49 protein-coding genes (2 of these 49 cut by a window edge) are annotated in these 57,671 nt (G+C 49.3%); 6 read left to right on the forward strand and 43 right to left on the reverse strand.

All coding sequences use genetic code 11. The features are described from left to right. The 15 genes from nuoL to F0L74_RS31150 all read right to left on the reverse strand — a co-directional run. Positions 1-918 carry the start of an NADH-quinone oxidoreductase subunit L gene (gene nuoL / locus F0L74_RS31080; protein ID WP_149841773.1) on the reverse strand. It extends 987 nt beyond the left edge of the window, so only the first 918 of its 1,905 coding nucleotides appear in the window; the start codon lies at positions 916-918; the stop codon falls past the left edge of the window. A 60-nt stretch (positions 919-978) separates the two neighbouring features. Then, positions 979-1,296, reverse strand: a complete 318-nt coding sequence (gene nuoK / locus F0L74_RS31085) for an NADH-quinone oxidoreductase subunit NuoK (protein WP_149841774.1) — start codon at positions 1,294-1,296, stop codon at positions 979-981. 37 nt (positions 1,297-1,333) lie between these two features. Then, complete coding sequence (locus tag F0L74_RS31090; RefSeq protein WP_149841775.1) at positions 1,334-1,831, reverse strand: NADH-quinone oxidoreductase subunit J family protein; 498 nt, start codon at positions 1,829-1,831, stop codon at positions 1,334-1,336. A 7-nt stretch (positions 1,832-1,838) separates the two neighbouring features. Then, positions 1,839-2,348: an NADH-quinone oxidoreductase subunit NuoI gene (gene nuoI, locus F0L74_RS31095; RefSeq protein WP_149841776.1), complete on the reverse strand. Its 510-nt coding sequence runs from the start codon at positions 2,346-2,348 to the stop codon at positions 1,839-1,841. A gap of 51 nt (positions 2,349-2,399) precedes the next feature. Then, complete coding sequence (gene nuoH, locus F0L74_RS31100) at positions 2,400-3,431, reverse strand: NADH-quinone oxidoreductase subunit NuoH (protein WP_188316242.1); 1,032 nt, start codon at positions 3,429-3,431, stop codon at positions 2,400-2,402. Positions 3,432-3,467: 36 nt separating this feature from the next. Continuing rightward, entirely contained in the window at positions 3,468-4,550 is a 1,083-nt protein-coding gene (locus tag F0L74_RS31105) for an NADH-quinone oxidoreductase subunit G (RefSeq protein WP_149841777.1), read from the reverse strand. 24 nt (positions 4,551-4,574) lie between these two features. Further along, positions 4,575-5,945, reverse strand: coding sequence for an NADH-quinone oxidoreductase subunit NuoF (nuoF, locus tag F0L74_RS31110; RefSeq protein WP_149841778.1), 1,371 nt, complete (start codon positions 5,943-5,945; stop codon positions 4,575-4,577). A 231-nt stretch (positions 5,946-6,176) separates the two neighbouring features. After that, positions 6,177-6,671: an NADH-quinone oxidoreductase subunit NuoE gene (gene nuoE / locus F0L74_RS31115; RefSeq protein WP_149841779.1), complete on the reverse strand. Its 495-nt coding sequence runs from the start codon at positions 6,669-6,671 to the stop codon at positions 6,177-6,179. A gap of 56 nt (positions 6,672-6,727) precedes the next feature. Then, on the reverse strand, positions 6,728-7,945 hold the full coding sequence (locus tag F0L74_RS31120; RefSeq protein WP_149841780.1) for an NADH-quinone oxidoreductase subunit D: 1,218 nt from the start codon (positions 7,943-7,945) through the stop codon (positions 6,728-6,730). An 85-nt stretch (positions 7,946-8,030) separates the two neighbouring features. Beyond that, entirely contained in the window at positions 8,031-8,534 is a 504-nt protein-coding gene (locus tag F0L74_RS31125; RefSeq protein WP_149841781.1) for an NADH-quinone oxidoreductase subunit C, read from the reverse strand. 70 nt (positions 8,535-8,604) lie between these two features. Next, positions 8,605-9,168, reverse strand: a complete 564-nt coding sequence (locus tag F0L74_RS31130; protein ID WP_149841782.1) for an NADH-quinone oxidoreductase subunit B — start codon at positions 9,166-9,168, stop codon at positions 8,605-8,607. A 75-nt stretch (positions 9,169-9,243) separates the two neighbouring features. Beyond that, positions 9,244-9,639, reverse strand: coding sequence for an NADH-quinone oxidoreductase subunit A (locus tag F0L74_RS31135; protein ID WP_149841783.1), 396 nt, complete (start codon positions 9,637-9,639; stop codon positions 9,244-9,246). A 208-nt stretch (positions 9,640-9,847) separates the two neighbouring features. After that, complete coding sequence (locus F0L74_RS31140) at positions 9,848-11,593, reverse strand: tetratricopeptide repeat protein (protein WP_149841784.1); 1,746 nt, start codon at positions 11,591-11,593, stop codon at positions 9,848-9,850. A gap of 158 nt (positions 11,594-11,751) precedes the next feature. Continuing rightward, positions 11,752-13,479: a tetratricopeptide repeat protein gene (locus tag F0L74_RS31145; RefSeq protein WP_149841785.1), complete on the reverse strand. Its 1,728-nt coding sequence runs from the start codon at positions 13,477-13,479 to the stop codon at positions 11,752-11,754. A gap of 44 nt (positions 13,480-13,523) precedes the next feature. After that, positions 13,524-14,438, reverse strand: coding sequence for a substrate-binding domain-containing protein (locus F0L74_RS31150; protein ID WP_149841786.1), 915 nt, complete (start codon positions 14,436-14,438; stop codon positions 13,524-13,526). 715 nt (positions 14,439-15,153) lie between these two features. Here F0L74_RS31150 and F0L74_RS31155 point away from each other — a divergent pair. Both F0L74_RS31155 and hisS read left to right on the forward strand, forming a co-directional pair. Continuing rightward, positions 15,154-15,597, forward strand: coding sequence for a low molecular weight protein-tyrosine-phosphatase (locus F0L74_RS31155; protein ID WP_149841787.1), 444 nt, complete (start codon positions 15,154-15,156; stop codon positions 15,595-15,597). A gap of 74 nt (positions 15,598-15,671) precedes the next feature. Further along, the gene (gene hisS / locus F0L74_RS31160) at positions 15,672-17,033 is read left to right on the forward strand and encodes a histidine--tRNA ligase (protein ID WP_188316243.1); all 1,362 of its coding nucleotides are present in this window, start codon (positions 15,672-15,674) and stop codon (positions 17,031-17,033) included. A gap of 167 nt (positions 17,034-17,200) precedes the next feature. On the opposite strand, the gene F0L74_RS31165 is transcribed toward hisS, so the two are convergent. From F0L74_RS31165 to F0L74_RS31185, 5 genes are all read right to left on the reverse strand, one after another. Beyond that, positions 17,201-19,210 carry a protein-disulfide reductase DsbD family protein gene (locus tag F0L74_RS31165; protein ID WP_149841789.1) on the reverse strand — a complete coding sequence of 670 codons (2,010 nt, stop codon included), beginning with the start codon at positions 19,208-19,210 and terminating at the stop codon, positions 17,201-17,203. A 155-nt stretch (positions 19,211-19,365) separates the two neighbouring features. Further along, entirely contained in the window at positions 19,366-19,821 is a 456-nt protein-coding gene (locus F0L74_RS31170; protein ID WP_149841790.1) for a protein-disulfide reductase DsbD domain-containing protein, read from the reverse strand. Between the two features lie 27 nt (positions 19,822-19,848). Continuing rightward, entirely contained in the window at positions 19,849-20,541 is a 693-nt protein-coding gene (purQ, locus tag F0L74_RS31175; RefSeq protein WP_149841791.1) for a phosphoribosylformylglycinamidine synthase subunit PurQ, read from the reverse strand. Between the two features lie 190 nt (positions 20,542-20,731). Next, positions 20,732-21,709: a DUF6427 family protein gene (locus F0L74_RS31180; RefSeq protein WP_149841792.1), complete on the reverse strand. Its 978-nt coding sequence runs from the start codon at positions 21,707-21,709 to the stop codon at positions 20,732-20,734. A 15-nt stretch (positions 21,710-21,724) separates the two neighbouring features. Beyond that, positions 21,725-23,182, reverse strand: coding sequence for a hypothetical protein (locus tag F0L74_RS31185; RefSeq protein ID WP_149841793.1), 1,458 nt, complete (start codon positions 23,180-23,182; stop codon positions 21,725-21,727). 283 nt (positions 23,183-23,465) lie between these two features. Here F0L74_RS31185 and F0L74_RS31190 point away from each other — a divergent pair, with 283 nt between their 5' ends. Then, positions 23,466-24,398, forward strand: coding sequence for a TIGR01777 family oxidoreductase (locus F0L74_RS31190; RefSeq protein WP_149841794.1), 933 nt, complete (start codon positions 23,466-23,468; stop codon positions 24,396-24,398). A gap of 25 nt (positions 24,399-24,423) precedes the next feature. Here the strand turns inward: F0L74_RS31190 and F0L74_RS31195 are convergent, their stop codons facing one another. The 12 genes from F0L74_RS31195 to F0L74_RS31250 all read right to left on the reverse strand — a co-directional run bounded on the left by F0L74_RS31195 (position 24,424) and on the right by F0L74_RS31250 (position 41,409). Beyond that, positions 24,424-25,668 carry an alkaline phosphatase family protein gene (locus tag F0L74_RS31195; protein WP_149841795.1) on the reverse strand — a complete coding sequence of 415 codons (1,245 nt, stop codon included), beginning with the start codon at positions 25,666-25,668 and terminating at the stop codon, positions 24,424-24,426. An 18-nt stretch (positions 25,669-25,686) separates the two neighbouring features. Then, positions 25,687-27,150 carry a SusD/RagB family nutrient-binding outer membrane lipoprotein gene (locus F0L74_RS31200; protein ID WP_149841796.1) on the reverse strand — a complete coding sequence of 488 codons (1,464 nt, stop codon included), beginning with the start codon at positions 27,148-27,150 and terminating at the stop codon, positions 25,687-25,689. Between the two features lie 19 nt (positions 27,151-27,169). After that, entirely contained in the window at positions 27,170-30,586 is a 3,417-nt protein-coding gene (locus F0L74_RS31205; RefSeq protein ID WP_149841797.1) for a SusC/RagA family TonB-linked outer membrane protein, read from the reverse strand. Positions 30,587-30,632: 46 nt separating this feature from the next. Continuing rightward, positions 30,633-31,601, reverse strand: a complete 969-nt coding sequence (locus F0L74_RS31210) for a FecR family protein (protein ID WP_149841798.1) — start codon at positions 31,599-31,601, stop codon at positions 30,633-30,635. Between the two features lie 156 nt (positions 31,602-31,757). Further along, entirely contained in the window at positions 31,758-32,384 is a 627-nt protein-coding gene (locus tag F0L74_RS31215; RefSeq protein ID WP_149841799.1) for an RNA polymerase sigma-70 factor, read from the reverse strand. Positions 32,385-32,455: 71 nt separating this feature from the next. Then, positions 32,456-33,784 carry an anthranilate synthase component I family protein gene (locus tag F0L74_RS31220; RefSeq protein ID WP_246197877.1) on the reverse strand — a complete coding sequence of 443 codons (1,329 nt, stop codon included), beginning with the start codon at positions 33,782-33,784 and terminating at the stop codon, positions 32,456-32,458. Between the two features lie 111 nt (positions 33,785-33,895). Then, positions 33,896-34,354: a hypothetical protein gene (locus F0L74_RS31225; RefSeq protein WP_149841800.1), complete on the reverse strand. Its 459-nt coding sequence runs from the start codon at positions 34,352-34,354 to the stop codon at positions 33,896-33,898. A gap of 93 nt (positions 34,355-34,447) precedes the next feature. After that, the gene (locus F0L74_RS31230; RefSeq protein ID WP_149841801.1) at positions 34,448-35,731 is read right to left on the reverse strand and encodes an adenylosuccinate synthase; all 1,284 of its coding nucleotides are present in this window, start codon (positions 35,729-35,731) and stop codon (positions 34,448-34,450) included. 163 nt (positions 35,732-35,894) lie between these two features. Beyond that, positions 35,895-38,138: a RelA/SpoT family protein gene (locus F0L74_RS31235; protein WP_149841802.1), complete on the reverse strand. Its 2,244-nt coding sequence runs from the start codon at positions 38,136-38,138 to the stop codon at positions 35,895-35,897. Positions 38,139-38,193: 55 nt separating this feature from the next. Next, positions 38,194-39,012 carry a 2'-5' RNA ligase family protein gene (locus F0L74_RS31240; RefSeq protein WP_149841803.1) on the reverse strand — a complete coding sequence of 273 codons (819 nt, stop codon included), beginning with the start codon at positions 39,010-39,012 and terminating at the stop codon, positions 38,194-38,196. 43 nt (positions 39,013-39,055) lie between these two features. Next, complete coding sequence (locus F0L74_RS31245; RefSeq protein WP_149841804.1) at positions 39,056-39,775, reverse strand: response regulator transcription factor; 720 nt, start codon at positions 39,773-39,775, stop codon at positions 39,056-39,058. 197 nt (positions 39,776-39,972) lie between these two features. After that, positions 39,973-41,409: an alpha-L-fucosidase gene (locus F0L74_RS31250; RefSeq protein WP_149841805.1), complete on the reverse strand. Its 1,437-nt coding sequence runs from the start codon at positions 41,407-41,409 to the stop codon at positions 39,973-39,975. A 224-nt stretch (positions 41,410-41,633) separates the two neighbouring features. On the opposite strand from F0L74_RS31250, the gene F0L74_RS33465 reads away from it, so the two are divergent. Next, positions 41,634-41,798 (forward strand): DUF6728 family protein, encoded by a 165-nt coding sequence (locus F0L74_RS33465; protein WP_188316244.1) that lies wholly within the window; start codon positions 41,634-41,636, stop codon positions 41,796-41,798. Positions 41,799-41,832: 34 nt separating this feature from the next. Here the strand turns inward: F0L74_RS33465 and lpxB are convergent, their stop codons facing one another. From lpxB to metG, 7 genes are all read right to left on the reverse strand, one after another. Next, positions 41,833-42,936 carry a lipid-A-disaccharide synthase gene (lpxB, locus tag F0L74_RS31255; RefSeq protein ID WP_149841806.1) on the reverse strand — a complete coding sequence of 368 codons (1,104 nt, stop codon included), beginning with the start codon at positions 42,934-42,936 and terminating at the stop codon, positions 41,833-41,835. 85 nt (positions 42,937-43,021) lie between these two features. Next, entirely contained in the window at positions 43,022-43,345 is a 324-nt protein-coding gene (locus F0L74_RS31260) for a hypothetical protein (protein WP_149841807.1), read from the reverse strand. A 92-nt stretch (positions 43,346-43,437) separates the two neighbouring features. Beyond that, complete coding sequence (gene surE, locus F0L74_RS31265; RefSeq protein WP_149841808.1) at positions 43,438-44,211, reverse strand: 5'/3'-nucleotidase SurE; 774 nt, start codon at positions 44,209-44,211, stop codon at positions 43,438-43,440. 54 nt (positions 44,212-44,265) lie between these two features. Continuing rightward, on the reverse strand, positions 44,266-45,045 hold the full coding sequence (locus F0L74_RS31270) for an ABC transporter permease (RefSeq protein ID WP_149841809.1): 780 nt from the start codon (positions 45,043-45,045) through the stop codon (positions 44,266-44,268). Positions 45,046-45,048: 3 nt separating this feature from the next. Next, the gene (locus F0L74_RS31275) at positions 45,049-45,936 is read right to left on the reverse strand and encodes an ABC transporter ATP-binding protein (protein WP_149841810.1); all 888 of its coding nucleotides are present in this window, start codon (positions 45,934-45,936) and stop codon (positions 45,049-45,051) included. A gap of 7 nt (positions 45,937-45,943) precedes the next feature. Continuing rightward, complete coding sequence (locus F0L74_RS31280) at positions 45,944-48,343, reverse strand: 3-hydroxyacyl-CoA dehydrogenase/enoyl-CoA hydratase family protein (protein WP_149841811.1); 2,400 nt, start codon at positions 48,341-48,343, stop codon at positions 45,944-45,946. A 207-nt stretch (positions 48,344-48,550) separates the two neighbouring features. Then, entirely contained in the window at positions 48,551-50,650 is a 2,100-nt protein-coding gene (metG, locus tag F0L74_RS31285; RefSeq protein ID WP_149841812.1) for a methionine--tRNA ligase, read from the reverse strand. 164 nt (positions 50,651-50,814) lie between these two features. On the opposite strand from metG, the gene F0L74_RS31290 reads away from it, so the two are divergent. Further along, on the forward strand, positions 50,815-51,729 hold the full coding sequence (locus tag F0L74_RS31290) for a S66 peptidase family protein (RefSeq protein ID WP_246197879.1): 915 nt from the start codon (positions 50,815-50,817) through the stop codon (positions 51,727-51,729). Between the two features lie 138 nt (positions 51,730-51,867). On the opposite strand, the gene F0L74_RS31295 is transcribed toward F0L74_RS31290, so the two are convergent. Together F0L74_RS31295 and F0L74_RS31300 are read right to left on the reverse strand one after the other, a co-directional pair. Next, the gene (locus F0L74_RS31295; RefSeq protein ID WP_149841813.1) at positions 51,868-52,680 is read right to left on the reverse strand and encodes a HesA/MoeB/ThiF family protein; all 813 of its coding nucleotides are present in this window, start codon (positions 52,678-52,680) and stop codon (positions 51,868-51,870) included. 338 nt (positions 52,681-53,018) lie between these two features. After that, positions 53,019-54,338 (reverse strand): sensor histidine kinase, encoded by a 1,320-nt coding sequence (locus tag F0L74_RS31300; protein WP_246197881.1) that lies wholly within the window; start codon positions 54,336-54,338, stop codon positions 53,019-53,021. A 481-nt stretch (positions 54,339-54,819) separates the two neighbouring features. Between F0L74_RS31300 and F0L74_RS31305 the strand changes: the two genes are divergently transcribed. Continuing rightward, positions 54,820-55,371 carry a YqgE/AlgH family protein gene (locus F0L74_RS31305; RefSeq protein WP_149841815.1) on the forward strand — a complete coding sequence of 184 codons (552 nt, stop codon included), beginning with the start codon at positions 54,820-54,822 and terminating at the stop codon, positions 55,369-55,371. Between the two features lie 536 nt (positions 55,372-55,907). Here the strand turns inward: F0L74_RS31305 and F0L74_RS31310 are convergent. Further along, a complete protein-coding gene (locus tag F0L74_RS31310; RefSeq protein WP_149841816.1) occupies positions 55,908-56,147 on the reverse strand; it encodes a helix-turn-helix domain-containing protein in 240 nt (79 codons plus the stop codon). A 1,301-nt stretch (positions 56,148-57,448) separates the two neighbouring features. Next, a protein-coding gene (atpC, locus tag F0L74_RS31315; protein ID WP_149841817.1) for an ATP synthase F1 subunit epsilon crosses the window boundary here: on the reverse strand, positions 57,449-57,671 show its 3' portion. It continues 32 nt past the right edge of the window; the window shows 223 of its 255 coding nt (coding positions 33-255); its start codon lies beyond the right edge, outside the window — the gene reads right to left on this strand; it ends in the stop codon at positions 57,449-57,451.

Below are 57,671 nucleotides of genomic sequence, written 5' to 3' on the forward strand. Positions count from 1 at the left end.
ATTCTGTTTAAGCGCGATAGATGCCGCCAGCAACGCAGTTGCCACACCAATGATCATGATCAGCGTCTGGACATGCGGGGCAAGGGTATATAACACGTTGCTGCGCGCTATCATATAGATACCTGCAGTTACCATGGTTGCGGCGTGGATAAGAGCGGATACCGGGGTAGGACCGGCCATCGCGTCCGGCAACCAGGTATACAGGGGGATCTGTGCAGATTTACCCATAGCGCCTACAAACAGCAGCAGCGCGATGATGGCAATTAAACCGCTATCGCCGTGGCCACCGATACCGGCAGCGCGGGGGAACACATCTACATAAGTTACGCTGCCAAACAGGGCAATCATCAGGAAGATACCCAGCAGGAAACCCAGGTCACCAATGCGGTTCATCACAAAGGCTTTTTTGGCGGCAACGTTATAGGAAGTATTCTTAAACCAGAAGCCGATGAGCAGGTAAGAGCAGAGCCCTACGCCTTCCCAGCCAATGAACATCATTACATAGTTGGCGCCCAGCACCAGTATGAGCATGGAGAACACGAACAGGTTCAGGTAGGCAAAGTAACGGGCAAAGCCTTCGTTACTTTCATCGTGCATATAAGAGGTGGAGTAGATATGGATCAATGACCCTACGCCGGTAATGATCAGGAGGAATAAGGCGCTCAGCTGGTCTACCTGGAAGGCAAAGGGAATATGCAGGCTGCCTACTGAGATAAAGTCAAACAGGGTGTAGGGCTGCACGCTAAATCCCGGCTGCCTAACCTCCAGGAACATCAATACGCTCACCACAAAGGCTGCCAGTATTACACCGCTGCCCACAATGCCTACCTGGGATTTGGATAGATATCTCCTTCCTAATCCATTAATCAGGAATCCTAATAATGGTAAAAATGGTACCAGCCAAACTAGATTGATCATTTATAAATAACGAATTACAATTACGAATTGGATGCGGATGATCTGCTCTTTCTCAGCACATCAGTTTTTCAACCTGTTCAGGATATTAATGTCTACGGAATGCGTATTCCTGTATACCATCACAATAATGGCCAGGCCTACGGCTACTTCCGCAGCGGCTACCACCATTATAAAGAATACAAAGATCTGTGCGGCGGCGGCGTCTATGCGGCCGGCATCGGCCCACATTTTAGAGAACGCAACCAGCAGCAGGTTCACGGCGTTCAGCATCAGCTCTATGCACATGAAGATGATGATGGCGTTCCTGCGCATCAGCACGCCCATTACCCCGATGCAGAACAATGCAATGCTAAGGAATATGTAATATTGAACAGGCATATCTTTTAATTACGAATTATCAATTACGAATGATGTACTAGTCTTCCTTTTTGCCTATTACCACGGCGCCTACCATAGCGCTGAGGAATAACACGCTGCTTACTTCAAACGGCACTACATATTCATGGAACAAGGTCTTTCCCAGGTTGGCGATAAGGCCAATCTCTGTAGCGCCGCCCTGGAGGGAAGGCATGCTCGCATCGCGCAGGGCGGCCACCATGATCACCAGCAGGGTACCGCCGCTGATAGCGCCGGCATATTTGAGCCAGTTACGTTTCTGTGGTTCCACATCGGCGTTGAGGTTCATCAACATGATCACGAAGAGGAACAACACCATGATAGCGCCGGCATATACGATGATATGCACCACGGCCAGGAACTGGGCGTTCAGCATTACGTAGTGACCGGCTATGGTAAAGAAGGTAAGGATCAGGCATAATACGCTGGTGACCGGATTTTTGCTCAGTATCACCCCCATGGCGGAAGCCAGGGATATTGCAGAAAGTACCAGGAAAATGATTTGTTGCGTACTCATAAACGATTTAAACAGTTTGTTTTTCTTTAGGATCGGGGATCAGCAGGTCCGGTTTGCCATATATAAAGCCTTTACGCTCGTAGTGAGCGGGCGCAAAAGTCTCTGTTAAGTAGATGGCATCCTTAGGGCATGCTTCTTCACAGAACCCGCAGAATATACAACGCAGCATATTGATCTCGTAACGGGCGGCGTATTTCTCTTCGCGGTACAGGTTCTCTTCGCCGGGCTTTCTTTCTGCCGCTTCCATGGTAATGGCCTCTGCCGGGCAAGCAACGGCGCATAAGCCACAGGCGGTACATCTTTCACGGCCCTCTTCATCCCTGTTCAGGATGTGCAGCCCGCGGAATACGGGGCTAAAGGGGCGTTTTTCTTCCGGGTAGTTCACCGTAGCCTTCTTTTTAAAGATGTGCTTAAAGGTGATCATCATCCCTTTGAGGATGGATGGTATATATAGTCGCTCTACAAATGTCAGGGGTCTGCGGTCTACCGGTTTAACCCTGGTTGTTAATGCTTGCATGATCGGTAATGCGTTTAATTGTTTCTTTTCAGTTACACTTTCACTTACTGCTTACTGGCGGGCCAGGATGATCGCGCCGGTGATTAGCATATTTACTAATGCCAGCGGGATCATGATGTTCCATCCTAAGCGCATCAGCTGGTCATACCGGAACCGCGGTATGGTCCAACGTACCCACATAAAAAAGAACAGGAATAACAAGATCTTGATGAACAAAGCTACAAAACCTAAGATGGTTACCAGGTTGGGGGCCAGACCCAGGCTATCCATGCCGGGGAAGCTGTAACCGCCAAAGTACAGGCTGGCCATCAATGCAGAACTGATAAACATGTTTATATATTCTGCAAACAGGTAAAAGCCCAGTTTCATAGAAGAGTACTCGAGGTGGTAACCGCCGTTCAGCTCATTCTCCGCTTCCGGCAGGTCAAACGGCGTACGGTTACATTCTGCAAAGGCGCATACCAGGAAAATGATAAAGCCCAAAGGCTGATATACTATATTCCAGAGGCCATGGCGTTGCTGTTCTACGATATCCTTCAGGCTCAGGGAGCCGGTGAACATGAGCAGGGCAATCAGGGACAGGCCCAATGCCAGCTCATAGGAGATGATCTGAGAAGCAGCGCGCACGGATGCCAGCAGTGAGAATTTATTATTGGAGGCCCAGCCACCCAGCATAATACCATATACACCCAGGCTCACTACGCCAAAGATGTACAGGATGCCGATGTTGATGTCTGCCACCTGCAGGGGGATCTGCCGGCCGGCAATGGTGAGCACATCACCCCAGGGAATAACGGCGCTGGTCATACAAGCTACCAGCATAGCCACGGAAGGCCCCAGGATGAAGAGGAAGCGATGGGAATTGGTGGGGATGATCTCTTCCTTGAAGAAGAGTTTACCGCCATCCGCCAGGGGTTGTAACAGCCCCATAAAACCTGCACGGTTAGGACCGCGCCTGTCCTGTATAATAGCGGCTACCTTCCTTTCGCCCCAGGTAGAGTACATGGCAACTCCCAATGAAAGAGCCAGCACACCTGAGATGAGCGCTAATTTCTCCACTATAAATACCCAATCTATAACCATAATATCAATTACGAATTGTCAATTACTATTTACGAATTACTTCCTGAAATCATCCGAATGGGCCGGGCCGTCTATTTTAGACAGATCGATCTCCGGCCGGTTCACCTCGCTCACGCTATGGATATCCATCAGCAGGCGCGGTTGGCGGCCATCCAGCACATCCGTGAGGATTTCCTTCGGTTTCACGGTGCCTACATAGTGGCCCTGTGAGATCACGCTGTGACGGTCTATCTTGCGCGGGCCTTCTATGGTCCAGGCGCTGGCTTCTTTGGTATCGAAACGGCAGGTATCGCAGATGAACTCTTCTACCTCGCCATATTTATCCTTGCGGGCGGTTACGCGGAAGATCTCATCCCCACGCATCCACAGCACGGTCTTGCCGCAGCATTTATCACAGTTACGGTGCGCATCCACCGGTTTCAGGAACCATACGCGGTTCTTGAAGCGGAAGGTCCGGTCTGTGAGGGCGCCTACGGGGCATACATCTATTACGTTGCCGATAAAGTCATTGTCCAGCGCTTTATGGATATAAGTGCTGATCTCTGCATGTTCGCCGCGGCCCAGGATACCGTGCTCGCGCCGGTTGGTGAGCTGGTCTGCGGTGAATACACAACGGTAGCAAAGTATGCAGCGCGTCATGTGCAGTTTGATGTTATCGCCTATATCTATCTGGTCAAATGTGCGGCGTTTGAATTCGTAGCGGGTACCATCTGCTCCATGTTCATAACCCAGGTTCTGCAAATCACATTCGCCCGCCTGGTCGCACACGGGGCAATCCAGCGGGTGGTTAAGCAGCAGGAACTCCACTACGCCTTTGCGGGCGTCCTGTACTTCCGGAGAGGTGATGTTGGCTACTTCCATACCATCCATTACGGTAGTACGGCAGCTGGCCACCAGTTTGGGCATAGGGCGCGGATCGGCCTCGGAGCCTTTGGTTACTTTTACCAGGCAGGTACGGCATTTGCCGCCGCTGCCCTGTAATTTGGAATAATAACACATTGCCGGCGGCACAATATCCCCTCCTATCTGGCGGGCAGCATTGAGGATAGTAGTACCCGGCTCCACTTCCACGGAGATATTATCGATCTTGACCTTGAATAATTTTTTCTCGTCAGCCATTTTTATATGTTTAAAGCTGTGGCATTACACTGCGGCGGCAACGGCAGCAGGTACCGGTAAGGGATCTGCATAATGCGCCAGGCCATAGTTACGTTTCAGACATTCTTCCGGGTTCAGCACATGCCACTCAAACTCGTCACGGAAGTGACGGATGGCGGCAGCTATAGGCCATGCGGCCGCATCTCCCAGCGGGCAAATGGTGTTGCCTTCTATTTTGCGTTGTATATCCCACAGCAGGTCTATATCACTCATCTTTCCTTTTCCGTTCTCGATGTTGTTGAGCACGCGCTTCATCCAACCGGTGCCTTCGCGGCAGGGGCTGCACTGTCCGCAGCTTTCGTGGTGGTAGAAACGGGCCAGCGTTAAGGTGTTGCGCACCACGCACTGGTCTTCGTCCAGCACAATAAAACCGCCGGAGCCCAGCATGGAGCCGGTGACGAAACCGCCATCATTCAGGCCTTCGTACGTCATCATACGGGGCTCGCCTTTTGCTGTTTTCAGCAGCAGGTTAGCCGGCAGGATGGGAACGGAAGAACCGCCCGGTATGCAGGCTTTCAGGCGTTTGCCATTGGCAATACCGCCGCAGTATTCATCAGAATAAATGAACTCCTCTACGGAGATATCCATTCCTATTTCATACACACCCGGTTTGTTGATGTTACCACAGGCGGAGATCAGCTTAGTACCAGTAGATTTACCGATACCGATCTTGGCGTATTCCTCACCGCCTATATTGATGATGGGCACTACGGCCGCTAAGGTCTCTACGTTGTTCACCACGGTAGGCGATTCCCACAATCCCTTTACAGCGGGGAATGGCGGCTTAATGCGCGGGTTACCGCGTTTACCTTCCAGGGATTCTATCAGGGCTGTTTCCTCGCCGCAGATATAAGCGCCTGCACCGCGTTGTACATATATTTCCAGGTCATACCCGGTGCCTTGTATATTCTTGCCTAACCAGTTATTCCGCTTAGCTTCTTCGATAGCTTCTTCCAGGATATCCGGGATCCAGGCGTATTCGCCACGGATGTAGATGTAAGTACGGTGAGCGCCCAAAGCAAAACTGGAGATCAGCAGGCCTTCTATCAACAAGTGCGGCAGGAACTCCATGAGGTAACGGTCCTTAAAGGTGCCCGGCTCAGATTCGTCTGCGTTGCACACCAGGTAACGGGGCACACCTTCCGGTTTGGCCAGGAAGCTCCATTTTAAACCGGTAGGGAAACCGGCGCCACCACGGCCGCGCAGGCCGCTCTTCTTCACTTCTTCCACTACCTGTTCCGGGCTCATGCCTTTGAACACTTTTTCAGCAGCGGCATACCCTCCATTGGCCCGGTACACATCGTAGTACCGGATATTCTCAATATGTGCTTTGTCTAAAAGTAGTTTGCGTGCCATGATTTATATTATGTTATCCGCTTTCCTGATCCTTTCTCTTGAAAAGCGCTCTCCTATACGATACAGCATTATGCCGGTGCCTAATCCACAAAGAAACCCTATCATCGCATGCTGCCGGTTCCACAATCCACTGCACATGATCAGTAATAAGACCAGATCCAGTAACAACATTTTATGCCGGTGATATAATTCCAGTATTCGCATAGTGGTGTATGGTTTTAATTAGGTTGGTCAGTTTGCTTTTGCCCTGCACTCTTCAATGATGGCATCCACTTTTTCCGGCGTCAGGTGTTCGCGGAAGTGTTTGCCCAACTGCATCATAGGAGCATATCCGCAAGCGCCCAGGCACTCTACCGTTTTAAGGGTAAAAAGCCCGTCTGCTGTGGTCTCTCCTACGCCAATACCCAGTTTCTTTTTGATATAATCAATGATCTGGTCAGAGCCACTGATCATACACGGACCGGTTTGGCATACTTCAAAGAGGTATTTGCCTACCGGCTGCATGTTAAACATACTGTAAAAGGTAGCCACCTCATACACTTCTATCGGCGTGATCTGCAGCAGGGAGGCCACATAATCCATGGTCTCTGCGCTCAACCAGCCGCCGAACGATTCCTGGGCCAGGTGCAACACAGGTATCAGCGCGCTTTTATGTTTCCCTTCCGGGTAACGGGCGATGATCTCTTTTACTTTATTCAGCTTCTCTTCAGAAAATTGAACGGCCATTTATAAAACTTACTTTATTGTTAATCTTCAAAATAAGAAATACGGCCTGGTTGCTATTATGCATCCAGCTCGCCGGCTATCAGGTTCAGGCTACTGAGGCAGATGATGGCATCGCTCAGCATAGCGCCTTTTACCAGTTCAGGATAAGCCTGATAGTAAATGAAACAAGGACGCCTGAAATGCAGGCGGTACGGGCTGCGCCCACCGTCGCTGATCAGGTAGAAACCCAGTTCGCCGTTACCGCCTTCTACGGCGTTATACAGCTCTCCGGGCAGTATATCGGATTCACCCATGATGATCTTAAAGTGATAGATCAGGGCTTCCATTTTCGTGTATACATCTTGCTTTTCCGGCAGGTAATAGGCAGGCACGTCTGCATGGTACACATCTTCCGGCAAACCTTTCAGCTTATCCATAGCCTGGCGGATGATGCTCAGGCTCTGCCACATTTCCGCGTTACGTACCAGGAAACGGTCGTAACAGTCGCCGGTGCTGCCTACAGGTATGGTAAAGTCAAAATCTTCATAAGAGCAGTAAGGCTGTGCTATCCTTACATCGTAATCCACGCCGGCTGCCCTGAGGTTAGGTCCGGTAAAGCCGTAGTTCATGGCTCTTTCCGCGCTGATAGGGCCCACGCCTGTAGTCCTTTCCACAAATATGCGGTTACGGGTAAGCAGCGTCTCAAATTCTTTGAGGGCTTTAGGATATTCAGCGAGGAATTTTTCTATTTTCTGGAAGGCAGCGGGTGTAAAGTTCCGTTCAAAACCGCCGATACGGCCGATATTGGTCGTTAAGCGGGAACCGCAGATCTCTTCGTAGATCTCATATGCCAGCTCACGGTACTGCATCAGGTACAGGAAGCCGGTGAATGCGCCGGTATCCACGCCTACCACACCGTTACAAACCAGGTGGTCTGTAATACGGGCCAGCTCCATAATGATCACACGCAGGTAATCCACACGTTTGGGCGTTTGAATACCCAGCAGCTTTTCTACTGTCAGGTGCCAGCCCATGTTGTTGATGGGGGAAGAACAGTAGTTCAAACGGTCTGTTAAAGGCGTGATTTGGTAGTAGGGGCGGCGCTCAGCTATCTTCTCGAATGCGCGGTGGATATACCCCACCGTTGATTCTGCGCTTACCACACGTTCGCCGTCTATTTCCAGGATATTCTGGAATACGCCGTGGGTGGCCGGGTGCGTAGGACCCAGGTTAAGCGTGGTAGTTTGCTTTTCTATAGAGCCTTGCGGCAGGTTTATATGTGGCTGCTCTAACATAGTTCAATGAGTAATGAATAACCAAGAATGACACAGCTGTATACAACACGCCATTATCCACTATTGGTCACTAACTGTTAATTATTTAGCGTCCAAACATCTCGTCGTCTTTATCAACACGGCTCTGGTCTTCCAGGGGGAATTCCTTGCGCATAGGGAAATACGTCATTTCATCCACGTTCAGGATCCGCTTGAGATTGGGATGGCCAACGAATTCTACGCCAAAGAAGTCATAGGATTCCCTTTCCATCCAGTTAGCAGATTCGAACAACTTAGAGGCAGTAAATACCTTTGGTTCTGCAACGGGAACAAATACCTTAAAACGCAGCCGTATTTTTTCGCGGAAGTTATAAAGGTGGTACACTACTGCCAGTTCTGCACCAACCTGGTGCGGATAGTGTACGGCAGTGAGATCTGTTAAAAAACGGAATTGCAGTTCCTCTTCGTCGTACAGGAACTGCATCACTTTCAGGTTGAGGGCGGCGGGTGCTGTAAAGGACAGTACGCCAAAGGATTCTTCGAAACTGGTAATTGCCTCTCCAAACTTTTCAACCAATCTTTGCTTTATATAGTCGTTTGTCAAAGACATCACGATTTTGTTTTCTGTTTAATTGATACAAGGTCCTTTCTGTACATCAGCTTATCCTTTTATATAGTGGTTACTGGATGCCGTATTGATTCATGAGGTCCTTATAGCGTTCTGAGTGACGGCGGCGCAGGCTTTCCTGGCTTACCAGGTCCTGAACGCGCATAAATCCGTCGAGGATTGCTTCCGGCCGGGGCGGACAGCCCGGTACGTATACATCTACCGGTATTACCTGGTCTATGCCCTGTAATACGGAGTAGGTATCAAATACGCCACCGCTGCAGGCGCAGGCGCCTACGGCTATTACCCAGCGGGGCTCAGCCATTTGCAGGTATACCTGGCGTAAAACGGGGCCCATCTTCTTGGCAATGGTGCCCATTACCATCAACAGGTCGCACTGGCGGGGCGTGAAAGCCATACGCTCAGAGCCAAACCGTGCCAGATCGTAATGTGAAGAAGCCGTGGCCATGAATTCGATTCCACAGCAGGAAGTAGCAAAGGGCAACGGCCAGATAGAGTTCTTACGGGCTGCGCCAATCACTTTGTCAAAAGAAGTGGCAAAGAACCCATCACCGGAATACCCTTCGGGTATTTCCACCATCTTCACCTTCGAATTATATTGAACCGGACGTGCCATATCCTTTCTGATTTAAGATTATTATAGTTTAGATTACCTTTCTACGGATGGCATGCGCACACCCGTACATTCACATTAGTCCTCCCACTTGAGGGCGCCTTTTTTGATTATGTAGATAAAACCGCCCATAAAAAACGCTACAAACATCAGCATGGCAAAGAAACCATCCCAACCCAGTTCCTTGAAATTCACCGCGTACGGATAGAAGAAGATCACTTCCACATCAAACAAAACGAACAAAATGGCAGTCAGAAAGTACTTGATCGCAACGGGCTGCCTGGCATTCCCGATCTGTTCTATCCCGCTTTCAAAGTTAACAAGTTTGTCGCTGGTTTTCCTTTTTGGCCCCAGGAAGTGCGTTGCCACCATGGTAACGCCGACAAAACCTACTGCAGCGACGAGCTGTAATACGATAGGAAAATAACTAAAAGGAGTGGTGGTTGCTGACAAAAGTTCAGTGTCTAAAAACATAAGCTTCCCAATAAAACGTTCTCCGAATGTGCAAAAATACTGCAACAAACGGCAAAATACAAATCTATGAACGGCTAAAATATTATCTTTTTTTACCAAACGGAAACGAAGAAACCCCGGCGGGATGCCGGGGTTTCTTCGGAAGCCATTAGCTTTTAGCGGTTAGCTGTTAGCCACTGGAGCGGGAACAGCCGGGCCAGCTACTGTTTTATTTTTGTGCTTTTTTACCGTTCTGAGCAGCTTTGGTGGCTGCTTTACTGGAGTTTGACAGGTTTTCTTTGATCTGTTTGGCAGCTTCACTGGTAGGATCCAGGGCCAGCAGTTTACCCATGTATTTATCCAGGTTGGTCTTGTCTTCCTTGTTGTAATAATACACCATTACATAGGTGTAGGCTTTAATAAGGCCTACTTTATTCTTTTCCGCGTCGCTCTCTGCCATGGAAATGTACTTTTCATAATAAGGCAGCGCGGCGCCTGTTTTAGCCTGGGCATCCTTTACGGCGTTCACGGAGCCCCGCCAGTAGTAACCGGTGGTGATATCTGGGAACTTCTCCGCCAGCAGGCCAAAGGCGCTATCTGCCTTGTTAAGCATAATGCTATCCGGCGGCGTAGTGCTACCGGCCGCGCGGAAGTAGTTCTGACCTACATTGTAGTAATCCACTGCGTTTGCTGAATCCTTGAGCTGTGTTTTCAAGGTAATTATGCGTTTATACCAGTCAGCGGCTTTATCAAAAGCTTCTGCATTGATGTAGGCCTTGGCCACATCTTCGTAACGGGCCACATCTTTGGTGGTATCCGCTTCCGCATATTTCTCCAGGTAACCCAGGGACTGCTGGTTAAGGGCAACCTGCTGGGTGGAATCCGGCGCCTTTAAGCGGCTATAGATGGCGCTCAGCAGCTTGTAGTCATTTATTTCCAGGGCGCTGTCCCCTACTGTTTTCACATACTCGTCCATGGATGTTTTTGCATTCATGGAGTCGCCTTTCTGCAGGTAGGCATCCGCCATCAGGCGGGTGAACTTGCCTTTATAGGCCGGAGTAGCCTGGGGCAGCACGCTTTTAGCTTTGTTGATGGCGGCATCATAATCCTTTTTGTAGAAAGAAATGGCAGCCAGGTTGTATTCGTTCTCCAGCTTACCGGCGCCAGCGCCTACTACATCAATATACTTCTGGAGGTATTTGGCGGCATTTTCCAGTGAAAGCTGGGCTTTGGTAGGCGTAATATAGAACTGGTACAGCTCGTAGTACGCGGGGCCATAGTTAGGGTCCATGGTGGTGGCCTTTGTCCAGTCGTTCACCGCTTCCTGGAGGAGTTTGGCGTTATAGTTCACCAATCCCTCTTTGGTAACGGCTTCTGCCCGGTTGGGCTCCAGTTCCAGGGCCTTATCATAGGTGGTGAGGGCTTTACCGCCGTTCTCCCCGCCTACTAAACGGTACGCGTCGCCCAGCTCAATGTAGTCCGCCGCGGTGGCCGTATACTGGTCTTTCTTTTTACGGCCTTCATTGTTCAATAATTTTTCCATTACGCTAATTGCATAACCACGGTCGCCGCCTTTGATCTCCTGGGCATCTGCGATAGCGCGCGCCACATCTCCATTACGGCCTTCTGTGGCCGTATTGGCGGCTTCAAATTTCTGTTTGGCCGCAGCAGCATTTCCGTTCAACAGATCTATGCGGCCCATACCCACTTGTAGTAAGGGAGAATTGGGCACGGCCTGCAGTCCTTTCTGAAAGGCCGCTGCAGCGCCATCCTTGTTTTCCAGTCCCAGTTCCGCCATGCCCAGGTAATAATAGGCCCTGTCGTCCGGTTTGGAGGCTGTGATCTTAGTGAATGTTTGTTTGGCAGATTCGTATTTGTCGTAGTACAAATCCTTTATTCCATCCTCTACGGATTGGGCCATTATGCTATTAGCTGTGCACAGCAGTAATGCTGCAATGATAATTTTCTGTCTCATGCTGTTCTGATTTTTGAGTATAACCAGTTTGTCCCTTTCTTTACACTTACTGTAATATAACAAAAATCGGGCTGAACCTGCACTATTAAAACGTTAAAAAGGGGTGCGCTTATGGCGCACCCCTTTTTAGTGGTAATTTATTAGCTAACAGCTAGTTATTATTTCTTATTACCGCCATTGGAAGCGGGTTTTGCGCCTGCTTTGGCAGGTTTAGCGGTGCTGGCAATGTTCTCCTGGATCTGCTTGGCGGCAGGATCGTTAGGGTTTAATGCCAACACTTTGTCCATCCAGGTCTTCAGGTTGTCCTTATCTTCCTTATTATAATAATAGATCATCATATATTGATAAGGGTACATTAACTGATTTCCTTTCATTTTGGATTCGCCGCCTACTTCGAAGAATTTCTGGAAGTACGGTACTGCGCTGCCTTCTTTTGCTTCCTTGTCGTTCAGCATATTGGCGCGGCCTCTCCAATACAGGCCCAGGGCTTCCTGGGTAGGATATTTGGCTACGAAAGTGCCGAAGGTAGAATCTGCTGCGGTAGGATTATTAGCGTAGATCTCCATGGTGCCTTTCCAGAAGTAATCCTGGATCTTGCCGGTGTTCACATCATCGGGGAAATCTGTGGTGAGCTTGCCATACCATTCAGCAGAACGGGCATAATCACGCAGGCTTTTGAATTTCTCTGCTACTTCGCGGTAGTGGTCTACATCCTTGGTGGTATCCAGGTTAGCGTATCTTTCCAGGTACAGGGAAGCCAGGGAGTCAGTGATGGCAGCCTGTGTGCTATCTGTGATCTTAACGCGGCCATAGATCTCGCTGAGCAGTTTGTAATCGAGGGCTTCCAGCTTGCTGTCGCCAACGCCTTTCACATACTCATCCATAGTGGATTTAGCGGTCATAGAGTCGCCTTTCTGCAGGTAAGCATCCGCCATTAAGCGGGTGAATTTGCCTTTATCAGCAGCAGCTACCTGGGGCAGTACGGTCTTGGCTTTATTGATAGCTGCATCGTAATCTTTCTTATAGAAAGAGATAGCAGCCAGGTAGTATTCGTTCTTCAGCTTATCAGCAGGATCAGCTACTTCCATGTATTTCTGCAGGTAGATAGCAGCGTTATCCCAGGAGAGCTGTTGTTTTTTAGGCGTGATATAGAACTCGAACAGTTCGAAGAAAGCGGGACCGTATTTAGGGTCCATGTTGCCGGCTTTGGTCCAGTCGTTCACGGCTTCCTGCAGCAGTTTGGCGTTATAGTTCACCAGACCTTGTTTGTATACTGCTTCTGCATTGTTAGGGTCCAGTTCCAGCGCTTTTTCGTAAGTGGTGATGGCTTTACCGCCGTTTTCGCCACCCAGTACACGGTAAGCATCGCCCAGCTCAATATAATCTGCGGGAATAGCGGTGTACTGTTCTTTCTTTTTACGGCCTTCGTTATTGAGGAGTTTCTCCATAACGCTCAGCGCATATCCGCGGTCTCCGCCTTTAATGGAGGAGTTAGCGTCAGCAATTGCACGTGCTACATCGCCATTGCGGCCTTCTGTAGCGGTGCTGGCTGCATCAAATTTCTGTTTTGCAGCAGGGGCGTTACCGTTGATCAGATCAAGACGGCCCATACCTACCTGTAACAAAGGAGAGTTAGGCACAGCGGTCAATCCTTTCTGGAAAGCAGCGGCAGCGCCGTCTTTGTTTTCCAGTCCCAGTTCAGCGATACCAAGGTAATAATAAGCCCTGTCGTCCGGTTTGGCGGCAGCAGCTTTTTCCAATGTTTCTTTGGCAGATTTGTATTTGCCGTAGTAAATGTCTTTTAATCCATCTTCAACAGATTGGGCCATTACCCCATTTGCCGCGACGCACAGCAATGCTACAATTAAGCTTTTCCGTCTGTTCATGAGCAATCTGGTTTTAGTTGTGTTGTTGTGTGTTGTTTAAAACTTTATTGAATGCTGGCTTCCCTGAACACGGCGTTGATCCTTGCAGGGAATAACCGAAATTTTTTGATAATTAACTGGCCTTCATAGCTGCCCAGGAAGGTGGCAAATCCCGTGCCCAGCCCCCGGTATGGTTCCCGCAGCACGAAGAAGCAACCGCGCTTCATCTGGTAAGATCCGGTAGCAATATATGCCTGGTAGGGCATTACAAATTCCGAACCATAATCGGCACGTACTTTTACCACGCTCACTTTATTGGTGAAATCAATAGTCGTGGAATCATTAGGATCAGAGATCCAGTTTACGCCGATCACGCCAATAGCTTCTTTATTCTTTGTTACGTAATCTACCACTTCCGGGTTGGTCTTGGCCGCCATGGTGTTAGTTGGTAAAGGCTTGCCTTTGTTGATAGAATCACGTATGAACCTTACGGTGCTGGAATTCTCGTTATCAAACACCAGCTGCCATTTACGTTCAGTATCTGAACCGTCCATGATCTTGCGTACCTGCTCCATAGTAAGGATAGAGTCCGGGTTCTCATGGTTGACAACAAGGGCCAGTGCGTCCCAGGCGAGCAGCATACTTTGCGGAGATATTTTCAACTCTTTGAAATATGCTTTTTCCTTATCGTTCAATTCGCGCGTTACGATGACGAGGCGCGCGCTATCATTTAAAAGATCTTTTATGCATTCCGCTTCCGGTTTGTATTCCGCGATAACATTTGTTTTCGGATACAGTGAATGGAATACTTTCAGTTCAGCTTCTATCAGCGGTTCGTATGTTTCATCCACACTGATATGTACAGTGCCGGATGTAGGCGTATCCATAGGCTGTTTACCGGCGCCGGTATCACAGGCTGTCATCAGGGAGGCCGCCGCCACTGCCAGCAAAGCCTTATGCTTTATTGTTTGCAAAAACATAGTCTAGCTTTTCTGGTTAGTTCTCTTCTGTTCCTTTGTCAAAAAATAGATACTTAACGCCCCTGTATACACGAAATAATCCGTACGCTACCAGTATAGTGCCAAAGATATTCATTACTAAAGGGTCCATGCGGAAGTTGCCTAAACCCAGTTTTTCAGCAAAGAATATAAATAGTCCAAAGAGCAGAAAAAATATTCCCCTGATCAATTCCCCCAATGGGCGGTAGGATGCCTGAATCCGCCTTTTACTAGATCTTTCCTGTTGCATTAGCATGTTAGTAAAGTTACAAGTATACAAAAAATATTTTTTTAATCTCGCATACCCTTCCTAAGAAGATTGTTAAAAACTTTAACAGATACGCGCTCAAACGGCGTGTGCTACCGGCTCCGCGCAAACACGGTGTTGTTTGACACTTACCGGCCGCCTCTTGCAACCTTTACTGGCATTGTAAATACCAGGATTGCAATAATAGTATAATTAAAATCAATAATGTCAATTATCTGGCCATATGCCTGTATGATGGCTTAGAAAAACGTGTGCCATACCGTAGCCGTATGACACACGCTGCGTATATGTTAAACCCTTGTTAAGGCTTTTCCGTAGCAAGGGCGCTCGTATAAATAGATGCAGCGCATGGCTATTTTCCATATTATGTACTTTCCCTTAAAAGATTGTAGGTTTGCGTTCCCGGCCAAACCGGGATCAATTTATCGTATGAAGGTTTTAATGGTATGCCTGGGTAATATATGCCGCTCCCCTCTTGCTGAGGGCGTGCTGCGGCACCTGGCGCAGGAAAAGGGATTAAACTGGACAATAGATTCTGCCGGCACTGGCAACTGGCATGTAGGCGACCCGCCGGACCATCGTTCCATAAAAGTGGCAAAGCGCCATGGGATCGATATTTCCGGGCTAAGAGGCCGGCAATTCGGCACAGCTGATTTTGACAATTTTGACAGGATCTTTGTGATGGACCTGGACAATTACCGCAATGTGCTGCGTAAAGCGCGTACAGACGCAGATCAGCAAAAGGTGCAGCTGCTGCTGGACGGACAGCGGGAAGTACCGGATCCGTGGTATGATGATGCGCTGTTTGAACCGGTATATAATATGATCCATGAAGCGTGTGAAAGAGTGATCCGCAAAGAGCTGGCGCATTGATCCCAGCTAAAGCGCACAACGTTTATATTTTAATAAGAAGCTACTAATTACTAACTATTAACTATCAATAACTGATGATCAAACCCAGCATCCCCAAGGGTACGCGTGATTTTGGACCGGCAGTGGTAAAGAAACGGCAGTATATTTTCCAGACCATCCGCGAAACATTTGAGCTGTTTGGCTTTCAGCCGCTGGAAACGCCATCTATGGAGAATCTGAGCACGCTTACCGGTAAGTACGGAGAGGAAGGCGATAAACTCATCTTTAAAATACTGGACAACGGCGATATACTAGGCCGTGCGCAACAGGCCAAAGACAGCCGGGAACTGGCTACCCTGCTGTGCGAGAAAGCCCTGCGCTATGATCTTACCATACCTTTTGCCCGTTATGTGGTGATGAACCAGCATGAGCTGGCGCTGCCCTTTAAACGTTACCAGATGCAGCCGGTGTGGCGGGCAGATAAGCCGCAAAAAGGCCGCTACCGTGAGTTTTACCAGTGTGATGCAGATGTGGTTGGCAGCAACTCATTGCTGAATGAAGTGGAGCTGCTGCTGATCTACGACCGCGTGTTCAGTAAGCTGGGTATGCAAGGCTATGAAGTACGGGTGAACAATCGCAAAATACTGAGCGGTCTGGCGGAATTAATTGGTAAACCAGAACTACTGACAGACATCACCATTTCTATCGATAAATTAGATAAAATTGGTTTGCAGGGCGTGCAGCAGGAACTGCTGGATCGCGGACTCAGCCAACAAGATGTGGACATAGTCAACAGCTTTTTACAGATACAAGGCAACAACCAGGAGAAATTACAGCAGTTGCAGGTGTTATTGCAAAGCTCTCCGGTTGCCCAAAAGGGTATCGAAGAACTTTCTTATGTACTGAACAGCGGGCTGGCTAATTTCAACTCCCCTCCTATCGTAGATGTGACCCTGGCCCGTGGCCTTAATTACTATACCGGGATGATCGTGGAAGCCAAGGGCCCTGCCTCCGTAAAGATGGGCAGTATTGGCGGCGGCGGCCGTTATGATGACCTGACCGGCCTGTTTGGCCTGCCGGGCCTGTCTGGCGTAGGCATCTCCTTTGGGGTAGACCGGATCTACGATGTGCTGGAAGAACTGCAGCTGTTCCCTGCCACGGCGCAACAATCCACCAAAATACTGTTCCTGAACATGGGCGAAGCATCTATGCCAGTGGCGTTTAAACATGTGATGCAGCTACGGGAGCAGGGTATTAGCGCGGAACTGTACCATGAGCCGGCCAAGATGGACAAACAGATGAAGTACGCCGATAAACGCGGTATTCCCTATGTAGTGATCATTGGCGAAAGCGAGCTGCAGGAAAATAATGTGAGTGCTAAAAACCTGCAAACGGGACAGCAGGACAAAGTAGCCATGGATGATCTGTTAGGCTATTTCTACTGCCTGGTGTCATAAGTAATGGTATTTTAACGATAATGCCCGGAGCAACGATAAAGCTAGCTATGACCTAAGAGAAAGCAAGGTAAACGTTTAGCAAACAGGGTTAATATAATGTCAGAAAGGGGCGACCTTAAAGTATAATAACTTTCAGGTCGCCCCTTTATTTATTTAAAGATACCGATTTATCTGTTACTTAAACCTTCGCTTTTAAAGGCATCCAGGCCGCATTTTAGCCAGTTGGCATAAGCTTTTGCATCCGGGGTATAACCCACGGGGCGGGTGAGCAGTTTCTCATCCGGGCTAATGAGCACATAGAAAGGCTGGGAGTTATTGGCAAAGTTCTCTGTTTGCATGGTGGCAAACTTATCGCCAATGGTCCTGATCTCCTTTTTGTTGCCGTTGCCGGTGGTGAACAGGAAACGGGCGTCTTCCGGCAGCAGCTTGCGGTCATCCACATACAGGGACACCAATATATAGTCGTCCTCAATGATGGTCTTTACCTCATCCTTAGGCCATACATTCTCTTCCATTTTGCGGCAGTTTACGCAGGCCCAGCCGGTAAAGTCCAGCAGGAGGGGTTTATTCTGTTCCTTAGCCAGCTGCAGGGCTTTCTCATAGTCGTTTATCACATTGGCCTCCACGCCTTTGCCTTTGGCAGCCTCTTCTCCATAAATACTATATGTCAATGGGGGCGGGAAACCGCTGATAAGGGAGCGGTTAGCGTATTTGGTATTGGTAAGGCCAGGCACCAGGTACAGCGTAAAGGCCAGCACCAGCAGGGCAAAGATCAGCCGGCCCGGTTTTAGCTTCTTAAGCGGCGCATCGTGGGCAAAGCGGATCTTTCCAAACAGGTAGAGCACCATACAGATGCCTACAATGATCCAGATGGCAAAGAATGTTTCCCTTTTAAGGATACCCCAGTGTTTTACCAGGTCTGCGTTGGACAGGAACTTGATGGCCATGGCCACTTCCAGGAAGCCCAGCACTACTTTTACGGTGGTCAGCCAGCCGCCGGATTTGGGCAGAGAGCTCATCCAGCCGGGGAACATAGCGAAAATGGCAAATGGCAAGGCGAGCGCCAGGCCAAAACCGCCCATACCCACGGAAAGTTGCATTGCCCCACCGTCTGATGACAGGGAACCTGCCAACAGGGAGCCCAGGATAGGGCCAGTACAGGAAAAAGACACCAGCGCCAGCGTAAGGGCCATAAAGAAGATACCAATGATACCGCCTACGCTTGTTTTAGCATCTACCTTGCTGGCTAAGCCGCTGGGCAGGGTAATTTCAAAATATCCAAAGAAGGAGATAGCAAAAACGATGAAGATCACGAAGAACGCCAGGTTCAGCCATACGTTCGTGGAGATATTATTCAGTATTTCCGGGTTCAGCGAGGTAAGGAAATGGAAGGGCAGGCTTAATAATACATAGATCAGGAAAATAAAGAAGCCATAAAGGCTGGCATTCATGACCGCTTTGCCCTTGCCGTCTGATTTTTTGGTAAAGAAAGATACTGTTAATGGTATCATGGGAAATACGCAAGGCGTTAACAGGGCGATAAAACCGCCCAGCAGGCCCAGTATAAAGATGCCCCACAGGCTTTTTTTACCCTCCTGACCGGTACCGCCGCAGGTATTGGCGGGGTTATCCAGTATAATGCTGCTGCGTTTAAGGGACTGCGCCGCATCTGCAGACTCCTGCAGGCCGGCGGCCACGTTTACCAGGCTGCCATCCGCCCCTACATTAAACTTAAACTGAGCTTCTTCCGGGCCTACTACCTCTTCACCTTTCAGGGCCATGTAGTTAATGCTACCAGCTAATTTACCGGCGCCGGGGGCCAGCTTTACACTAGCCAGCAGCTCTACCTGGTCTTCAAAATAGCTGATATCGATATTATCCAGGAGTGGCTCCTTACGGGTGTTGAGCTTTCCCTGTTCTGTTACGCTCACAATGGAGGCAGCGGTACCGTTAGCGGTATCCAGCACCACGCGGGTGTTGGGATTATCCTCGCTCATGGTAGTGGAAAACAGCTGCCATCCCTTGTCGATGGCGCCTTTCAGGTGCAGCACGTATTCCCCTTCTCCTTTGTATTCTGCGGTGTATTGCCATTTTACCACCTGTGCGGCAGAATCCTGCGCATGCACGGCGGTAACGTTGATGCATAGATATATAACTAATGCCAATAATTGCTTCATGTTCCTGATTCGTAAGTATAAATTGGATATGGATATAAAACAAAAAGGCAATGCATAACCTGCGGCAGATCGTTCGTATGAGTACAAATATGCCCTCATACGAACGATCAACGGCTGGTTACGCATTGCCAACTATCTGCTATAGAAGTGCGGCCTCACTTCCCTCCTACTGCTATTGCAAATTCAATCTCTTTGGGAGGCAGGCACTGATGGTCATCACATACCATGAATTCTACGGAACCTTTTACTTTCGTAGCGGCTTTACCCTTGATGGTAACGGTTTGTACGAAGTTCACCTGGTTTTCGTAGTACTTCAGTTCGGAATCAAAGTTTTTATCGAAAGCCTTGTGGAGCTTACCATCCTCCTTCACCTTGCCCGAAGCCGCCACCAGTGGGTTCTTCGTGAATTTGAATGAAGTAGGTACCGGTCCTTCTCCGGCTTCCTGCGCATACAGATGCCAGCCTGCATCTATAGTGGCCGTCATATGTAATTCGTAGGTCTTGTCATTGACTTTTTTGGAGGCAAAGCTCCATTTTACCGGGTTCTCTATCTGCGCACTGGCCAAAACCGGTAAAGCGAACAAAATCAATGCAGTCAACAGCTTCTTCATAATTAAAATGGTTGGTTGGTTTGGTTTTTAATTATTGGCGATCAGGCTTTGAAAAATGAGCTGACCGTCCGTGTTATTCAGCGCCTGGCTGGTTGCCCGTTCTGGGTGGGGCATCATGCCAAAAACGTTTTTTTCTTTATTACAGATACCTGCTATGTTACGGATGGCACCGTTAGGGTTGGCAGTGTCCACAATATTACCGAATTCGTCGCAATAACGGAACAACACCTGATTTTGCTTAAACAGGGCGTCCAGGGTGGCCTCGTCCGCATAGTAACGGCCTTCGCCATGGGCTACGGGGATCATCAGCGGGCGGCCAATTACGTCTTTGGTGAGGGCGGTAGCGGTATTTTCGCTTTTGAGGTAGATATTTTTACATACAAATTGCTGGTTAGGGTTGCGCAGCAGCACGCCCGGCAGCAGGCCGGCTTCGCACAGGATCTGGAAGCCATTGCATACGCCTATCACACGACCGCCTTTATTGGCAAACTCAATCACACTCTGCATCATCGGGCTAAACCTGGCGATGGCGCCACAGCGCAGGTAATCACCGTAGGAAAATCCGCCGGGTAATACTACGCAATCCTGTGTGGTAAAAGCGCTCAGGTCCTTATCCTTATGCCATAGTTCAATAACCTCTTGTCCCAGGTCGTAACGCAGGGAATCAATCATATCATGATCACAATTAGAGCCAGGGAAGGTGACAACGCCAAATTTCATGTGAGACTTTTTTGATTTTTATGGGTATATGGAGCCGTGCCCGGACAGTATACCTTTATAGTTCAATAATACGAGTAAATTGCAAAATTAGGGAGCCGTTCGCATATTTCAATATGCCATCCATCCCAATATACTAATTGATTGAAAAGCAACCTTGTATAGATTAGGGCCGGCTCTACACATTAATACATTAACTAAAGTATTGCATCACAATCACGTACCCCAGGGTGATAAAATGGATGATATTGGCCACTGTTTCATTGGTAATGGTCCAGTATACGTTACCTACGAACATAGAAATAGGCAGAATGGCCAGCACCCAATAGTCCGGTGAAAAATGCACACTAAAGAAGGGTACCAGTATAGCCACTATCACATATACGATCTGTACCGCCCAGGTCTTACGGGTCTGGATGAGCATCTTTTTCAGGGGGCGCTGTAACAGCAACCAGCCCAATATGAAGAAGAACAAGCTGCCTATAAGGGCGCCCCATACCTTATAATCATGGACGATAGGCATGCTTACGCCTATGCGGGGGATCTTGCGCAACAGGGCTACATGGTCTGTGAGGAACAGGTAGGTGCCCAACAGGTACAGGGGGCAGAAAAGGCCCAGCAGGGCAATGATCCACTCTGCCAGCCGGAAAGGCCGCATAATAAGTAGGCTGATCAGCAGCAGCACACAGAATACAATCGCCGGGAAATAGAACAAACCGGCAATGCCCAGGGCAAAGCCGATGTTGAACACCACATCCCTGGCAGAGGTGCGTGTATACAGTTCCGTGGTACTGGCCAGCACCCATAACATAATAAGATTGACCAGTAAAGCGGGTGAAAATACGTTCCAGCCCTGCCATAAGGAGGTAAAAAGCAGGTAGCTCATGGCCGGCAGGTAGGTAGACCTGGAGAAAAGGCGGTGGTGGTTAATGATCCTGGTCAGCAGCAAGGTTTGCAGGAACAGCATCATAATGGCCATCGTGGTAAAAAAAAGCGGGCTTTTGCCTACCAGCATCTGCAACCAGTTGACCAGGAGGTCATATAACAGCCCCTCTGACCCGTCTGCCACATAGGTAGACGGATGCAGGAGGTAGAAGAACTTAACCAGTAAGGTGTATAATAAAAGCAGCAATACCGTTAGGGGATTGCCGGAGCGGAAAAATTTTACCACGGTGCAAAGGTGTGATTAAAAGTCAACTTTTGCAAAGCAAATATAATTGCGATAGATGCAGGGAATCAACACGGTACGGCCGCTGATCTGCTTCCCATACCGGGGCATCCAGGTGAAGCCTTTGTCCAGGTTACGGAGGGTAGGCAACCGGCTGATCTTCCCATCGGGTTGGATACTGTTATCGGTAAGCATATAGTTTCTGCGGTCCAGCTCATTGTAAAGGAAACGCAGCTCGCTGCCAATATTTACCATCATATAGGAAAGGTATAGATCGGCTCCATCATCGAACTGGCTTTTCCGTACGAAATTGGTCCACTGCAGCTCGCCATCGTCCCCAAAAGACATGATGGCCACATTATCATAATGGTAACGATTTCCCTGTGAGTTGTTCCATCCCCAGGGATTGTAATACCAGGGGGAGTACGGGGAATAGTAGTAGGGGTACGACATGCCGCCATACGGGCCATACATATAGTTCCAGCGGTTCCAGGGTTGATAGCGGGAGGTGGTATAAAAAGACTCCGCCGTTACCAGGAAGCCGCCATCCTTGGTATTGACGATCTTGCGGATAAAGTAGTCATTAAAGGCCGCGTTGGTGGAGGATTCTCCTTTAGCATTGGACTTCAGGTCATTGGAGAAGGGCGCCAGCTTTTCAAAAAGTACCTGTTTCTGGTCATAATCGTATTTGCTGATGTACATGCCTTCCACATTCCCTCTTTTCTGTTTATAATAAAAAGCGGTGACCAGGGCGCGGTGGGCGTTGTTATCCAGTTTCAGCTTCACTTCGTCCAGCAACTGGTTCTGCAGTTTCAGCGGGGTTTGCTCAAAGGAGTCTACCGCGGAGCGTTTCATGACCAGCTGGGCATTTACGATATAATCCCGGTTGCTGGTACGTTCCAGCTTATTAAATATGAGATCGCCGGCATTGGTTAGGCTAAAATTGCTGAGGAACGACTTTTTCTCCATAGGGAGGGAAAGCCGGCTGTTATTTACGAAGTTGAAGGAGCTATCGTAGGTAAAGGTGTAGAATACGTTGTTGTCCTCTTTATCCTGGTTGATCTTATAGATCATGATCCGGTTCTTATCTTCTGAATACTCTACGGAGTATACCTTATTCTCTTTGGAGTAGAAGCCGATGCGGGTGGAGTCTACTACTACGGGGGCCTGGTCAAACCCGCCCTCCGGGTTCATGGTGGCGCACACGCTGTAAACGGCGTCTTTGCGCTGGAACTGGTAGATCATGAATACTTTACCGGGGTAGGCGATAAAATCGACGCTGATGACCTTACGGGGCAGGAAATCCAGCTTTACCCGCTGTTTTAGCTGCATGGTATTATCATAAACGGATACGGCATTGTCGCCACGGTCACTTTTATATACCAGTATATTACCTGATACCCGGCCAATGATCTCAAATTCAGTGCTTTTATAGTCATCCCGCTCTGGTTCTGAGTAAAGAACCTTCTGCGCCATCAGGGTTCCACTGCATATTAACAAGAGGGCCACCAAGGAAATTCGGTATAGCATCACTAAATATATTTAAATATTGAAAGCAAATCACAACAATACTGTGGTAACGTAAATCCGGTCTATATTGTTGTAGACAGGGGGTCTACCCCCCGCGAAAATTTTACAGTCAAACCTACACGAAAATTTGCGTTTCACAAAGATCAAAGCCAGCAGATTTAAAGACCCGGCGGTTTAGGTTTAATTCTGTACTTTTAGATATCTTTTATACCGAACCGTTTTTAGCCTGATGGATACAGTGTTAATTACCGGCGGCTCAGGGCTAGTGGGACAAGCGCTTACACAACTGCTCACAGAACATGGTTACAAAGTAATCATCCTCAGCCGTCATCCTCATAAAGAAGACACAACACTTTCGAACAGCCTGGTAACCTACGCCGGGTGGGACCTACGCCGTCAAACGATCGATCTCAATGCTTTACAGGAGGCGGATTATATTGTACACCTGGCCGGCGCCAATGTGGCCGACAAACGGTGGACGGCCGCCTTTAAAAAGGAGATCGTGGACAGCAGGACCCAAAGTATTGAATTGCTATTCAACAACTTACAGCAACATCCCAATAAAGTAAAGAAGTTTATCAGCGCTTCCGGCACCGGCTTTTACGGCGAGAACCGGAACGGCGCCTTTACGGAGACAGACCCGCCGGCAACGGATTTCCTGGGGCAGACCTGTGTAGCCTGGGAAGAGGGCGTCCGGAAAATGGAAAGCCTGGGCAAAAAGGTAGTGATCTTCCGTACCGGGATGGCCCTCAGCACCAAAGGCGGGGCGCTAAAGGAGTTTCAAAAGCCATTGCAGTTTGGGTTTGCCACCATATTGGGCAACGGCGAGCAGTGGGTAAGCTGGATACATATACATGACCTGGTGCGGCTATACTTTAATGCCATCGTGAACCCGGCCCTGGACGGTACTTTTAACGCGGTGGCGCCTGCGCCGGTACCGCATAAGGAACTGGTACTGTCTATGGCCAGGGTGGTAAAGGGTAAAAGCTTTATTACCATCCATGTGCCGGCTTTTGCCCTTAAACTGGGCCTGGGTGAGATGAGCACGGAAGTACTGAAAAGCTGCCAGGTATCTTCCAAAAAGATACAGGATACAGGGTTCGTGTTCTCATATCCGGATATTAATGCAGCAATGGAACAACTGTTTCAAAGTAAAAAGTAAAAATAAAAGGCCGGATTTTGACCTTTTACTTTTTACTTACTATCCAGCGGTTCACCATATTATCCGGGCCTTCAAAAACTATCTTGTAAAAGCCGGAGGGTAGCTGACCTACATTTATAGTGGCTTTTTCCTGCGCCAGGGGCGCCTCTCCCATTTGCCTATACTCATCTTTGCCACCTTCTTTGAAATTGTTGGTGGTAGCTATCCAGAACTTCACGTTGCCTTTCTTTTCCAGCGCTCTCCATTGCAATTGCAGCTGGCCGTTCTCCAGCTGCGCCTGGGGCTGAGCCAGGGATACCTTGCCTATCAATGGCACACCGTCCAATTCCCGTGCATTATCCAGGGGAATGGGGATCTGCATAAAGCGGCTTATGCTGGGCATGATATCCACTATGCCGGGCGGGTTGTTCTTAAAATAGCTGTTCAGGTCCCTGGCGTTGGTCACCATCCAGGTGGTGCGCTCCCGGTCTGACTGGCCGCCGTGGCCCCTGCCGGTGCGGCTATCCCGTCCATGGTCTGTAGTGATGAAGATCAACCAGTCCTCGCCAAATTGTTTGCGGCGGTACTCAATGGCGTTCCAGATGCGGCTTACCTGGTCGTCTACCATTTTAACGGCATCGTACATCTTATCGCTGTCGCCATAGCGGTGGCCCATATCATCGCTGTACTCCAGGTATACCCAGGAAAGGTCCGGGGCATTGGTGCGGAGATAAGCGTCTGCCTGGGTGGTCACTTCCTCATCCACCTGGTGTATGTACCAGCTGTTTTTATCGTGCGGGTAGCGTACGGTATCTATTTCCAGGCCATCCACATGATGATCTATCTGCACATAACCCGTTTGTGGGAGGCTATCCCCTACCAGCTTGGTACGGTTATCCAGCCAGGTAGAGAAAATGGCGGTCTTTTTCTGCGGGTAGGCCTGTTTAAAATAGCGGAATACGCTCCAGTAGTTATAATTCTGCGCTTTTATATCATTGTCCCATACGTTATGTTTGTTTACCCAGGTGCCGGTAAGCAGGCTGTTATAGCCTACGGCGGAGATAGTGGGCGTTTGGGAATAACCGCCTTTTTCACCGCCTACATAGGCCCGGGTATAACCGCCCACGGCAGCTATGCTATCCAGGTGCGGGGTGGGTACTTTTTCTTCTACGTCTGCGGGTATGCCGTCTACAATAATGAATACGGCTTTACGTGCGCCTTTCTGCGCATGCAGGGTTATACCGCAGAGGGTACATAACAATAAGCAGCTGATGATCTTCAGTTGTTTCATAATGCTGTTTTAAGATAGCTATTCCTTTATCAATAACCACATTTGTCCGTTAATGTTGTCGCCAGCGGGAAATTGCCGGTCAATGGCGGCTGTTACATTATTACGGTTCAGGTCAAACTCATTTTCCGGGTACATCCAGCGTTTGGGGATCTGTTTGTTGTTCAGCACCCCGCCGCCGGATACGTCGAATACCGGGAAGCCGGTGCGGCGTTGCTCGTAAAAGGACAGCCAGCCGGTGTTGAGGAAGCTGCCTATATACTTTTGGGTGATAATGGCCTGGAGCTCCCCGCCTTTTGGTAGCTGCACCGCAGGTTGCGCCAGGTAAGCGGTGATACCTTCCGGTGCAATTTTATAGAATTCCATGGACGCCTGGATACCTTTTTTATAAAAATCATCCGCGCTGCCGCTGATCCAGCCGCGTACCACGGCTTCTGCCAGGATGAACTGCAGTTCTGCATACCCCATGGACACGCTGGGCTCATTAACGGGATCGTGGTAGTAACGGGCGTCTATCTTGGAGGCTTCGCCGGCTGCTACACGGGTGGAGTTTTCGTTGATGGTAGCGCTGCCCATGATACCGCCGTAGGCATTAAAATCATCGTCTGCCTGGTTGGTATGGTCCGGCGCTTTATCCGCCATACGGAACAAACGTGGATCCTTCAGGCCTTTCAGCATGTTCACGAATGTTTCTTCCATATAGTAGGCGGTCTGCAGGCCGTTGTTATTAAAGTAAGGATAGCGGTTGTTCTGCAGGTCATAAAACACCAGCTGGGCATTATCACCGTTACCGGTGAACAGGGGATACTGTGTGGGATTGTTCAGGATCTCGCTGAAGCGCTGTTTTACATTCAGTTTGGTATTGCCTTCTTTCTGAGAGAGCGTGATGAGCACCCGCAGGCTAAAGCTGTTGATGAGCTGTTTCCATTTTTTGATGCTGCCGCCAAAGATCACATCGCCCTGTATGCTGGCGCCGGTCTCGTCCAGCTCATTGTTGGCCGCTTTCAGCTGGTCCAGCACCTGCAGGAAAATGTCTTCCTGTTTATCATAGGCCGGCGTGAAGTTCTCATCGCTGCCGCCTTTCAGCGCTTCGCTGTAAGGCACATCGCCAAAGGTAAGCGTCAGGCGCATGATGAAGAAGGCGCGGAAGAATTTGCCCAGGGACATATACACGGGTTTATTGACCCGGGTAGCTTCGTTTTCCATCTGTACTACCTGCCGCAGGTTATTATAGTCGCCAAAACCGGCGCGTTGCCAGCCATAATACTGGCTATTATCCACCCCGTCCGTATAGGCCATTTGCCTGGACGCCAGCGCGGAAGCGATGTCGATCTCCTTAAAGGCTGCTACTTCTATATTGGTCAGCACCAGGTCTGGCGAGGCCAGGGTGGGTTTATTAGGATCTGTCTGAAATTTTTCAAACTTCTTGCAACCGGCCAATGCGGTAAACAACAGCAGGTATATCACTACATATATCTTACGCATACATTACTTGCTTTGATGATCAGAATTTTAAGTTCACGTTAACGCCCATGCTACGCATAGAGGGTGACTGCAGGTTATCTACGCCGGTATCCGGGTCTACGTTAGGCAGTTTGGCAAACAGCAGCAGGTTACGGCCTATGAAGGACACGGAGGCAGCGCGGAAGAACGTTTGTGAGAGCCATTTGGAAGGCAGGTTCCAGCTAAGGTTCACCTCGCGCAGCTTCAGGAAAGTTTCTGAATAGAAGTTATAGTTGTCGTTGGCGGCGTTGCTGGTATTTACCATGTAATCGATATAATTCACCGCTTTCGTATTGGGCGCAAAAGTGCGGGTATCGCTGGTGATATTGCCGTTACCATCGTATTGGATCTGTCCGCCGGTTACGATCACGCCTTGTCCTACATAGGTGGCCTTACCTTCGTTGGCATCATCGCGGAACTGGTTTACCGTGCCGGGATGGGTACCGCCCCACCACATTTTCTGGTTAGTGGTAGAATAGATCAAACCGCCTATACGGCCATCCACCAGGAAGCGGAGGGAGAAATTGCGGTAGCGCAGGGTATTCTCTACGCCGTAGACCCAATCCGGATCATCATTACCGATGTAACGGGAGAAGGGATCCGATTTAGGGAACCCATTGCTCTCGTATACAATATGGCCCTGCTGGTCTGTTTCGTATACACCCGTAAAGATCTTGTCCATACGGTCGCCTACCTTTAGCTTATCCAGCTGGGCGGCGTTGTTGAAAATGGCTTTAAGGTAGCGGTGGTAGCTGCTCAGGTTCACCATTACATCCCAGCTAAAGTTCTTACTGCGTATAGGGCTGCCGGTTAATACAAACTCCATGCCTTTACGCAGGTACTCGTTACCATTTTCACGGCGGGAATTAAAACCGCTGGCGCCGGATACGTTGATGTTTACGATGTTGTTATAATCGCGGATGCGGTAGTAGGATGCATCCAGCCCCAGGCGGTTGCCAAAGAACTTCAGCTCCAGGCCTGCTTCCCAGGAAGAGGAAGTACGGGGCTTGAGATCAGGGTTCTGCAGATCGCCGCCGTATACGAGGGATGGCACACCATTCCACTTATCACCAATATCATAAGTAGGCAGATAGTTATACGTGTAGCCGTTATCAGAATCCAGCAGACCGCCGGATACTTTTGACCAGGAGCCACGGGCTTTCAGATAGGTGAACCAATGCGGCAGCTTTACCAGCTCAGACACCAGCACAGAGCCGGACACAGAGGGATAGAAGAAGGTGTTATTGCTTACCGGCAGGGTAGAAATTTTATCGTTACGGCCGGTGAGCGTAAGGTAGAACGCGCCCATATATTCCAGGTCTACAAAGCCATACAGGCCACTGGTACGTCTTTCTTCAAGGCCGTTGGTGCTTTGTACGGGGTTGGTAGAGTTGCTGAGGTTATAGAGGTCCGGTATGCTTAAACCATCTGTGTTGGATGATTGGTAACGGTCGTTACGGTAGTAGTTGGAACTGCCTGCTTCCGCATGCACGGTGAAGTCTTTGCTGAAGCTATGTTCGTAGCTTAAGATCAGGTCTGTAACGATATCGAAATAATCACGGCTGCCTACATAAAAGTTACCGCGTGATTTATCGTCATAACGGATATAACTCTTAGGCTCCGCCAGGTTGGATGTTAATCCGAAGGTATTTATACCCGTGCGGAACTTGGCGCTAAGGTCCTTACTGAACTTATAGTTCAGCGCCATGGAGCCAAAGGTATTATTCTTATAGTAACCGTTCAGCAGCTCATATGCCTGGAAATAAGGGTTGTTATACCATGACTGGTTATAGTGCTTCTGCTGCAGCCCTTCCCGGCCGGGTTGCCAGTAGCTGCGCAGGTCGCGGATGTCTACATCTGTGCCGGTCCATAATACCAGGTTATACAGGTAGTTGGCAGGACCGTAGCTAACTTCCGGGTAGTTATCTGTATACTGGCGGTTGTAGGTGAAACGCGCGTCTACATTCAGCCTGTCAGACAGGTTGTAATTACCGCCCAGGGTAAAGGAGCTGTTATTCAGCCCTGTATTGGGCACGGTACCTTGCTGGAAGATATGGGAGGCAGAGGCGCGGAAAGTACCTTTATCATTGCCTTTGGTAATGCTGATATTATTGGTGGAGATGATACCGGTACGGAAGAAATTGCGCACATTATCCTTTCCACGGGAGATCCAGGGCAGGGGCTTGCGCTCCCCAGTGGTAGGATCTACCGGGCTGTTATACTGTGGCGTTTCCCAATAGCCACTGGGCGTGCTGGGATCTTTCTGGTTCAGCTTGGGGCCCCAGATCCAGCCGGAGCCTTCCGGGCCGCCGCCAGAACCATCTACATACTCATACTTGCCTTTATAGCCATCGCCATAAGTACTTTGCACTTTAGGGATGCGGATAAAGGAGGTCTGGAACATGGTGGAAGAGTTGAACTCTACGGACAGGTCTTTGCCTTTACCACGTTTAGTGGTGATCATCACGGCGCCGTACTGGCCTATGGAACCGTATAAAGCAGAGGCAGTGGGGCCTTTAAGCACGTTGATGCTTTCCACATCATCCGGGTTCACTTTCCACATATCCGCCAGCTGGTCAGGGATACCGTCTATTACGATAAGGGGTTTCTGGCCACGGAGGGAGATCACCGCATCGCGGAAAAGATCCGTAGAGCTGCTGATGGTTAAACCGGCCACCCTGCCGGTGAGTGAGCTTACCAGGTTGGGCTCGCGGGCCTGGGTAAGGTTTTCTCCTTTTACTTCCTGTACGGCATAACCCAGTGATTTCTTCTCTTTCTGGATGCCCAAAGCCGTTACCACTACTTCATTGAGGCCGGATACATCTGCCTGTAATGCCACATTGATCGTGGACTGGCCGCCAACGGGCATTTCTATGCGTTTAAAGCCTACCAGGGAGAAGATCAGTACATCCGTAGGCGATACGCCTGCCAGGGAATAACGGCCATTACCATCCGTAGTAGCGCCTTTAGTTTTGCCTTTTACGGCTACCACTACGCCGGGTAAGGGCGTATTATTGGAAGCGTCTGTTACGCTGCCGCTAACGGTTACCTGTTGCAGCACGCTTTTATCGCCTGTTATGCTTTTTACTGCGTAATAGTTGCCGTATACCAGCTCACTGGTCAGGCCCAGTGGGTGCAACAGCTGGGGCAGGGCCGTTTGCAGGTCTGCCTGGGTGATCTTATGCAGGGTTTGTTCGCTGACTGTTTTGCCCTGGAGCACGCTGCTGTTGTAATTGAATTTTATTTTATGTGCGTTTTCCAGCTGCAGCAGCACCTCTTCCAGTGTGTACGAGTGGCGGGCATAGCCCGTACCTGCCTGTGCCATGATGCTTTGCGCATACACGGGGCTAACCAGGCAAGCTATCATATACCACATAATAATGCCTACTACTCTTTTTATAAGTAGCTTTTTGTGCATAACCTATTTTTTTAAAGGCGTTGAATAATTGTACAGGCAAATAAGATCAGTGAGCCGGCCGGATCACTATCTGCCTGTTGTTTGGTTTATCTATCCTGATATCAAGCGATCTTTCGAGAATGGACAGGAACAGCGCCAGGTCATTGGCCGGAGCGGTACCTGTGAATAAAAGCGTATCCAGCTGCGGTTGCGCAAACAGCACCTCTACGCCAAACTGCCGTTGTACGACAGCGGCTATGGCGGAAAGGCGGGCCTGGCGGAAGGTGAGCACATTATCCTTCCAGCCGGTGAGGGCCATCGTGTCCGCAGACTGTTTACTGAGCTGTTTTGCCGCATTGTGATACACGGCCATTTCTCCTGGTTCCAACACCATGGCGCTGTTATGTTCACTGTCCGCTGCGCTTACTTTTACGCATCCACTGTTCAATACTACCTGTATGGTGCTATCGTTATTATGTACATTAAACTGGGTGCCTAATACGGCTATATCCAAAGCCTGTCCGGCATGTACGGTAAATACGCCCGCGGCGGGCCTGATATCAAAGAAGGCTTCGCCCTGCAGCCATACCTCGCGGGCCTTACCGGGCAACATGATGCTATCGTATTTCAGGATAGTATTGGCATTCAGGGTGACGGCGCTACCATCCGGCAGCATAATACGGCTGATCTGTCCATATCCTGTATGGATAGTAGACAAGGCGGCGCGCTGCCGGGGCAACCACTGGTATACCCCCACGATCACTGCTATCAATGCGGCAGCGGCGGCGAAACGTATGAGCAGGCGACGGTAACGGACGCCTGCTGGCGGAGTCTGGATATCCAGCACGTACTCCATCACACGGACGGAGGCCGCAGGTCCCAGGCCAGGCTGTTCCTCACCGGTATCCGCCAGCTCTTCCGGGTCCGGCAATAGTTCCGGATCCCCTCCCTGCTGCAGCCAGGCAATCAGCTGCTCCCGTTCTCCGGGCGTACAGTTACCTGCTGCATGTTTGATCAATAGTTTCCTGATATCCATTTTGTACTTATACAATCCGGATCACAAACAGGACGATGCGGAGAGAAAATATTTTTTAGCTAATCTTTTCTTAGGCTACAGTAGCAGCACCGGCACGCAAAACCTGCCCTCCTGAGGGATTTCAAGGGAACGGATAAATAAGGATGAGGTGGGGGGTTAACAAACAGCTTCCAGCGCGGCCGTATGCAATGCGGCCTGGCAACTGGTGAAGATGAGTAACGGTATAATAATATCGTGTATATCGTAATGTATATGCAATTGTGTACGCAGGAAGCGGCTGGCTTTCGTGATCTGGTCTTTGACCGTATTCTTTGACAGGCCCAGCTTGTCTGCTATCTCTTCATGCGAGAGACCATCTATCCGGCTCATGGCGTAGATGAGCCGTCTTTGCGGCGGCAGCTGCTCCAGTAGCCGGGTTTTCCAGCGCTGCAGCTCTGCCAGGGAAATATGTTCTTCTGTGGTATTAACGGCAGCGGGCTGCTGGTAAAATACTACCTGGCGCAGGGAGGCGTCCAGCGCTGCTTTTTTAAGCTGGTTGAATACGCCGTGTTTGGTAGCGGTGTAGAGGTAGGATTTGATAGATTGGGTCTCATCCAGCTGCCGGCGGTTGAGCCATAGTTTCATGAACACTTCCTGCACTACTTCTTCTGCCAGCTCCCGGGATTTGCACAGCTTAAAGGCATAACCGAACAGCGGATCCTTAGCGGCAAAAAAGAGGCGGCTGAAAGCGGCGGCGTTCCCTTCCTTTATCTGTAATACATATTCTTGTATGCGCGGATCCATAAGTTGCAACGCCAAAGGTCTGCAATCATTCTTATTGGAAGATTAAGCGAGTATTAATTTTAAGTAAAGGATCAATGGGAATGACTTAACACCTTTACCATGGCTTCTGCCTTGAGCAGGCATTCTTCCCATTCTTTGACGGGATCGCTGTAGAAGGTGATGGCGGAGCCGGTAGGGAATGAGAGGTAACGGGCGGCGGCGTTATACAGGATGCTTCGGATCACGACGTTAAGATCAAAATCGCCTTCCGGGGTAATGTAACCTACCGCGCCGGAGAACAGGCCCCTGCGGGTGGGCTCATACTGATCTATGAGCTGCATGACCTTTATTTTGGGCGCGCCGGTCATGGAGCCCATGGGAAAGGCATGCTGCATAACTGCGGTGAAGGGCAGGTCTGGCTGGCGGGTAGCCTTTACCGTAGAGATCATGTGGTGCACATGGGCAAATGAATAGATACCGTACAGCTCTTCTACGGCCACGCTGCCGGGGGTAGCGGTATGGGCCAGGTCATTACGCACCAGGTCTACGACCATCACGTTCTCAGACCGTTCCTTGGGGCTGTTGTAAAGAGTCTCGCGGGCCTGTGCATCCAGGAAAGGATCTGCCAGGCGGCGGGTAGTGCCTTTGATGGGCTGGGAAATAACGGTTTGGCCCTGCTGCTGCATAAAACGCTCCGGGCTGGAGCAGAGGAGGTATTGATCTTTTACCTTGTAATAGGCTGCAAAGGGGGCGGGTGACAGCTTGTTCAGCTTATCAAACAACGTTAAGGGGTGTATGTTTATATCGCGGATAAAGTTATCGCGGCAAAAATTCACTTCGTAGCAGTCGCCGCGGAGAATGTGCTGTTGCAGGGCGCGGACTGCCTGGAGATAGCCTTCCCGGTGCAGGTGGCTTTGTGGAGTGATGGCCTTTTTCTGCGCGGTGGCCCCAGGCTGTTGTACTACCTTTTCCGGCATTTGCAGGCAGGCTTCGTAGACCTCCCGGGCCTGCTCTGGGGTAAACTCCTCCCCTCCAATGCTTACCTGCTCCCGCTGTAATAGCATCACTACCCGGGGGCGGAAAAAGTATATATCGGGAAAGGCTATTCCGTCCGTTTCAGGAGCGTTTGTTCTATCCTCTTTTAAAGCGTTTATCCCTGCTGCTTTCCGGGCCCCTATTTCTTCCGCTTTAAACGCCTTTAGAGCCGCTTTTTGCTCACCGTTGACATCGGGTATCAACTGGGCGGTTTCCTGCTTTAAATCATACCCTAAATGGCCAAATAACCAATCCTTACAATTATCATGTAACTGCTGCAATGCGGAGAAGGCGTTGCCTGCGGGGGCGGAGATGTATTCCAGGGCCTCTGTGGCCAGCAGGGCCTCGTAACGGTTGTAGGGAGAGGGGTAATCATTATTATCCAAAAAACAACAAATGTTGAACCGGTCAGACCAATTCAACATTTGTTGTTTAAAGACTTTATGATTTGCTACTGGAAAATCGTGAAATATCCTGATAATGCTTTGTTTTAAAGCTTAGAAATCATCATCATCATCATCAAATCCCCTGTCATTGAACAGGTCCATGTCCTTAAATTCATCGTCAAAGCCCAGATCATCGTCATCATCGCCGGTTTTCTTTCCGGGACGTCCGCGGCGGGCTTTAGGCTTAGGCATATCAAACTCTTCGAAGTCGGGATCATAGTCCTCATCCTTCTCGCCTTTCTCCCAGTCATCGGAATCTTCGTCCAGCTCACCATCTTCGTCGTCTATATCGTCGTCATCGTCATCATCCTTGCTTTTACTTTTTGAGGCAGGCTTATCTGATTTTTTAGCAGCGGCAGATTTGCGGGGAGTTTCTTCCTCGTCATCTTCCTCGTCCTCGTCATCTACTTCTTTTTTAGGTTTAGCAGCGGCCTTTGGGGGAGCGGCTTTGGTGGGTTTGGCAGAAGTAGTTTTTTTTGTCTCTTTTTCGTTATCAGATTTCGATTTCATAATAGGTCACTTATTTCTTGAGCGTAAAGTTTTAACAGTTTTTTTTATTCGCCAAATTTTTTTTCTCTCTTTTTTTTAGTACTTTTTTAGGTTTTATTGCTCCAGTATCTGATCTCTTCCAGGCCCGTTGGAAACGAATTTCACGGGCACGTGCAGATAGTCTTCCACTGCTTTCACAAATGCTTTCATCTCTCCCGGTAACTCGTTGTAATGCTTGCTGTTGGCAGCGGCCTCATTGCTCCAGCCGTTATGCTTTTCCCATACGGGCTTAACGTTCGTGTTAGTAAGCTGGAAAGGCATCTGGCGGGTAGTGGTGCCATCCACTTCATAGGCGGTACAGGCATATACTTCATCAAAGGCGTCCAGTACATCGCTTTTGGTCATTACCAGCTGGGTAACGCCGCTGAGCATACAGGTATAGTCGAGGGCTACCAGGTCAATCCATCCGCAGCGGCGGGGACGGCCGGTAGTAGCGCCAAACTCGCGGCCTATTTCGCGCAGCTTCTCGCCGGTGGCGTCATGCAGCTCTGTAGGGAACGGACCACCGCCTACACGGGTACAATATGCCTTGGTAACGCCAATCACTTCCCGTATCCATTTGGGCGCTATGCCCAGGCCGGTACATACGCCGGCAGAGATCGTGCTGGAAGAGGTAACGAAAGGATAAGTGCCAAAGTCTACGTCCAGCATACTGCCCTGGGCGCCTTCTGCCAATACCTGCTGACCGGCTTTGAGCTTCTCATTCAGGAAGTATTCCCCGTTGACGATATTCATCTCCTTCAGGAAATCGACTGCGGTAAAGAAATCCTTTTCCCAGGCGGCCACATCTTCCAAGATACCACTTTCAGCGAGGAAATCATACCCCTGTAACAGGTGCATATGTTTTGCCTTCAGCTTTTCGTATTTATCCTTAAAATCGGGCGACAGGATATCGCCCACCCGCAGGCCATTACGGCCGGTCTTATCCATATAGGCAGGGCCTATGCCTTTCAGCGTAGAGCCTATTTTCTCATGTCCTTTGGCGGTTTCGGAAGCTTTGTCCAGCGCGCGGTGCGTAGGTACGATCACATGCGTTCTTTCCGCAATAAAAAGGTTTGCCTTCAGGTTCACGCCCAGCGCAGTCACTTCGTCACATTCCTTGCGGAAGGTAACGGGGTCCAGCACTACCCCATTGCCTATGAGGTTAACGGTGTTTTTGTGGAATACCCCGGAAGGAATGGTGTGCAACACTACCTTCTTATCATTGATATACAGGGTATGGCCGGCGTTAGGTCCACCCTGGAAGCGGGCTATCACGTCATATTTACCTGCAAAATAGTCCACGATCTTCCCCTTGCCTTCATCTCCCCATTGCAGGCCTAACAAAACATCTATCATAATTTGTGTACGTTTAGAAAAGAAGTGGCAAAATTAAGTAAAAACTAAAAAGGAAAAAGGAAAAATGCCCGGGGCAGAAAATGGACGGCCGCAGGCTGGTACAGGGACTGACAGCAGGCTTTGGAGGCTACACTGTTTTTCTTTTTACTTTTTACTTTTTATTTTATTCCTCCAGGCGGTTGATGGACTGGATACCATCCAGCGTGCCCAGGCGCTCTACCAGCTCATCCAGCTCCTCCTTATCATGTACGAACACCTTGATAAGGCCCTCGAACAGCCCTTCCCTGGACTCGATCGTAAGGGCGGCTATATTGATCTTGAGCTCACCGGAGATGATATTGGTGATCTTATGGATAACGCCCACATCATCCATCCCAATGATCCGGATCCCGGTGAGGAAGGAGATCTCGCGGTTCTTGACCCATTTGGTCTTTACCACGCGGTGGCCGTAGTTGGCCAGCAGCTGCGCGGCATTGGGACAGTTGGTACGGTGGATCTTCAGGCCTTCGCTGGCGGTGATGAAGCCAAATACGTCATCGCCGGGTATAGGACGACAGCAATTGGCCAGCTTGTAGGCGATCTTATCAGAGCTTTCGCCAAAGATGAGGAGCTCCGCATCCTTTTTGCTGGGCAGCTGGTGATGCTTGAGGTGCTCTTCCGGCGTATGCTCCACCGGTTTTACCGGTTTGGGCGGTTCCAGCTTATCCCCCAGCACGCTGAACTGTTTCAGCTCTGACAGGTCTATATTCTTAATGGCTATCTGATAGTACAGGTCTAACGGCGAGGGCTGTTTATAGAACTGCACCAGCTCGTTGATGTTATACTGGCTGGCGGAGATCTTCAGGTGGTCCAGCTTACGCTCCAGCGCGGCCTTACCGTCCATGGCTATCTGGCGCTTCTCTTCCTTGAGGGCGTCTTTGATCTTGGATTTGGCTTTGGCTGTTAGCACAAAGTTGAGCCAGTCTTCGGAAGGTTTTTGTTTGTTGGAGGTAATGATCTCCACCTGGTCGCCGCTGCGCAGTTTATGGCTCAGGGGCACCAGCTTGTAATTCACCTTGGCGCCTATACACTTATTGCCGATGGCGCTGTGTATGGCATAAGCAAAGTCCAGGGAGGTGGAGCCCACAGGCAGGATCTTCAGATCACCTTTGGGGGTGTATACATAGATCTCTTCTGTAAAGAGGTTGCTCTTAAAATCGGCCAGGAAGTCCAGGGTATTGGAGTCCGGGTTGTTCAGTATCTCGCGGATCTGGGCAAACCAGGTGTCAAATTTGGATTCCTGGGTAGCGTTCTGGTTGCCTTCCTTATACTTCCAGTGGGCGGCCAGGCCTTTTTCCGCATAGTCGTTCATACGCTTGGTGCGGATCTGCACTTCCACCCATTTACCCTGGGGGCCCATCACGGTTACGTGCAGGGCCTCATAACCATTGGATTTAGGGTTGCTGAGCCAATCACGGGTACGTTCCGGGCTGGGATGGTAGAAGTCCGTGATGATGGAATATACTTTCCAGCAATCGGCCTTTTCCTTATCCACGGCGGAGTTAAGGATGATACGGATGGCAAAAAGGTCATATACTTCCTCAAAGGCCACGCCTTTGGTCTTGATCTTATTCCAGATGGAGTGGATGGACTTGGGACGGCCATGGATCTCAAAATCAAAGCCTTCTTCGCCCAGCACTTCCTTGATAGGTTTGATGAACTCGTTGATATAACGGGTGCGCTCGCGTTTGGTCTCCTTTAGCTTTTTGGCAATATCCCGGTAGGTTTGCTGCTCCGTGTATTTCATGGAGAGGTCTTCCATCTCGGACTTGATGTTGTACAGGCCCAGGCGGTGCGCCAGGGGGGAGTAGATAAACACCGTTTCGGAGGCTATCTTCAGCTGTTTTTCCCGGCTCATGCTATCCAGGGTACGCATGTTATGCAGGCGGTCTGCCAGCTTGATGAGGATCACGCGGGGATCATCTGCCAGGGTCAGTAGTATTTTCTTGAAGTTCTCTGCCTGTGCGGTGCTGGTATTGGAATCGATTACGGTAGATATTTTGGTAAGGCCATCTACGATATGGGCTATCTCTGTACCGAACTCGCGTTCTACGTCTTCCAGGGTCACTTCCGTATCTTCTACGGTATCGTGCAGTAAGGCGCAGATGGCGGAACGTACGCCCAGGCCGATCTCTTCCACACAGATCTGGGCCACGGCCAGGGGATGGAGGATATAGGGCTCTCCGGATTTACGCCGCATGTCTTTATGTGCATCGGCCGCCATTTCGAAGGCGGTACGTACCAGTTCCCGGTCGCCTTTTTTGAGGCGGGGCTTCAGGGCTCTTAATAATGCGCGGTATTGACGGACTATTTCCTTCTTCTCCTGCTCTTCGTCTAAGTTATATTTTTGTACTGCCACTGTTTCCATTAGGACTAAAGTTACGATTTTATGCAATACGAAACCAGTGGCTAGCTGTTGGCTATTAGCTGTTTACTTTCTCCCCTCCCAGCCTGCATTTCTGCAGCACTTCCCAGGACACGCCGTTATGGCGCAGGAAATACAGGTTATTTACTTTAAAGGACATTTTGAAGGGCCGGTGCTCATAGGCCGGCCAGGCGGCCTCCAGCTGTTCGCCGGTAAGGTCTTTGAAGGCCACGGTGATGTGGGGGTTGAATTTATCGCGGGCCAGCATGTTGCTGAAGCCAAATTCCTTGCGGAGGTAGCCCATCAGCTGCTGGTGCACATCCATAATAACCCCTTGCTGCTCTACTTTTATGTAAAGGATATGCTGTTCTTTACGGGGGTACACGCCAAATCCGTTAAGGGTTACCTCAAAGGGGGACAGACTGGCGGCAAATTCCGTGAGGCCGGCGGTAAATGGCTTTTCAAGTAAGGGATCTGCGGTGAAGGGCACCTGCAGGGTAATATGGGGCAGTACTTTTACGGCATGGCGGGCGCCATACTGCTCCGCAAACTCCTGTTTCAGGCGGATGATCTCTTTCCCGGCTTCTGCGGTAGGCAGCAGGGCGATAAAATAGATCTTATTATCAGGTTTAGGGGGGCGGGGCGCTTTATTAAACCTCTTTTTTGGGGAAAAGCGGTTAGGGCCCTGGTTAAACCGGCGATCCTGGTGGCCGCTGTTGCCGCGGTCTGCACCCGGGCGGTTCCAGTTGTCCTGGTTGCCGCGGTCCGGTCCGGGGCGGTTCCGGTTATCCTGGTTACCGCCATATCCGCCGGGGTTGGTTGGCCGGTTATAGCCCACCCGGGGCCTTTGGGGTTGTTCTCGTCTATTAAAGTTCATGACAAAATTAATTACAGTGGGTTTAACACCTTTTTGAGGTTAGTTAGTGCTCCTTACTATCTGTTTCTTCCGGGATATTTAAACGGAAACCAACATTATGTAAGGTTTCCAATTGTATCTGGGGGTCTGCCCTGAAGTGTTTGCGCATTCTGGTGACAAAAACGTCCATGCTCCGGCCACTAAAGAAACCGTCTTTGCCCCATACGTTCAGCAGTATCTCTTCCCGCTTCAGGATCTGGTTGGCGTTTTCCCTGAAGTACCTGATCAGGGCCAGTTCCCTGGGGGTGATAGTACCTATGACGCTTCCTTCTTCATTCTTTACATTCAGGAATTCCGCATTAAAGGTAAGTTTCCCCAGGGTGAACTCACTGCTTTCATTATACTGCCGGGGCAAGCTCCTTTTAAGGAACACGCGGATGCGGGCAACCAGCTCTTCGAAGCTGAAAGGTTTGGTGATGTAGTCATCACCTCCAATGCGGAATCCTTCCAGACGGTCCTCATCCAGCTTTCTGGATGTAATAAAAAGGATCGGTATCAGTCCATTCTTCTTGCGGATCTCCTGCGCTAAAGTGAAACCATCTTTCTTAGGCATCATTACGTCCAGAAGGATCAGATCAAAAGCTTCTTTCTGGAATTTCTTCCAGGCAATTTCTCCGTCGAAACAATGTACTACTTCAAATCCTTCGCCTTCGAGATGCTTTTTTACAACGCCGCCAAAATGATAGTCATCGTCAACCAGTAATATTTGTGTTATACGACTCATCTTAATTAACAACGGATATGATCAATTGCTTTTTGTCAAAGCAGGTTTTTCATTTTACACAAAACGGTGTAACACAGGAACAGTAACGCCTGCAATATTGTTAATTTATCGTATTGTTCGAGTTAATAATTCGTTATTGCCAGTGAATTTTTAAGTGCTGTTTAAACCTTATTAACTAAATGAAGCAAGCTATATCATTATGAAACGCGGTCGATTTTTATAGCGATTGCATGTTGCCAGGACTGTTGTTGCAGGCTTGCCGGTATAGTTATCTGTACGCCGCCGTTGCTGTTTGTTTTCCAGTTCAGTTTTCCTTTTGCGCCCAGTAATGTGAGTGTGGCGCCTTTTGCCGGCGTTATGCCACTGAAGGATACGGTTGCCGGCAGCTTTTCATTTTCATCCAACAGATAGATAGCACAGATGCTGCCATCTTTTTTGCGGGTGAAACAGATCTTACCGTCTTTATAAGGCGCTACCGCGCGTGTGCCATAGATAGCATCGCCATTTACCTGCATCCACTGACCAATTTTATGCATGGTGGTGTATGCTTCATCATGCAGCTGACCATCCGGGCCGGGGCCAACATTCAACAGATAGTTGCCTCCTTTGGCCACAATGTCCACAAGATTGTGAATGATCTTTGTAACGGATTTGTATTTATCGTTGGGCACATAAGACCAGGAGTTGGCCATGGTCATACAGGTTTCCCAGGGGTAGCTGAGCGGTTTTTCCGGGATCTGCTGCTCCGGTGTGCGATAGTTCTCGAAGGGGCCATGTACGGCACGGTCCACTACAATAAGGCCGGGCTGGTGTTTGCGGGCCATGGAAGCAATGCCTGCCATGTCAATATCCTGATCCTGCGGCGGTGTTTTGCCCCAGGTAGCAGATTCCTTCGTTTGTGTTTTACGCGGGCGTACCCAGCCGCCATCCAGCCACAGGATATCCAGTTTGCCATAGCCGGTCATCAACTCTTCAATCTGGTTATAGGTGTATTTTTTAAACTGCTCCCAACGCTCCGGGTATTTTTGGAGATCATAGCTGGGGTTGCGGTCTTTAGGCGGGAAATAGGACCACCAGTAGTACTCGCTATGCCAGTCAGGTTTTGAGAAGTAAGCGCCGGCATGAATGCCTTCGTTGCGGAACGCCTCAAACACCTCTTTGGCGATATTAGCACGGGGATCTTTATTAAAAGCGCATTGCGGGCCTGTTACGCGGTAATCTGTCTGTTTGGTGTCAAACATACAGAAGCCATCGTGGTGTTTGGTGGTGAACACCAGGTATTTCATGCCTGCGTCTTTAGCGGCTTTTGCCCATTTGGAGGGATCGAATTTTGTAGGGTTGAAGGTATTGCCCAGGGCTTCGTATTTCTTCAGGTAATCGTAATAAGGGATGCCTTTGGGCTTACGCTGCGTCCAGTCCTCATCTTCGGGGCAAATGCTCCAGGATTCCACTACGCCCCATTGGGAGTAAGGGCCCCAGTGCATGAGCAGGCCAAACTTCCAGTCCTGCCATTCGTCCAGTTTCTGCAGCACCGCCGGATCTGTTTCCGGTACATAGGGCTGTTCTTCATGTTCCTGGGCAAATGCTGTGTGCAGCGCGAATACCGCGCCTAAAATCATCCATAATTTCCGCATGGGTTATTATTTAAAATAACTAATAATAGTGGTGTGCATTCACTGGAGCTGTTTCATAGGGCGCAGTGAGGGGCAGGGACCTTACCTGTAAATATATGATCCGGCCGCAGGCGGGAATGCCGCTTCCGGGCCCAACAAAATAATAAATATTATGACTTTATTGCTTATCATTCTTTACCCGTTTTGCATACCATATTACCAGGGGGAGCCTGTATCTTTGTGATATGAAAAGTATCTGGCAGCAAATATTGCGGTATTTCTATATAGGGAAGAAGGATCCGAATGCACCCAAATCGACCTATGTGTATATGATGCATGGCATGAACCGCATCTCGATCATTGTGTTTGTGATCGCGCTGATCATTATGCTGATACGGCTGTTGCGGTAACTAGCGGTTAGCTATTTGCGGTGGATGTGTATATTTAGGAATTTGCGCTCTGATAGATGATTTCCGCAGCGAGGCGGGAAGCGTTCCTTTCACCCAGCCGGCTCCACAGCTCGGCATAATCGGCCTGCATCCGCTGCCGGGTAGGCTCATCCTTTAGCAACAGGGTTAATTCTTTTAGCAGGTTCTGCTCTGTAAGATCGTCCTGGATCAATTCCTTCACTACCGGTTTGTCCATTACCAGGTTTACCAGGGAGATATATTTTACCTTAATTAAACGTTTGGCGAAGAAATAAGAGACTGCGCTGCCTTTGTAGCACACCACTTCGGGTACGCCAAACAGGGCGGTTTCCAGGGTGGCAGTGCCTGAGGTGACCAGTGCGGCGCGGGCCTGGCGCAGCAGGGCATAGGTTTGGCCTTTTACGGTGGATACATTGGCGTGCTGGCCGGTAAGTTCCCGCATAAAAGCATCATCCAGGCCGGGCGCCTGGGCAACAATAAACTGGTATTCCGGGAAATGTTTGGCCATGGTAAGCATGACCGGCAGCTTTACGCTTACCTCCTGCCGGCGGCTGCCAGGCAGTATAGCAATGACTGGTTTATCTGCAAAGGGCTTGTCCGCGGGTTTTTCTTTTACATTCCGGATCACTTCTACCAGGGGGTGCCCTACATAATCCACCTCATATTGCCATTTATGGTAGAAATCCTGTTCAAAGGGCAGTATGCACAGCATACGGTCCACATCGCGCTTTAGTTTCTTTACGCGGTTCTCTTTCCAGGCCCATACCTGGGGAGAGATATAATAGATGACCTTGAGCCCCTGTTGCTTGGCCCATTCTGCAATGCGCATGTTAAAACCGGGATAATCTATCAGCACCAGCACATCCGGCTGAAAGGCCTGGATATCCTCTTTGCAGAATGCGATGTTACGGAGGATGGTACGCAGGTTCATCACCACTTCCAGGAAACCCATAAAAGCGAGCTCCTTATAATGTTTCACTACATGCGCACCGGCCTGCTGCATCATATCGCCGCCCCAGCAGCGCAGATCCGCTGCCGCATCCAATTCTTTTATCTGACGGATAAGATTACTGCCGTGCAGGTCGCCGGAAGCCTCACCGGCTATGAGGTAGTACTTCATGATTGCGCAAAAATAATTACGAATTACTAATTACTGATCACTAATGTTGACCGAAGCGAATGATCTTGTAATTAGTAATTGAATTTTATCCGTGGATGAGTTTTAGCAGCAGGATAGAAATAGCGTATAACATCGTTACCAGGAAGATACCTTTTGCGGTGATGTCCCTTCTTTTTTGGGTATAGAGATAGAAGATGAGGCCATTCAACAGCAGGCACATACTGATGACTTTGGGGATCATCTGCCGGTTGCTACGCAGCACGTCTATAAATTGTCCCCATCCTATATGTTTGGGCATAAATACCAGCATGTAGTACAGGAAGAACCCGATCACCGGCGTCAATAAACCCAGCAGGATACCCAGGGAAAGATTGTCTTTTTTGAACATAGTATAGTTTAATGTGCCCATGTGCTGATGTTATTAAAGTACTATTATGCATTCAACGCTGTTCCTGCACTGATTAGTATTCACAGACCATCTTCCGCACATCAGCACATTATTTAAAGTTTCCAGGCGGCAGTTATTTGTTCTTTGAGCTTGTAGTGTGTAAGATCAAACTGCACAGGCACTACAGATGCGTAATTATTTTCCAGTGCCCATACGTCTGTGTCTTCTCCGGGGTCCATATTCTTGAATTCACCGGTGAGCCAGTAGTATTTTTTACCGTGGGGATCGCGGCGCTCATCAAACTCCTCTACCCATTTGGCATTTGCCTGGCGGCAGATCCTGAGGCCTTTGTACTCCTGTTTTTCTGTAATAGGAATGTTCACATTAAACAGGGAGCCAGCCGGCAGATCGCTTTCCAGCACTCTTTTCGTCATATCATAGGCTACTTCTTTGCAGAGGGTAAAGTCTGCAGAGAAGCTATAATCAAGATAAGAGAAGCCGATGGAGGGGATGCCTTCAATAGCAGCTTCCATGGCGGCGGACATGGTACCGGAATAGATGATATTGATAGAGTGATTGGCGCCATGGTTAATGCCGCTTACACAGATATCCGGTTTCCGGTGCAGGATCTTGTCACGGGCCAGCTTTACGCAATCCACCGGGGTACCGGAGCATTGCCAGGCTTCTATGCCTTCGAAGATATCCACCTGGTTAAGCCGCAGGGGCACGCCTATGGTGATGGCGTGTCCTTTGCCGGACTGCGGGCTATCGGGCGCTACCACCACAATTTTGCCCAGCGGGCTTACGGCTTCTATGAGGGCGCGTATGCCGGGGGCAGTTACCCCATCATCGTTGGTGACCAATATGATCCGTTCGTCTTTGTCCACGTTCTCTACCTTTTTACTTATGACAAATTTAGTATGTATTATATACTTTTTACGTTAATAATCTGTTTTCAGCATCCGGCGGAAGACCAGGAAGATGAACAGGGCGATATATACGAAGAGCATAAGCAGGTACACGGAGTCGTCAAAACGGTCCCCAGTGCCTATCAGCTTACCTATCACGGGGAATGGCAGCAGCTCATCCCCGGACTGCAGGGGCAGTAAACCGCCCACTTCGCCAATTTTGCGTTTGATGAGCAATACCAGCACCTGCTCCACCATCATGGTATAGGCCAGGTAGAGCACAATGGCCAGTCCGGCCCGGCGCACCAATACGGCAATAAGCAGTGCAATGGCCAGGGAGACCTGTACCTGCAGGAAATAATACCACATGTACCGGAACCCCTCGAAGCTAAAACCGTGGTCGCCGTAAGCCAGACCCAGGATAACCGCGAATACCACGGAGGTAATAAAGGCCAGCAGCCCCAGGGCCAGCCACCAGAACAATTTGGCGTATACGAACTGCCGGCGCTCCCAGCCGTCAATGATATTCTGGCGGTGGGTGCGGTAGGTGAACTCATTGGTGACCAGGATCAGCATGGGAATGGCAAAAAGGGCCGTCATGTAGCTATTTACATTGGCCATGCTCTGCCATATGAGAGGAAAATCATAGGGGGCGATGGCAATGAGCTCCTTTGTTTTCTGCTGGATCTGGCTGGTGATCTCAGCGGCGATATAATTGCCGCCGGGCACGATGGCCACCGCCAGCAGCACCATCACCCAGAAAGCGCGGTAGGATCTCACTTTCAGCCATTCTGTACGTATAATCTGCAGCATAGGTTAGTTGTTGGTAATTTGCAGGAAGGCTTTTTCCAGGCTTTGTTTACGTGTATTGATGTGATTGAGCCAGATACCCTGTTCTACGCACCAGGCATTGAGCGCAGCCGGGTCTACCGGCTGTTTGAACACCACTTGCAGGTGCGTACTCCGGCCCAGGATATGACCAAAGGCCGGGTGGCGGCTTAAGACCGTTTCCAGTGCCCGGTTATCCGCAGCGGAAAGCTCTACAAAATCCTCGCGGGCCAGTACCTCATTCACGGGGCCAGACAGCAGGAGTTTGCCCTGCTGCAGAATGGCCACATGGCTGCATACTTTTTCCACCTCATCCAGCAGGTGGCTGGCCAGTATGATGGTTTTGCCGCTTTGTGCCAGCTGCAGGATCAGCTCCCGCACTTCTGCAATGCCGGCAGGGTCCAGGCCATTGGTAGGCTCGTCCAGGATCAGCACCTCCGGATCGCCCAGCAGGGCGGATGCGATGGCCAGCCGCTGCTTCATACCCAGAGAATAGGTCTTGAAACGGGAGTGCTGGCGGTTTGCCAACCCGGCAATGCCCAGCACCCGGCTGATATCCGTTTCCGGCCGTTGCTTGATGGAAGCGGCTATCTGCAGGTTCTGATAGGCGCTGAGATAGTGGTAAAAGTTGGGCGTTTCCAGCAGGGTACCTATCTGGCGGCGCAGGCTGGCAGCCGGCGGCGCATCAAACAGGCTGTAACTGCCTTCATCTGCTTTGAGCACATCTGTTACAATACCCAGCAGGGTAGTTTTACCACTGCCGTTAGGCCCCAGTATACCAAATACGGCGCCCTTGGGCACCTCAAAGCTAACGCCGGACAGCGCCTGTATGGCGCCGTACCGTTTGGAAATATGTTTCAGTGAAAGTATAGGCATAGATAGCTTAGTTGCGGATAGGTTTACCGGTTTTTATAACGCTTTGTAAACGCTCCAGTGTTTTGCGCTCAGCGGCCAGGCTCAGGAAAGCTTCCCTTTCCAGGTCCAGCAGGTACTGCTCGCTTACCAGGGTAGACTCGCTCAGGTCGCCGCCGCACATTACATAGGCCAGCTTGCCGGCGATCTTAGCATCATGCTCAGAAATGAATTTACCAAACAGCATGGCATGGATACCGGTAAGCAGGGTACCGAGGGCAGGGCGTCCTAATACCTTGATATCCTTTCTTTCCACCGGGCGGGTATAACCGTCTGCGCTCAGTTCCAGTACGCTGCGTTTAGCGTCTGCTATAAGGCGGCTCTGGTTCATGGTAATTTCATCACGGCCCTGGCGCATAATGCCCAGGTCAAAAGCCTCGTGGGCGGATGTAGCTACTTTGGCTGTGGCCACGGTCATGAAGCGATCTTTGAGCGGCTCTTCATCAATACGGCCTTCTTTAAACTCGTCTGCCGCGCGTACTGCCATTTCTTTAGTGCCGCCACCGCCGGGGATGAGGCCCACGCCCAGCTCTACCAGGCCTATATAGGTTTCTGCCGCGGCCTGTACCTTATCTGCATGCAGGCACATCTCACAACCGCCGCCCAGGGTGAGCGCATGGGGGGCGAGTACCACCGGTATGGAGGAATAACGGATACGCATGGTGGTTTTCTGGAACAGGCGTACCGCCATATCCAGCTCATCGTACTCCTGTTCTGCGGCCAGCATAAAGATCATACCTACATTGGCCCCAGCGGAGAAGTTAGCGCCGTCGTTGCCTATTACCAGGCCGCGGAAATCTTTCTCCGCCCGGTCAATGGCTTTGTTCACACCTTCCAGCACTTCGCCGCCAATGGTGTTCATCTTTGTTTTCCAGTCGAGCCCTACTACGCCATCACCCAGGTCATACAGGCTGCAGGCGCTGTTCTTCCAAACGATATTGTTGCTGAGGTTTTCGAGTATAATAAAACTTTCTGCGCCCGGCACCTGCTTGTAGCTTTGGGTGGCCAGATCGTAGTATAATTTTTTTCCGTTCTCTACTTTGTAGAAGGTCTTGATGCCTTTACCCAGCATATCCTTCACCCAGGCAGCTACCGCAAAACTTTTTTCTTCCATGGTCTTTACCACAGCCTCTACGCCCAGCAGGTCCCATGTTTCAAAGGGGCCGATTTCCCAGCCGAAGCCGGCTTTCATGGCATCGTCTACTTTGTAGATATCGTCTGCTATTTCCGGTATACGGTGGGAGATATACGAAAACAGATGTGCATGGAACAGTTGATAGAACTGCCCGGCCTTATCTGTAGCGGCGGCCAGCATACGCAGGCGCTGTTTCAGGTCTTCTACAGGTTTGGCCGCTTCTATCGCCGCAAATTTGGGTTTCTGTTTGGGACCATATTCCATAGTTTGCAGGTTCAGCGTCAGTATCTCCTTGCCGCCTTCGCCCTTGGTCTTTTTATAAAAGCCCTGGCCGGTCTTATCGCCCAGCCATTTGTTTTCTACTACCTGTTGTAAGAAAGGCGGTATGTCGAAGATCTTACGTGCTTCATCATCCGGGCAGTTGTCTGCTACGCCTTTGGCTACTTTCACCAGGGTGTCTATACCCACTACATCCGCGGTACGGAAAGTGGCGGATTTAGGCCGGCCGATCACGGGACCAGTGAGCGCATCTATTTCATCGATGTTGAGGCCCATTTCCTGCATGATGTGGAAGATGGCCATGATGGAAAATACGCCTATCCGGTTGGCGATAAATGCGGGCGTATCCTTACACAGCACGGTGGTCTTACCCAGGTACAGATCGCCGTAATGCATGAGGAAGTCTATTACTTCCGAATCTGTATGCGGGGTGGGAATGATCTCCAGCAGCCGCAGGTAACGCGGCGGGTTGAAGAAGTGCGTACCACAGAAATATTTTTTGAAGTCGTCACTGCGGCCTTCTGTCATCAGGTGGATGGGAATGCCGGAGGTATTGGAGGTGATGAAGGTGCCGGGCTTGCGGTATTTTTCTACCTGTTCAAACACGGAGCGTTTGATATCCAGGTTCTCTATCACTACTTCTATGACCCAGTCGCAGTCTGCAATGCGGGACATATCATCTGTAAAGTTGCCGGTTTGGATACGTTTGGTAACGTCTTTGGTGAATACGGGCGAAGGGTTGGATTTGAGCACGGATTGCAGGGCCTCGTTAACGATGCGGTTTTTTACCGCGGGGCTGTCGGTGGTTAAGTTTTTTGCTTTTTCTGCATCGTTGGGTTCTTTGGGGGCAATATCCAGCAATAGTACCTGCACGCCTATACCGGCAAAGTGGCAGGCAATCCTTGATCCCATTACGCCTGATCCTAATACAGCAACTTTATTGATGTGTCTTTTCATGAGCTTTTAGCTTTTAGCTATTGGCAGTTAGCCATTTATGCGAATATTATTTTAATCTTTCAATTAATGAATTTAACATTTTTTGGATTTCATTTATCAGCGGGAGGATATTTTCTGTTTTTCATGAACGGGTTTTGAATGAAGATAATGAAAAAGCCAATGTAATCGTGTTACATTGGCTTTAGTTTATGGTTAATAGTATTGGGCTCAGCTTACTCCACTTCCGGGCGCTACCACCTCTGCCGGATTCACAAATACCAGCTTGCCGTTATCCTCCGCCATCAGGATCATACCCTGGCTTTCGATACCGCGCATTTTACGCGGGGCCAGGTTGGCTACCAGGGTTACCTGTTTGCCTACGATCTCTTCTGGTTTGAAATGCATCGCTATACCGGAAACGACCGTACGTTTTTCTGTGCCGATATCTACCAGTAGTTTCAGCAGCTTATCCGCTTTTTCTACTTTCTCTGCCTGGATGATGGTGCCTACACGGAGGTCCAGTTTGGCGAAATCGTCGTACTGGATCTCTGCTTTGGGCGCAACAGCTTCTTTGGCAGGAGCGGCATCCTTAGCGGGAGCCGGCGTACCGTTGGCAGCGGGTGCAGCAGCGGCTTTTGTAGCTTGTAGTTTATCCACCTGTGCTTTAATTTTTTCGTCTTCAATTTTCGTAAACAGCATCTCCGGTGCGCGCAGGGAATAACCAACCTTTACCAGGTTCAGCGTACCCGCATTCTCCCATTCCAGCATACGGTCCACCACTTTGAGCAAATGGCAGATCTTCTTTGCGGTAAAGGGCATAAAGGGATTAGCGAAAATGGCCAGGTTAGCAGTGATCTGCAGACACATGTGCAGGCAGTTGTCGATTACAGCCTGATTCTGGGCTTGCAGTTCCGGCGTTTTAGCCAGTATCCAGGGTTGTTTTTCCTGCAGGTACCTATTACCCTCCCGGGATACATTCATCATTTCCTGCAATGCTTCGCGGAAACGGTAGTTTTCCAGCGCATCCTCTATTTTCTGCTTTGCTGCCTGCAGCATAGGCAGCACAGCATCATCCTTATCATCTTTTACATCCGCATGTATGGGGGGCACCTTGCCACCGCACAGCTTGTGCATCAGCACCATAGTACGATACACAAAATTACTGAGGTTACCAACCAGCTCATTATCATTCCTATCCTGAAAATCCTTCCAGGTAAAATCATTATCCTTGGTTTCCGGCGCGGTGCTGCACAGCACATAGCGCAGTACATCCTGCTGATCCGGGAAGTCCTGCAGGTACTCATCTACCCAAACGGCCCAGTTGCGGGAGGTGGAGATCTTCTCCCCTTCCAGGTTCAGGAACTCGTTTGCGGGCACATTATCCGGCAGTACAAAGCCGCCATGGGCTTTTAACATGGACGGAAAAATGATACAGTGGAACACGATATTGTCCTTACCAATGAAGTGCACCAGTTTGGTATCTTCCTTACACCAATAGTCTGCCCAGTTGGGGGTAAGCTCCTTGGTGGCGGAGATATAACCAATAGGCGCATCGAACCATACGTACAGCACTTTACCTTCCGCATCGGGCAGGGGCACTTTGATGCCCCAGTTGCTGTCGCGCGTCATGGCGCGGCTCTGCAGGCCGCTATCTATCCAGCTTTTACACTGACCGTATACGTTGTTCTTCCATTCCTTATGGCCATCCAGCAGCCATTCCTTGAGCCAGGGCTCATAGTTCTGGAGGGGCATGTACCAATGGGTGGTCTTTCTTTTCACCGGCACGGCATCGCTAAGGGCAGAGCGGGGATTGATCAGCTCTTCCGGGCTAAGCGTACGGCCGCACACCTCGCACTGGTCGCCATAGGCCCTTTCGTTGCCGCAATTGGGACAAGTGCCTATGATGTAGCGGTCTGCCAGGAAAACCTGTTTCACCTCGTCGAAGTACTGTTCGCTTTCACGGGTCTCAAACAGGCCGTCGTTGTACATCTTCAGGAAGAAATCGGCAGAGGTCTTATGGTGTATTTCGCGGCTGGTGCGGGAAAATATATCAAACGAGATCCCCATCGCCTCAAAGCTATCGTTGATGATCTTGTAATATTTGTCCACTATTGCCTGGGGGGTGGTATTCTCCTTCATTGCGCGGATGGTAATGGGAACGCCATGTTCGTCCGTACCGCCGATGAATTTAACATCGGCCTTTTTAGCGCGCAGGTAACGGACATATATATCCGCCGGGATATAACAGCCAGCCAGGTGGCCGATATGCACCGGTCCGTTGGCGTAGGGTAACGCAGCTGTTATTAAATATCTATTAAATTTTGCCATATCCGTTTAAACAATACTTAAATGTTCCTGGGTTTGTTAGTTTGCTTTGTTTATTGGTTTATTTTGGTCCCGGAGTTTTGCAGGAACCGTTTGCCAGACACCCCACGCGTTGGAGGGATCATAAACCGGTAAACTGATCCGCAAAGGTAAATAAAGCAACTAGAATGATGAAAATTCCGCCATATCTGAAAAAAGGTGACCTTATAGGCATTACCTGTAGCAGCAGCAAAATGGAGCTGGCAGCGGCAGAATACGCAGCCGGCGTGATCTCTTCCTGGGGATACCAGGTACACCTGGGCATTACTGTAGGCACCAGTTTCCATAATTTTTCCGCTCCGGATGAGCTGCGGCTGGAAGAGCTGCAGGATATGCTGGACGATCCCGAAATAAAAGCGATCATCTTTGGCCGGGGCGGTTACGGGATGGTTTGCCTGCTGGACAGCCTGAATTTCACCCGTTTCCGCAAACACCCCAAATGGTTATGCGGCTACAGCGATATTACCACACTGCATGCCCATGTGCACCAGCATTTTGGTATTCCTACCATTCATTCCATGATGTGCAGCGGTATACGGCCGGAGACGGCGGAGCTGGAATATGTACAGAGCCTGGAGCACGCGTTGCGCGGCAAGGCCTATAAATACGCTTTTACCCCGCATGAGCTGAACCGCACCGGGCAAGCCAGCGGCGTACTGGTGGGTGGCAATCTGTCATTGCTGGCCAACCTGTCAGGCAGCCCTTCACAAATTGACACCGCAGGGAAAATACTGCTACTGGAAGACATTGGCGAGTACCGCTATAATGTGGACCGTATGATGTATAACCTGCTGCGCGCCGGTTGGCTGGATAAACTGGCCGGCCTGGTAGTAGGCGCCTTTGTGGACAGCAAGGAAACAGAAACCCCTTTTGGGCAAACTGAATTTGAGATCATAGAAAGCATTGTGCAGGACTTCGACTACCCCGTTTGCTATAATTTCCCCAGCGGGCACCAGCCGGAGAACTATGCCCTGCAGCTGGGTATGCCGCACTTGTTAAAAGTGGGCGCTAAAGGTGGTACGCTGGCGGTACAAAAGCCGTAGCGGATCATCCAGGTCTATCCGGCTATCCGCATCCGGTTATCCGGCATTGAACGCTTTTACCCCCCGGTTCAACGCTTTTACCCCGGGCTGTGAACGCTTTTAATAGGGGTTGCATACGGGTTGCACACGAGTGTCACATTAATCCTCCACATCCGGCACTATCTCCATCCCATACTGTTCCGCCGTTAAAATACCATCCGCTTTTGTCTGCGCTATGATGGCCGGGTCCGGGCTAAGGCTATGCATCTGGAACTTGTTATGCAGGTAATCCATGCTGTAAAGCCTATTTATCAACCCATCCGGCACCGCCACCAGGTATTTCAGGATCTCGTTCACCATCAACAGGCCGGTAGCGCCGTGGGTGATGCCCATTGCCCCTGCGTCAAAATTGCGGTAGCTATCTGTAAGGGCCTCGCAGCAGCGGTAGGAGGCGGAAAGCATACCCTCTGTCTGGGGGATGTTAAACCCGGCCCACCAGGCGATCCAGTTGTGCACCTCCCCTATTACAAAGGGTTTGTTGTTGGCTATGCAGGCATCGTTCACCACAAGGTGAGTAGGCCGGTGCTGCGAACAGTCGATCACCAGGTCCATTTCTGCGATGAGCTGTGTTACGTTCTCCGGTTTTATCTGTACCAGTAGAGGGTAGTGTTTGGTGAAGGGATTGCTGGCCCACAGCCGGCTGGAGGCCATCTTGGCCTTGTGCTTGCGCAGGTCCTGCATCTGGTAGATGGGCTGGCGGTGCATATCTTCGTCGTTGATCACCCCATAGTCTGCAATGCCTATTACGCCTATACCGGTGGCGCTGAGGTATTGTATAACCGGGGAGCCCAGGCCGCCGGCGCCTATTACCAGTACCCTGGACGCTTTTAGCTTCTCCTGCATGGCGGTACCCATGCCTGGCACCGCTACCGGGTGTTTGAAATGCTGTAATTCCTTATCTGTTAATGCCATGCTTGCTCAGTTTTTTCAATACTGCAATAGTAAGCAGGTTGTATCAACAAACAAAATAGACGGGGTGTAAATAAGCAGGAATGAAAAGAATAGCAGAAAAAGCAAAAAGGAGCAATAATGGCAGTTTTGAAGCGGTTGGAAAAGCGGAGATAGTTCGATGATACTTCGATGATAGTTCGACGATAGTCCGATGACGGTCGATGGTAATTCGATGATGGTCCAATGATAGTTACGTGTAAAATCGCCTCCCGCAGAGGGGCGTTTTGGCAGCCCCATTGCACTAACAGGCCTCCCTGTTTGCAGGCTGTTTCCCTGTAAAAGCTAATTCACTAAGAACGCTATTCCTGCGGAAATTCCATGGTAAACTTGCTGCCCTTACCCAGCGCACTATCCACCTTGATCTTGCCCTTATGGGCGTCTACAATGGCTTTTACGTAGCTAAGCCCCAGGCCAAACCCTTTTACGTTGTGTACGTTACCGGTATGGGCGCGGTAAAACTTTTCAAAGATGCGGGAAACGGTATCGCGGCTCATACCGATACCATTATCGGAAACGGTGATGACCAGGCTTTTACGGGTGTTGTAAGTGCTGATCACTACTTCGAGGCGTTGCTTGGAATACTTGATGGCATTATCCAGCAGGTTGAAGATCACGTTGGAGAAATGCACATCATCTGCTTTTATGATGGGGTTGATGGCATCCAGGCGCAGCTCTACGCGGCCATCTTTTGAGGCCAGCTGCAATTGCAGATTGTCCACAGAGTGCTGTATGATCGCATGGGCGTCTATCACTTGGAGGTTGAGGCCTATTTCGTTCTTTTCCAGCAGGGCGGATTGCAGGATGCTTTCCACCTGTTTATTCATGCGCTTATTCTCTTCCTTGATGATGCCGGAGAACTGCAGAATCTTTTCCGGGTTCTCTATCACCTTCTGGTTGCCAATAGCGTCAATGGCCAGCGATATGGTGGCCAATGGCGTTTTGAGCTCATGCGTCATGTTATTGATGAAATCCGATTTTATCTCCGATAGTTTTTTCTGGTTCAACAACGTACGGATGGTCAATGCAAATGCGGTAACGATGATGAATGTGAACAATACGCAACCTGCTATCACCCAGCTAAGCCAGTGTAGCAATGCGGTGCTGTTGTTGGGCACTACGATGTAGAGCACTTCCGTTTGATCATTGATATCTTCTGCGCTGTTGACCAACGGCGTTTGCTGTACGTAGTAGTCTGTGGTATCGTTAAAAGCAGCCTCGAAGGTGGGACCGAATTTGGAGGACTGCATCTTGATGATATGTTCGTTGCTGAAGGGGCTTCTGCCGGTGATACCGAACTCAAATTTGGTATCAAGTTTCTGTTTGTGCAACAAACTGTCTATCATACTCCTCACTTCGTCCGTAGTGAAACGGTCACTAATGTTAACGGGTATATTACTGAACTCGAATTTGTCGAGGAGGATGCGGTTATCGCCGGTGGTGAGCTTTGTACCGCCCATTTTATAGCGTATAGGCGGGGCCTGGCGGCGTACCATCTGATCACGGATGGACTCCCCTACGCTGAGGAAACGCTGTTCCATCTGTTCCTTTTTGAGGATAGCGGCGTTGCGGATCCAGCTGACCTGTATAACAATAATTCCCAGCAGGGATAAGGTGATCAAGACGACGATTATCGGAAATGTTTTCTTTAACGGTAGCATGTATTTGTAAAAACCTTAAATAATACGGTTATCTGATGGTAACCTTCTAAGATAATATTCTGTGCCTTAAATTCTATCAAAATCAATTATTGCTATAGCAACAATGATACAAAATTAGACCGCGCAAACCGTTTATCAGTCTAGTTTTAACAAAAGAATATCACTTTAACGTAATTTTAACGGCGAATTGATGCTCTTTTTATTCCATCTTTACTTACCTTTGCCATAGAATCTGGTACCAATTTTGATACATTGGATATCAGTCACAAAATAAGCAAATAAACTTTCTACATACATCGACGTGGATTTCGTTCCATAAGCGATTTAGATTTTGGTTGATAAAATGGTAAGGAGGCTTTCTAGCCTCCTTTTTTTGTGCTATCACGCAGCATCACAATTCAAAATTGGTTAAATTTGATCAAGTGATCAAAATTCGTTGCGTATGGTGTCCCTTTCTCCCGGCATATTACTGATAGCTGATCCTTTTCTGAAAGACCCCAATTTTGCACGTACCGTGGTTTTACTTTGTGAACATCAGGATAAAGGAAGTTTTGGTTTTGTTATCAACAAGCTGTTTGATCAAACCCTGGACGAGCTGGTGCCTGACGTACTGGTAAACAATATTCCTGTGTTCTTTGGCGGGCCTGTGCAGTTGGATACGATCCATTTTGTGCATCAACAGCCTGATCTGATAGAAGGCGGTTTTGAGATCATCCCCGGTATCTTCTGGGGCGGTAAATTTGATGATGTAGTAAAGCTCATCAATGACGGCCGGCTGGATCTGACCAGGATCAAATTCTTTATTGGTTACAGTGGCTGGAGCAGCGGACAGCTGGTGAATGAATTCAATGAAAAATCGTGGATCTTATCGGAGAGTGATGCTGCATTGGTGTTTGATAAGAAAGAAGAAAATATCTGGCAGCAATCATTGAAGAACCTGGGTAATAATTTCGCGATCATGGCTAATTTTCCGATCGATCCTTCGCTTAACTGATGGGCCTGTATTAGAGCCAGCAGGCATAATTTATCCACTACATGTTTAGGTGGCGATAAAAATAAGTGTCAACTTCACATAAGAATATTACGCTGACAATAGATATAGCTTCTCCCAAAATGATCAGTTATGGACACCCGGTATTCTACGCTGTTAATACACACTCGTAATGCATACATAGGGATGGCGGTATGCAATCAAACTTATTATTTCATCGCAAAGGATTGAAGATATGCTAAGACTATCTTCTGTTTTAGCCATCCTATGAGATAACCTCGCAAAGACCGGAAATACCGGTCTTTGTTGTTGTTAGGCGGATAAGTGTATAGACGTCGTTTTCATACAACATACACGTTGCCAAGCTGCACACATTTTGCGTAGAAAACGTTACGGATTTTATACGGCAGGCATTGGCTTGATGCAGCCCCGGTATATTCATGCTTTATGCTGGCAAGCCGCGCGATATATACCGTGCTTTTTACAAGCTGGCTGTTAACCCGCTTTATCATGCGTATGAAGTTGCAGCTATAAGTCTGCTATCCAAAGATATCCGGTCCCAGCAGGTCTGCGGGTGGTACATTCAGCAATGCGCATATATCAAACAGGCGATTGATAGTAAGTGGCGTTTTGCCGTTTTCCAGGCGGCTGTAGGCGTTCTGTGAGATGTTTAGCATAAAGGCCATATACTCTTGTGAATATTCCTTTCTGCGGCGCAGGGAGCGCAGTTTTGCAGTGACTCTTGAAGTAGGATTGGCAGTGACGGTTTTCGGTTCCATATGTGTAAACGGTTACAAGTCAAAGACGGATATGATCAAGATGTCTTTCAATAAAAAAGTATGGCATTAGCAGACATTAGCTGCTACCGTTATCCGGAGCGTACAAGCGTAGTAAAAAGGGGCTTTGGCGCAGGTCAAAGCAGGTGTAGTTCAGGTTACGTAGCAACACAGTGACAGCGGACATGGCATATAGTTTTAGCGCACTATACGAATATGCAGGTACAAAAAATACGGCCGGTTGCCTGCGCATTCATACACAGTAATTTAGAGCTTTCTACACCGTTGTTTTCTTAATGGCTTGTTAATGAATTGTTAACACAAAAACATAAATACGTGTGAACGTTTACATTATGCAGGATCGTTTTACCGTGTAATAATGATCAGCAGCTAAAACAAGGCCGTTCTGCATTTGCGGGGATATATAACAGTATGATATATTGATCTGCAACGGTCAAATGAAAGCATTAGACAGCCCTCCGATATGATAATAACCTTACCACATATATGTTTTGCAGATAGAGTGATAGGAATGAATGAGTTGCATATCCGGCAAAAAACTTTCAATACGTTTCATTCCGTTACACCTGCAGTAATACCACAGTTCTGGCGGCTTTGGCCCGTCTGCAGCGCAACTGGGCCATTATCGCCCTGCATGATTTATATGCAACAGGTTATCAAAAAAAAATTGATCTTTTTTTCTTTGCCTACGCTTTGAAGTCCAACGACTAATGAAACATCATATACTTTTCCTAACAAAAATGACTAAACGGAGTAAGAATATTCAAAACAATTTAGATATCTTGCTAATGTAAAATGGATACGGTAGGATCAACCAATGAGCGCTTTGATTAACCCATTTTTCAAATGTGAGAGCAGAAGCTAATGAGGCGTAGTCGCCAATGAATGCTAAACCTATGAAAACGATAATACTAGGCTTCTTACAGGGCCTTTATAGGATCGGATAATATATATAGAACAACACCCAAAAACTTATTCAAACCCTCTGTTCTTCTGAACGGCACCGATCATTCAGGAGCACTTAAAATATATTCATTTTCATAGGAATAGGGTTATATGCCTGCTGCATGGTAATTTTTATTAATTATCATAATCGGCAATAACCTGCTCGTAGAATAACCCGGCCAGTAATCCTGCTGCGCTTTTAACGGGGTCTTCTTAGATTGGAATAGTTAGGACAAAAACAAAGGCCGGGTAATCATACCCGGCCTGCTTATTTCTGCTATGTTAAATCTGCTGCTATATCGTAGATGCTATGCATCCATCACTATCACAAGGCCTTATTAGCTAATTGAAGAGGCGCCTTCTACCAGTACTGTTGCCTTGTTGTGCAACACTTCTACAAAACCGCCTTCTATCTGGTAAAACTCGGACTCCGCTTTATTTTTCAGCACCTTCATCTTGCCTTTACCCAGGGCTGCAATAAGCGGCGCATGCCTGTCCAGCACTTCAAACGAGCCATCAATGCCCGGCAGCTGCACGCCATACACTTCACCGGTAAACAGC

This window comes from Chitinophaga agrisoli, from assembly GCF_008386695.1.
In the GTDB taxonomy this organism is placed as follows: domain Bacteria; phylum Bacteroidota; class Bacteroidia; order Chitinophagales; family Chitinophagaceae; genus Chitinophaga; species Chitinophaga agrisoli.

What these genes read in the sequence shown, in the direction of transcription:
- nuoK (WP_149841774.1), bottom strand. Translation starts at nt 1,296, where the DNA reads ATGCCTGTTCAATATTACATATTCCTTAGCATTGCATTGTTCTGCATC.
- F0L74_RS31090 (WP_149841775.1), bottom strand. Translation starts at nt 1,831, where the DNA reads ATGAGTACGCAACAAATCATTTTCCTGGTACTTTCTGCAATATCCCTG.
- nuoI (WP_149841776.1), bottom strand. Translation starts at nt 2,348, where the DNA reads ATGCAAGCATTAACAACCAGGGTTAAACCGGTAGACCGCAGACCCCTG.
- nuoH (WP_188316242.1), bottom strand. Translation starts at nt 3,431, where the DNA reads ATGGTTATAGATTGGGTATTTATAGTGGAGAAATTAGCGCTCATCTCA.
- F0L74_RS31105 (WP_149841777.1), bottom strand. Translation starts at nt 4,550, where the DNA reads ATGGCTGACGAGAAAAAATTATTCAAGGTCAAGATCGATAATATCTCC.
- nuoF (WP_149841778.1), bottom strand. Translation starts at nt 5,945, where the DNA reads ATGGCACGCAAACTACTTTTAGACAAAGCACATATTGAGAATATCCGG.
- nuoE (WP_149841779.1), bottom strand. Translation starts at nt 6,671, where the DNA reads ATGGCCGTTCAATTTTCTGAAGAGAAGCTGAATAAAGTAAAAGAGATC.
- F0L74_RS31120 (WP_149841780.1), bottom strand. Translation starts at nt 7,945, where the DNA reads ATGTTAGAGCAGCCACATATAAACCTGCCGCAAGGCTCTATAGAAAAG.
- F0L74_RS31125 (WP_149841781.1), bottom strand. Translation starts at nt 8,534, where the DNA reads ATGTCTTTGACAAACGACTATATAAAGCAAAGATTGGTTGAAAAGTTT.
- F0L74_RS31130 (WP_149841782.1), bottom strand. Translation starts at nt 9,168, where the DNA reads ATGGCACGTCCGGTTCAATATAATTCGAAGGTGAAGATGGTGGAAATA.
- F0L74_RS31135 (WP_149841783.1), bottom strand. Translation starts at nt 9,639, where the DNA reads ATGTTTTTAGACACTGAACTTTTGTCAGCAACCACCACTCCTTTTAGT.
- F0L74_RS31140 (WP_149841784.1), bottom strand. Translation starts at nt 11,593, where the DNA reads ATGAGACAGAAAATTATCATTGCAGCATTACTGCTGTGCACAGCTAAT.
- F0L74_RS31145 (WP_149841785.1), bottom strand. Translation starts at nt 13,479, where the DNA reads ATGAACAGACGGAAAAGCTTAATTGTAGCATTGCTGTGCGTCGCGGCA.
- F0L74_RS31150 (WP_149841786.1), bottom strand. Translation starts at nt 14,438, where the DNA reads ATGTTTTTGCAAACAATAAAGCATAAGGCTTTGCTGGCAGTGGCGGCG.
- F0L74_RS31155 (WP_149841787.1), top strand. Translation starts at nt 15,154, where the DNA reads ATGAAGGTTTTAATGGTATGCCTGGGTAATATATGCCGCTCCCCTCTT.
- hisS (WP_188316243.1), top strand. Translation starts at nt 15,672, where the DNA reads ATGATCAAACCCAGCATCCCCAAGGGTACGCGTGATTTTGGACCGGCA.
- F0L74_RS31165 (WP_149841789.1), bottom strand. Translation starts at nt 19,210, where the DNA reads ATGAAGCAATTATTGGCATTAGTTATATATCTATGCATCAACGTTACC.
- F0L74_RS31170 (WP_149841790.1), bottom strand. Translation starts at nt 19,821, where the DNA reads ATGAAGAAGCTGTTGACTGCATTGATTTTGTTCGCTTTACCGGTTTTG.
- purQ (WP_149841791.1), bottom strand. Translation starts at nt 20,541, where the DNA reads ATGAAATTTGGCGTTGTCACCTTCCCTGGCTCTAATTGTGATCATGAT.
- F0L74_RS31185 (WP_149841793.1), bottom strand. Translation starts at nt 23,182, where the DNA reads ATGGCGCAGAAGGTTCTTTACTCAGAACCAGAGCGGGATGACTATAAA.
- F0L74_RS31190 (WP_149841794.1), top strand. Translation starts at nt 23,466, where the DNA reads ATGGATACAGTGTTAATTACCGGCGGCTCAGGGCTAGTGGGACAAGCG.
- F0L74_RS31195 (WP_149841795.1), bottom strand. Translation starts at nt 25,668, where the DNA reads ATGAAACAACTGAAGATCATCAGCTGCTTATTGTTATGTACCCTCTGC.
- F0L74_RS31200 (WP_149841796.1), bottom strand. Translation starts at nt 27,150, where the DNA reads ATGCGTAAGATATATGTAGTGATATACCTGCTGTTGTTTACCGCATTG.
- F0L74_RS31205 (WP_149841797.1), bottom strand. Translation starts at nt 30,586, where the DNA reads ATGCACAAAAAGCTACTTATAAAAAGAGTAGTAGGCATTATTATGTGG.
- F0L74_RS31210 (WP_149841798.1), bottom strand. Translation starts at nt 31,601, where the DNA reads ATGGATATCAGGAAACTATTGATCAAACATGCAGCAGGTAACTGTACG.
- F0L74_RS31215 (WP_149841799.1), bottom strand. Translation starts at nt 32,384, where the DNA reads ATGGATCCGCGCATACAAGAATATGTATTACAGATAAAGGAAGGGAAC.
- F0L74_RS31225 (WP_149841800.1), bottom strand. Translation starts at nt 34,354, where the DNA reads ATGAAATCGAAATCTGATAACGAAAAAGAGACAAAAAAAACTACTTCT.
- F0L74_RS31230 (WP_149841801.1), bottom strand. Translation starts at nt 35,731, where the DNA reads ATGATAGATGTTTTGTTAGGCCTGCAATGGGGAGATGAAGGCAAGGGG.
- F0L74_RS31235 (WP_149841802.1), bottom strand. Translation starts at nt 38,138, where the DNA reads ATGGAAACAGTGGCAGTACAAAAATATAACTTAGACGAAGAGCAGGAG.
- F0L74_RS31240 (WP_149841803.1), bottom strand. Translation starts at nt 39,012, where the DNA reads ATGAACTTTAATAGACGAGAACAACCCCAAAGGCCCCGGGTGGGCTAT.
- F0L74_RS31245 (WP_149841804.1), bottom strand. Translation starts at nt 39,775, where the DNA reads ATGAGTCGTATAACACAAATATTACTGGTTGACGATGACTATCATTTT.
- F0L74_RS31250 (WP_149841805.1), bottom strand. Translation starts at nt 41,409, where the DNA reads ATGCGGAAATTATGGATGATTTTAGGCGCGGTATTCGCGCTGCACACA.
- F0L74_RS33465 (WP_188316244.1), top strand. Translation starts at nt 41,634, where the DNA reads ATGAAAAGTATCTGGCAGCAAATATTGCGGTATTTCTATATAGGGAAG.
- lpxB (WP_149841806.1), bottom strand. Translation starts at nt 42,936, where the DNA reads ATGAAGTACTACCTCATAGCCGGTGAGGCTTCCGGCGACCTGCACGGC.
- F0L74_RS31260 (WP_149841807.1), bottom strand. Translation starts at nt 43,345, where the DNA reads ATGGGCACATTAAACTATACTATGTTCAAAAAAGACAATCTTTCCCTG.
- F0L74_RS31270 (WP_149841809.1), bottom strand. Translation starts at nt 45,045, where the DNA reads ATGCTGCAGATTATACGTACAGAATGGCTGAAAGTGAGATCCTACCGC.
- F0L74_RS31275 (WP_149841810.1), bottom strand. Translation starts at nt 45,936, where the DNA reads ATGCCTATACTTTCACTGAAACATATTTCCAAACGGTACGGCGCCATA.
- F0L74_RS31280 (WP_149841811.1), bottom strand. Translation starts at nt 48,343, where the DNA reads ATGAAAAGACACATCAATAAAGTTGCTGTATTAGGATCAGGCGTAATG.
- metG (WP_149841812.1), bottom strand. Translation starts at nt 50,650, where the DNA reads ATGGCAAAATTTAATAGATATTTAATAACAGCTGCGTTACCCTACGCC.
- F0L74_RS31290 (WP_246197879.1), top strand. Translation starts at nt 50,815, where the DNA reads ATGATGAAAATTCCGCCATATCTGAAAAAAGGTGACCTTATAGGCATT.
- F0L74_RS31295 (WP_149841813.1), bottom strand. Translation starts at nt 52,680, where the DNA reads ATGGCATTAACAGATAAGGAATTACAGCATTTCAAACACCCGGTAGCG.
- F0L74_RS31305 (WP_149841815.1), top strand. Translation starts at nt 54,820, where the DNA reads ATGGTGTCCCTTTCTCCCGGCATATTACTGATAGCTGATCCTTTTCTG.
- F0L74_RS31310 (WP_149841816.1), bottom strand. Translation starts at nt 56,147, where the DNA reads ATGGAACCGAAAACCGTCACTGCCAATCCTACTTCAAGAGTCACTGCA.